43 protein-coding genes and 1 pseudogene (1 of these 44 running past the window's edge) are annotated in these 57,671 nt (G+C 43.4%); 27 read left to right on the forward strand and 17 right to left on the reverse strand.

Annotated features, from left to right (window positions below):
• The 3 genes and pseudogenes from RH96_RS11635 to RH96_RS11645 all read left to right on the forward strand — a co-directional run.
• A partial coding sequence (locus tag RH96_RS11635; RefSeq protein ID WP_010201138.1) for a helix-turn-helix domain-containing protein occupies positions 1-563 on the forward strand: 563 nt, incomplete at its 5' end.
• A gap of 110 nt (positions 564-673) precedes the next feature.
• A pseudogene (locus RH96_RS11640) lies at positions 674-1,396 on the forward strand (IS3 family transposase); the annotation flags it as partial.
• Between the two features lie 204 nt (positions 1,397-1,600).
• On the forward strand, positions 1,601-2,842 hold the full coding sequence (locus tag RH96_RS11645) for a CAP domain-containing protein (RefSeq protein ID WP_010201141.1): 1,242 nt from the start codon (positions 1,601-1,603) through the stop codon (positions 2,840-2,842).
• 118 nt (positions 2,843-2,960) lie between these two features.
• On the opposite strand, the gene RH96_RS11650 is transcribed toward RH96_RS11645, so the two are convergent.
• Entirely contained in the window at positions 2,961-3,626 is a 666-nt protein-coding gene (locus RH96_RS11650) for a DUF924 family protein (protein WP_010201144.1), read from the reverse strand.
• 159 nt (positions 3,627-3,785) lie between these two features.
• Here RH96_RS11650 and RH96_RS11655 point away from each other — a divergent pair, with 159 nt between their 5' ends.
• Entirely contained in the window at positions 3,786-5,024 is a 1,239-nt protein-coding gene (locus RH96_RS11655) for a carboxynorspermidine decarboxylase (RefSeq protein ID WP_010201146.1), read from the forward strand.
• 235 nt (positions 5,025-5,259) lie between these two features.
• Complete coding sequence (locus RH96_RS11660; RefSeq protein WP_010201150.1) at positions 5,260-6,534, forward strand: saccharopine dehydrogenase family protein; 1,275 nt, start codon at positions 5,260-5,262, stop codon at positions 6,532-6,534.
• A gap of 381 nt (positions 6,535-6,915) precedes the next feature.
• On the opposite strand, the gene rpoD is transcribed toward RH96_RS11660, so the two are convergent.
• From rpoD to RH96_RS11675, 3 genes are all read right to left on the reverse strand, one after another.
• A complete protein-coding gene (rpoD, locus tag RH96_RS11665; protein ID WP_010201151.1) occupies positions 6,916-8,835 on the reverse strand; it encodes an RNA polymerase sigma factor RpoD in 1,920 nt (639 codons plus the stop codon).
• Between the two features lie 474 nt (positions 8,836-9,309).
• A complete protein-coding gene (locus RH96_RS11670) occupies positions 9,310-11,475 on the reverse strand; it encodes a DNA primase (protein ID WP_010201152.1) in 2,166 nt (721 codons plus the stop codon).
• Positions 11,476-11,651: 176 nt separating this feature from the next.
• On the reverse strand, positions 11,652-12,866 hold the full coding sequence (locus tag RH96_RS11675) for an outer membrane protein assembly factor BamD (RefSeq protein WP_010201153.1): 1,215 nt from the start codon (positions 12,864-12,866) through the stop codon (positions 11,652-11,654).
• A gap of 787 nt (positions 12,867-13,653) precedes the next feature.
• Here RH96_RS11675 and RH96_RS11680 point away from each other — a divergent pair.
• The 6 genes from RH96_RS11680 to RH96_RS11705 all read left to right on the forward strand — a co-directional run bounded on the left by RH96_RS11680 (position 13,654) and on the right by RH96_RS11705 (position 21,895).
• Positions 13,654-14,994 carry an RluA family pseudouridine synthase gene (locus RH96_RS11680; protein WP_010201154.1) on the forward strand — a complete coding sequence of 447 codons (1,341 nt, stop codon included), beginning with the start codon at positions 13,654-13,656 and terminating at the stop codon, positions 14,992-14,994.
• Between the two features lie 102 nt (positions 14,995-15,096).
• Positions 15,097-16,089, forward strand: coding sequence for a polyphenol oxidase family protein (locus RH96_RS11685; RefSeq protein WP_010201158.1), 993 nt, complete (start codon positions 15,097-15,099; stop codon positions 16,087-16,089).
• Positions 16,090-16,172: 83 nt separating this feature from the next.
• On the forward strand, positions 16,173-16,790 hold the full coding sequence (locus tag RH96_RS11690; protein ID WP_010201162.1) for a flavodoxin family protein: 618 nt from the start codon (positions 16,173-16,175) through the stop codon (positions 16,788-16,790).
• Between the two features lie 1,090 nt (positions 16,791-17,880).
• A complete protein-coding gene (locus RH96_RS11695; RefSeq protein ID WP_010201165.1) occupies positions 17,881-19,350 on the forward strand; it encodes a cytochrome c in 1,470 nt (489 codons plus the stop codon).
• A 206-nt stretch (positions 19,351-19,556) separates the two neighbouring features.
• The gene (locus RH96_RS11700; RefSeq protein WP_010201169.1) at positions 19,557-21,158 is read left to right on the forward strand and encodes a flavin monoamine oxidase family protein; all 1,602 of its coding nucleotides are present in this window, start codon (positions 19,557-19,559) and stop codon (positions 21,156-21,158) included.
• Positions 21,159-21,262: 104 nt separating this feature from the next.
• The gene (locus tag RH96_RS11705) at positions 21,263-21,895 is read left to right on the forward strand and encodes a c-type cytochrome (RefSeq protein WP_010201171.1); all 633 of its coding nucleotides are present in this window, start codon (positions 21,263-21,265) and stop codon (positions 21,893-21,895) included.
• A 162-nt stretch (positions 21,896-22,057) separates the two neighbouring features.
• Here the strand turns inward: RH96_RS11705 and RH96_RS11710 are convergent, their stop codons facing one another.
• The 5 genes from RH96_RS11710 to tolQ form a co-directional block, all read right to left on the reverse strand.
• Positions 22,058-23,359 (reverse strand): PD40 domain-containing protein, encoded by a 1,302-nt coding sequence (locus tag RH96_RS11710; protein WP_010201173.1) that lies wholly within the window; start codon positions 23,357-23,359, stop codon positions 22,058-22,060.
• 91 nt (positions 23,360-23,450) lie between these two features.
• On the reverse strand, positions 23,451-24,200 hold the full coding sequence (locus RH96_RS11715) for a cell envelope integrity protein TolA (RefSeq protein ID WP_010201182.1): 750 nt from the start codon (positions 24,198-24,200) through the stop codon (positions 23,451-23,453).
• Positions 24,201-24,261: 61 nt separating this feature from the next.
• On the reverse strand, positions 24,262-25,266 hold the full coding sequence (locus tag RH96_RS11720; protein WP_227500966.1) for a cell envelope integrity protein TolA: 1,005 nt from the start codon (positions 25,264-25,266) through the stop codon (positions 24,262-24,264).
• 75 nt (positions 25,267-25,341) lie between these two features.
• On the reverse strand, positions 25,342-25,800 hold the full coding sequence (tolR, locus tag RH96_RS11725; protein WP_010201185.1) for a protein TolR: 459 nt from the start codon (positions 25,798-25,800) through the stop codon (positions 25,342-25,344).
• Entirely contained in the window at positions 25,797-26,525 is a 729-nt protein-coding gene (tolQ, locus tag RH96_RS11730) for a protein TolQ (RefSeq protein WP_010201192.1), read from the reverse strand. The genes tolR and tolQ overlap by 4 nt, the downstream gene beginning before the upstream one ends.
• Positions 26,526-27,135: 610 nt before the next feature.
• On the opposite strand from tolQ, the gene RH96_RS11735 reads away from it, so the two are divergent.
• From RH96_RS11735 to RH96_RS11745, 3 genes are all read left to right on the forward strand, one after another.
• A complete protein-coding gene (locus RH96_RS11735) occupies positions 27,136-28,431 on the forward strand; it encodes an NCS2 family permease (protein ID WP_010201193.1) in 1,296 nt (431 codons plus the stop codon).
• A gap of 742 nt (positions 28,432-29,173) precedes the next feature.
• A complete protein-coding gene (putA, locus tag RH96_RS11740; RefSeq protein ID WP_010201195.1) occupies positions 29,174-32,449 on the forward strand; it encodes a bifunctional proline dehydrogenase/L-glutamate gamma-semialdehyde dehydrogenase PutA in 3,276 nt (1,091 codons plus the stop codon).
• An 11-nt stretch (positions 32,450-32,460) separates the two neighbouring features.
• A complete protein-coding gene (locus RH96_RS11745) occupies positions 32,461-33,150 on the forward strand; it encodes a 1-pyrroline-5-carboxylate dehydrogenase (protein ID WP_010201197.1) in 690 nt (229 codons plus the stop codon).
• Between the two features lie 142 nt (positions 33,151-33,292).
• Here the strand turns inward: RH96_RS11745 and RH96_RS11750 are convergent, their stop codons facing one another.
• Positions 33,293-34,465 (reverse strand): cupin domain-containing protein, encoded by a 1,173-nt coding sequence (locus RH96_RS11750; RefSeq protein ID WP_010201198.1) that lies wholly within the window; start codon positions 34,463-34,465, stop codon positions 33,293-33,295.
• Between the two features lie 167 nt (positions 34,466-34,632).
• Here RH96_RS11750 and RH96_RS11755 point away from each other — a divergent pair, with 167 nt between their 5' ends.
• Positions 34,633-34,818, forward strand: coding sequence for an NF038104 family lipoprotein (locus RH96_RS11755; protein ID WP_010201200.1), 186 nt, complete (start codon positions 34,633-34,635; stop codon positions 34,816-34,818).
• Between the two features lie 32 nt (positions 34,819-34,850).
• Here RH96_RS11755 and RH96_RS11760 read toward each other — a convergent pair whose 3' ends face one another.
• The 3 genes from RH96_RS11760 to mnmA all read right to left on the reverse strand — a co-directional run bounded on the left by RH96_RS11760 (position 34,851) and on the right by mnmA (position 38,371).
• Positions 34,851-35,489 carry a DUF2238 domain-containing protein gene (locus RH96_RS11760; protein ID WP_010201206.1) on the reverse strand — a complete coding sequence of 213 codons (639 nt, stop codon included), beginning with the start codon at positions 35,487-35,489 and terminating at the stop codon, positions 34,851-34,853.
• 40 nt (positions 35,490-35,529) lie between these two features.
• Positions 35,530-36,933, reverse strand: coding sequence for an adenylosuccinate lyase (gene purB / locus RH96_RS11765; protein WP_010201207.1), 1,404 nt, complete (start codon positions 36,931-36,933; stop codon positions 35,530-35,532).
• 211 nt (positions 36,934-37,144) lie between these two features.
• A complete protein-coding gene (gene mnmA / locus RH96_RS11770) occupies positions 37,145-38,371 on the reverse strand; it encodes a tRNA 2-thiouridine(34) synthase MnmA (RefSeq protein ID WP_010201209.1) in 1,227 nt (408 codons plus the stop codon).
• A gap of 260 nt (positions 38,372-38,631) precedes the next feature.
• Between mnmA and ispF the strand changes: the two genes are divergently transcribed.
• From ispF to RH96_RS11805, 7 genes are all read left to right on the forward strand, one after another.
• The gene (gene ispF / locus RH96_RS11775) at positions 38,632-39,123 is read left to right on the forward strand and encodes a 2-C-methyl-D-erythritol 2,4-cyclodiphosphate synthase (RefSeq protein ID WP_010201212.1); all 492 of its coding nucleotides are present in this window, start codon (positions 38,632-38,634) and stop codon (positions 39,121-39,123) included.
• A gap of 168 nt (positions 39,124-39,291) precedes the next feature.
• Positions 39,292-39,642 (forward strand): Grx4 family monothiol glutaredoxin, encoded by a 351-nt coding sequence (grxD, locus tag RH96_RS11780; RefSeq protein WP_010201219.1) that lies wholly within the window; start codon positions 39,292-39,294, stop codon positions 39,640-39,642.
• Positions 39,643-39,918: 276 nt separating this feature from the next.
• Positions 39,919-40,449 (forward strand): hypothetical protein, encoded by a 531-nt coding sequence (locus tag RH96_RS11785; protein WP_010201220.1) that lies wholly within the window; start codon positions 39,919-39,921, stop codon positions 40,447-40,449.
• Positions 40,450-40,721: 272 nt separating this feature from the next.
• Positions 40,722-42,617: a tRNA uridine-5-carboxymethylaminomethyl(34) synthesis enzyme MnmG gene (gene mnmG / locus RH96_RS11790; protein WP_010201221.1), complete on the forward strand. Its 1,896-nt coding sequence runs from the start codon at positions 40,722-40,724 to the stop codon at positions 42,615-42,617.
• Between the two features lie 223 nt (positions 42,618-42,840).
• Positions 42,841-43,800: an AEC family transporter gene (locus RH96_RS11795; RefSeq protein WP_010201223.1), complete on the forward strand. Its 960-nt coding sequence runs from the start codon at positions 42,841-42,843 to the stop codon at positions 43,798-43,800.
• A 165-nt stretch (positions 43,801-43,965) separates the two neighbouring features.
• A complete protein-coding gene (locus RH96_RS11800) occupies positions 43,966-44,865 on the forward strand; it encodes a hypothetical protein (RefSeq protein ID WP_010201227.1) in 900 nt (299 codons plus the stop codon).
• Between the two features lie 194 nt (positions 44,866-45,059).
• The gene (locus RH96_RS11805) at positions 45,060-46,091 is read left to right on the forward strand and encodes an ornithine cyclodeaminase family protein (protein ID WP_010201230.1); all 1,032 of its coding nucleotides are present in this window, start codon (positions 45,060-45,062) and stop codon (positions 46,089-46,091) included.
• Between the two features lie 99 nt (positions 46,092-46,190).
• Here RH96_RS11805 and RH96_RS15080 read toward each other — a convergent pair whose 3' ends face one another.
• The 4 genes from RH96_RS15080 to katG form a co-directional block, all read right to left on the reverse strand.
• A complete protein-coding gene (locus RH96_RS15080) occupies positions 46,191-46,337 on the reverse strand; it encodes a hypothetical protein (protein WP_157999887.1) in 147 nt (48 codons plus the stop codon).
• A gap of 30 nt (positions 46,338-46,367) precedes the next feature.
• Entirely contained in the window at positions 46,368-47,387 is a 1,020-nt protein-coding gene (locus RH96_RS11810) for an LLM class flavin-dependent oxidoreductase (protein WP_010201234.1), read from the reverse strand.
• 250 nt (positions 47,388-47,637) lie between these two features.
• Entirely contained in the window at positions 47,638-48,567 is a 930-nt protein-coding gene (locus tag RH96_RS11815) for a LysR substrate-binding domain-containing protein (protein ID WP_010201236.1), read from the reverse strand.
• A 444-nt stretch (positions 48,568-49,011) separates the two neighbouring features.
• Positions 49,012-51,195 (reverse strand): catalase/peroxidase HPI, encoded by a 2,184-nt coding sequence (gene katG, locus RH96_RS11820; RefSeq protein ID WP_026037333.1) that lies wholly within the window; start codon positions 51,193-51,195, stop codon positions 49,012-49,014.
• Positions 51,196-51,986: 791 nt separating this feature from the next.
• Between katG and RH96_RS11825 the strand changes: the two genes are divergently transcribed.
• From RH96_RS11825 to RH96_RS11845, 5 genes are all read left to right on the forward strand, one after another.
• Positions 51,987-53,810: an AmpG family muropeptide MFS transporter gene (locus tag RH96_RS11825; protein ID WP_010201241.1), complete on the forward strand. Its 1,824-nt coding sequence runs from the start codon at positions 51,987-51,989 to the stop codon at positions 53,808-53,810.
• A 27-nt stretch (positions 53,811-53,837) separates the two neighbouring features.
• Entirely contained in the window at positions 53,838-54,689 is an 852-nt protein-coding gene (gene prmC, locus RH96_RS11830; protein ID WP_010201244.1) for a peptide chain release factor N(5)-glutamine methyltransferase, read from the forward strand.
• Positions 54,690-54,738: 49 nt separating this feature from the next.
• Complete coding sequence (locus RH96_RS11835; protein WP_010201246.1) at positions 54,739-55,542, forward strand: ThiF family adenylyltransferase; 804 nt, start codon at positions 54,739-54,741, stop codon at positions 55,540-55,542.
• Between the two features lie 170 nt (positions 55,543-55,712).
• Positions 55,713-57,065, forward strand: a complete 1,353-nt coding sequence (locus tag RH96_RS11840; protein ID WP_010201249.1) for an ABC1 kinase family protein — start codon at positions 55,713-55,715, stop codon at positions 57,063-57,065.
• Between the two features lie 94 nt (positions 57,066-57,159).
• Positions 57,160-57,671, forward strand: partial view of a YbfB/YjiJ family MFS transporter gene (locus RH96_RS11845; RefSeq protein ID WP_037033602.1) — the beginning only. The gene runs 745 nt beyond the window's last position; only the first 512 of its 1,257 coding nucleotides appear in the window; it begins with the start codon at positions 57,160-57,162; its stop codon lies beyond the right edge, outside the window.

Below are 57,671 nucleotides of genomic sequence, written 5' to 3' on the forward strand. Positions count from 1 at the left end.
GAACTGACCCCCATAAGTTGGACACAACTTATGGGGGTTATTTTATGAAGTATGACATCGACTTTAAACTAAGGGTGATAGCCTATTATCAACAAGGACATTCAGGCATTGCTACCGCAAAGCATTTTAATATTAATGATAAAGATGTTTTTAAGTGGGTAAACCAGTATTTAAAAGACGGTATACTTGCAATCAAACCTAAAGCTGGCAAAGCCATCTACAGTAGCGAGTTCAAGCTTCAAGTCCTGACCACAATGGCAGGTGAAGGTTTAAGTCAATCGCAAGCCGCTTTGAGGTTTAACATTAGCTCGCCTGCGCTGATTAGTGTATGGCGCACCGCCTATGCTCGTCATGGTATGCTAGGCTTAACTGCCAAAGCTAAAGGACGACCTACTGTGAAGCACCCTTATCTCACTGACAAGCCTGAGCATGAGAAGAGTATAGAGGAGCTCAAACGCGAGAATGAATACCTCAAAGCGGAGAACGCCTACCTAAAAAAGCTCGATGCCTTGCTCAAAGAGAGGAAAGCCAACCAGACAAAGCAAGGCTCGTCAAAGGACTAAGAGATCAGCATCCGCTCGCTTTACTATTACTCATTGCAGATATAGCAAGGAGCAGCTTTTACTATCATCTGCGTGTTCTGCAAGCGACAGACTAGTATGCCGATCTTAAACAGCGTATCAGTGACGTCTATCATCACCATAAAGGTCGGTATGGCTACCGTAGAATCACTCAAACGCTTAAGAACGAAGGACTAAGATACAACCACAAGCTCATCGCACGGCTTATGAACGAGCTTAAACTTACCGCGAGAATCAGACGACAAAAGTATCGTTCCTACAAAGGACAGTGCGGCGTTATTGCCAAGAATAGGGTCAAACGTAGGTTTAGAGCAAAAGCGCCAAATCGCAGGTGGCTGACTGACATTACTGAGTTTAAAGTGGGCGATGATAAACTGTATCTGTCACCCATACTCGATTGCTTTAATAATGAGATCATCAGTTATGAATTATCAAGACGACCCGTATATGACTTGGTGAAACAGATGCTTGATCGCGCGCTCAAAGGCATATCATTAAAGCGCAGGCTCAAGGAGCAGCTAACGCTGCATTCAGATCAAGGGTGGCACTATCAGATGAAACCGTTTGCAACAACGCTAAAAGCCAATAACATCCAGCAAAGTATGAGCCGAAAAGGTAACTGCTTAGACAATGCGCTGATGGAGAGCTTCTTCGGTACGCTCAAGTGTGAGACTATTTATATTGAAAAGCCATCGAGTATTGAGGCGTTAGAGCAACAGATTCATAAGTATGTGCATTACTACAATCATGAAAGAATTCAGCTTAAACTAAAAGGACTGAGCCCTGTACAATACAGAGCTCAGTCCTATCTTTAATTAAACCGTCCAAGTTTCGGGGGGCAGTTCACTGTGCTAGTAAGTAGGCGGGTTTTTGATAAAATAACGAGCGAAAGTTTATAAAATGTAATACAATATATCTTTGTTAATATAAAATCCTTTTAAATCAATAACTAATATTTAATGCTGGGTTTTATTTTCGCTAGTAAGTTATATAAATATTAATATTTTATAGGATAAGAGATGACGGCTAATACTCCTCAAAAAAACCTTGCTGCAGTGCTTTTCTTGGCAGTTTTTTTAACGGCCTGTGGCGGTGGTAGCGACTCTGACAGCAGTTCTACGTCCAATGATTCACCAAGCCAATCACAAGAAGTCATTTCAGAACCAATAACTTCGGCACCAGTAACGGCGGAGCCTGATGATCAGGACAATGAACCAAACGATAATGTCCCTGTCAATACAAGCGACGAGCCTACTGAAAATAACGCGCAAGCAGCATTAAGTGCTAATAACCAATTTAGTCTCGCAAGAACCAGCTGTGGCTTAGGCGGTTTGTCTATGGATACTGCGCTTGATGACATTGCTATTCAGCATGCAAACTATATTAAATATGTATTTGCCAATAGCACGCCAACCAGTTTTAATGCGCATATCGAAAATGAAATAAGCGATATTGCTAGCGTAACCGGTACCAATAACCCATTCTTTGGTGGCTTGGATTTCTCAGATCGCTTATCGAATGCAAACTATCGTAATGCACAATATGGTGCTACTGAAAATATTGCTCAGTCTGTCTATTATAGCTCAGCAGGTAATTTTTTGAGCGTAGATATGGTAGCTACCTCAATGGCCAAGTCATTGTTATCAGCACCTTATCATCTGCGTTCTTTGATGCTCCCAACGTCAAGTTTGGTAGGCACGGGAATGGTTACTTACAAACCCAATGGTAAGAGTACAGCCAATAACCAAGGTTATGTCTTGGTCAGCCATGCTTCAGCGACACAAACGACCAAAGACAAATCAGTTTCAGGTATTTTTACCTATCCATGTCAGGGTGTGACTGGAACAGTGACCGCACTATACAACGAGACACCAAACCCTGTTAAAGGTACTGGACGCAATTTGCGCACTGATCCTATCGGACAACCCGTTTATATTAGTATGCCGTCAGCTAAAAACATTAAGGTCAGTAACATCAATTTTAGAGATACGCAGCGCAACGCAGATGTGCCGATTCAGTTAATTGATTTTGATAACGATCCGTATGCTAATACCAATTACGCGCTACCAGCGAACGAAGCTTTTATCTTACCGTTGACCGATGCACTAAAAAGCTGTGAAATCAAGCGCGCGGCAAATCAAAGCCAGCAATGTGGTCTTTATGGCAATACTAAGTATCAAGTGAGCTTTGATATTCTAGTCGATAATAAAACCTTACAAAATAAGTCATTTACTTTTACTACGGGTAAAGTGAATTACTAGTTAATCTGATTAACTGATATTGTAAAATAAGGGCTGAATCAGATAACTGGTTCAGCCCTTGTTATATAAAAAACCTGTCAGACTATTAAAAGGTACAAAAACCTAAAAATAATCTCTCTTAGAATGATGAGTTCGGCTGTTCTAAGAATGCTTCTTCGTCACTAGTTGTTTCTCTACCTAGCGTTTTATTACGATGCGGATAACGACCGAACTGATCGATAACGTCTTTATGACGATGTTCAAAGTCTAAAGTAGTCGCGTCATTTAGTTGCTCAAACAACGTTAAATAGCGCTCATGGATAACGGCTGATTCAGAATGCATAAACGGTATAATAGTAAATCGACGCCACTCCATCGGTAACGTGTCAAAATGCGGCTGTTGAATGGCTTCTTGTGCTAATACCACTGCCATACTGTCTTGGGCAAAAGCGCACGCTTGCCCGCGGCATAGATTGCGTGAAAACTGATCTAAGACGATAATTTCTGCCAGACGTCCTGCCAAATTAGTCATTGAGCTATTCACATCATTTTGATTTTCAGACCATCGCCAAGGCGCACATTCACCGTGTTTTGCTGCCTGCCAGATTTTGCCAAACTTATCATGAATACGCTGATCAAAATCATCATTTTTTGCAAACCAATGCTGCTCATTATTTTTATCAAACCAAAAGTCCAACACTGCACGTGCATTAGGGTCGAGATGGGTCAAATCAATATTTCTGGATTCAAGTTTGGATAAGTTGGTTTGGCTGGCGGCGCTGGAATAATCGGTTGATAGTGACATAAGATATTCTAATTATGATGGATTTAGTCTACTATAGCGCACTTAATTAGCGATGTCACAATGCTAAAAAAGCACAGTAATAAAAAACGCTCATACTACAAACAAGCATTGTTATCACAAGCTTTACTACCGCATATACAAGCCATTAGGTTGTCTCTTATGAACTCAACAAAAAACACCAAACCAGTTTCGATACCAACTTCGATACCAACGCCTTATTATCTGCTCGATGAAGCAGCAATCGTTGCCAATATGCAGATTATCGCTCGACTTTGTGAGTTGTCTGGTGCCAAAGCCTTATTGGCACTCAAATGCTTTGCCACTTGGGGCGTGTTTGATGTCATGCAACCCTATTTGCACGGCACTACTTCGTCGTCGCTCAATGAGGTGCGCTTGGGCTACGAGACCTTTGGCAATAATAGCGCTGATAGCAATGATGAAGGGAATGATGAAGATAAAAAAGAAACCCATGCCTATAGCGTCGCCTATAGCGTAGATGAAATCGATGAAGTATTGAGCTATGCTGATAAGATTATCTTTAATTCTATCTCGCAGCTCAATGCGTTTAAAGACCAAGCTGGCGCAAAAAATATTCCAGTTGGGCTACGTTTAAACCCAAAGACTAGCAATTCATCGTTTATCATTGCTGATCCTGCGCGTCCTTTTAGCCGTCTTGGTGAGCATGATAAAGATAAGATTGCAGCAGTGCTTGCTGAAATCACTGGAGTCATGATTCATAACAATTGTGAAAATGACAGTTTTGAGGCCTTTAGTGACAGTTTGGCGGATATCGAATATAGGTTTGGTGACGTTTTAGCGCAGCTTGAGTGGGTCAGTTTGGGCGGTGGCATTCACTTTATCGCGCCTGATTATCCATTAGAAAAACTAGCCACGCGATTGAAAGATTTCAGTGAAAAATACGATGTACAAGTCTATCTAGAACCAGGTGAGGCGAGCATTCATGGTGCTGGATCATTGGTCACGACGGTCTTAGATACGATGCACAACGGAAAAAACCTAGCCGTTGTTGACGCTTCTATCGAAGCGCATATGCTGGATTTGTTGATTTACCGTGAGTCAGCACCCATTGCGGCTATTAACGAAGCGTTGATTGATATTGTACCTGCCGATATGGCTAAAACAGTGGACATTTCAGACAACACTATTATTTATGGTCGTTCTTGCTTGGCAGGTGATATCTTTGGCGAGTATGCCTTACCTAACCATTTGCAGGTAGGCGATAAGATTGCCTTTGGTAATGCGGCGGGCTATACCATGGTGAAGAAAAACTGGTTCAATGGTGTCAACATGCCAGCGATTGTTATTCGTCGTTTGGATGGCAATATTGATGTGCAGCGTGAGTTTGATTATCAAGATTATAAGGCGAGTTTGTCTTAGTATTCGCCGTTCGATGATGCTTGAGCACAACCAGATTGTATCTTAACCATTAATTATTGCCGAAAAGCCTGCAAAAATTGTTATAATCGCCACGGGCAAAACCAGCTATTTTTGCCCGACGGGTGCGTGGGTTTTCCTCGGTCTTCCTTTTTAATTCACGCATATCATTCACTCGTTTCTGTTTTGACTGGCCATTTCTTAGGCGATGACAGGGACACAAAGGAGGATTGTTGCATTGAATACCAACCAACAAGCTAAGCCCAACAAAAAAGATGTACTCATCATCGGAGCAGGCGGTGTCGCTCAAGTAGTCGCGCATAAATGTGCGATGCATAATGATGTGCTCGGCGAAATTCATATCGCCTCTCGTACTCAAGATAAGTGTGATGCTATTGCGCAAAGTGTCAAAGACAAAGGTAGCTTTAAACAAGCAGCTATTTTGCACACGCATCAAGTTGATGCCATGGACAGCCCAGCACTTATACAGTTGATACAAAATACTGGTGTGCAAATCGTTATCAATGTCGGCTCGTCATTTATCAATATGACGGTGCTAGAAGCTTGTATTGAGACAGGTGTTGCTTATATTGATACCGCTATTCATGAAGACCCACGCAAGATTTGCGAGACACCGCCATGGTATAACAACTATGAATGGCAGCGTAAACAGCGCTGTGCGGACAACAATGTCACGGCGATTTTGGGTGCAGGCTTTGATCCTGGCATGGTCAATGCTTACGCGCGTCTTGGCTATGACATGATGGATAAAGGCTCGGTAACTGATATTGATATTATTGATATCAATGCTGGTAGCCATGGTAAGTATTTCGCCACCAATTTCGACCCTGAGATTAATTTCCGCGAATTTACCGGCACGGTCTATTCTTGGCAGGACAGCAAGTGGCAATCTAATAAAATGTTTGAAGTAAAGCGTACTGATGATCTGCCCGTCGTTGGTGTGCAAAATAGCTATTTAAGTGGTCATGATGAAGTGCACTCGTTGTCTGCTAACTTGGATGTGCCCAACATCCGCTTTTGGATGGGCTTTGGTGAGCATTATATTAATGTATTTACGGTATTACAAAGCTTAGGTCTACTCTCTGAGCAGCCAGTAATGACCGCTGAAGGACAAGAAGTCATTCCGTTGAAAGTGGTCAAAGCAGTACTACCAGACCCAAGCTCACTTGCGCCAAATTATACGGGCAAGACTTGCATCGGTGACAAAGTCAAAGGCACCATTAATGGCGTTGATACTGAGGTGTTTATTTATAATATCTCAGATCATGAAGACGCTTACAATGAAGTCGGTAGCCAAGGTATTTCTTATACCGCAGGTGTGCCACCCGTTGCTGCCGCTATGCTGGTCGCGACTGGCGAATGGGACGCTGGCAAGATGGTTAACATCGAAGAGCTAGATGCTAAGCCGTTTATCAATCTACTTAATAAGATTGGTTTGCCAACACGTATCAAAGATAGCGAAGGCGATAGAGCACTAGCGTTCGACATTTAATACGTTATCTGCATTCAAAAAAAGCCTGTTTAACTTCTCAGTCAGAGAGTTAGACGGGCTTTTTTGTGTGGTCTGTGTCGTTTAAATAGAGATGTGTCTAAAATTAATATCAGCAATGTGTGATGTATCGATATGACTTTTCACTGACTATATTTAATGAACGTCTCATGATTGGGAAGATTATCATTATTAGTACGGTGATTTGCCTATTTGGTCGTTGAATCTGACCACCATGTGATTTGATGTGTTAATTGATAGCTATGCTTGATAATCGTTATCATGAAGTATCTAACAGGCACAAAAAAGCTGAGACATGCTCAGCTTTTTTATTTTTCTAGATATTTAAAAACTATGAGCTAGGCTCAGGAGTTTCTGAAAAATTCAGTCATTTTCAAGGAAAGAGCGCAAGTGCTCAGAGCGTGAAGGATGACGCAATTTACGTAGTGCTTTTGCCTCGATCTGACGAATACGCTCACGCGTCACATCAAACTGCTTACCGACTTCTTCCAGCGTATGATCCGTTGGCATATCGATACCGAAACGCATTTTTAGCACACGCGCTTCACGTTCAGTCAAGTTACCCAATACGTCACGAGTGGCTTCACGTAGACCAGCAGACGTCGCATCATCGACAGGACTTGAGATCGTACCATCTTCGATGAAATCACCTAGATGCGAATCTTCATCGTCACCGATTGGTGTCTCCATAGAGATAGGCTCTTTAGCGATCTTTAGTACTTTACGGACTTTGACTTCGTCCATCTCTAAGCGTTCGCCTAATTCCTCAGGCGTTGGCTCGCGTCCCATTTCTTGTAGTAGCTGACGTGAGACACGGTTGATTTTGTTGATAGTCTCAATCATATGCACAGGGATACGGATGGTGCGTGCCTGATCCGCGATAGAGCGGGTAATCGCCTGACGAATCCACCAAGTGGCGTAGGTCGAGAACTTATAACCACGACGGTATTCAAATTTATCGACCGCTTTCATTAGACCAATATTTCCTTCTTGGATAAGATCCAAGAACTGTAGGCCACGGTTGGTATATTTTTTGGCGATAGAAATAACCAGACGTAGGTTGGCTTCGACCATTTCTTTCTTAGCACGTCGAGCTTTTGCTTCACCAACAGCCATACGGCGTGCCACATCTTTCATGTCGTGGATTTTCATGTCGAGCTGCTGCTCGTAATCCCGAATTTTACGCTGTAATAAAATCACGTCATCGGTGACTTTTTCTAGAGTGCCAGCAAATGCAGGCTTACCTTTGATACGCTCAATGAGCCAATCAACGTTGGTTTCATTACTAGGGAAGGTCTTGCGGAACTCGTCACGCGGCATACGACCACGGCGAATCACCAAACGCATGATTTGACGTTCTTGTTTACGCACATCGTCATACACGTCATGCATAATAGCCATGACTTGGTCTGATAAGCGGTTGTTTAGCTTGAGCATCATAAAGCGTTCTGCAAGCTGCGCATAGGCTTCATCGGCTTGTACGCTACCACGGCCATAATCGAGCAATGCTTGCTTGGCTTTGATAAATAGATTTTCGATCTCTTCTAGACGTAGGCGTACTTCTTCTGGATCGATACCGCCAGTTTCTTCTTCCTCTTCCTCAGCGTCATCAATATCATCAGAGTCGTCGTCATCGAGATCCTCTTTAGCATTGGCTTTTGGCTTAATAACCGGCGGGTTTTCTTTTTCTTCTTTGATGCGTTCTCTTTCTTCTTTTGCCGCCTCTTTGGCTTCTTGTGCGGCTATTTTGTCTTCTTCGGTTTCAGGATCCAAAAAGCCAGTAATGACATCAGAGAGCTTTTTGTCGCCATCTTGTACTTTTTGATACTCATCAAGGACGAATTGTACTGTACCAGGCCAATAAGACATGGCATGTTGCACGTCACGAATACCTTCTTCGATACGCTTGGCAATAACAATCTCGCCCTCACGGGTTAGCAAATCGACCGTACCCATTTCACGCATATACATACGCACAGGGTCGGTGGTACGGCCTGGATCGGTTTCAACTGCGGCTAATACGGCGGCGGCTTCGTCTGCTGCTGACTCATCATCACTTGAATCATCGTTCATCAAGATGTCATCGGCATCAGGTGCAGATTCAAAGATTTTAATACCAACGTCGGTCAGCATTTGCACAATATCTTCGATCTGATCGCTTTCGGTAATAGAGTCGGGCAGTTGGTCATTCACCTCAGCATAGGTTAAATACCCTTGCTCTTTACCCATTTGGATTAAGGTGGCCAGTTGAGATGTGGACTTAGAAACTGACTTATCGTTCATAAATACTCGCTTACTTGCATCGGACATTTTTATATTGTGACGCGCTATCGCTGGCTGGGTGCGTTGATCTTATCAATCGATTGATCAAAATGTGGCGTAGAGGTTGTCAATAATATCAAAAATGAGTGGATATGAATAAAGGCTCAAAACACTACAATAACAGGGCTAAAAAACCACTAAAAAACTGTTAAAAATATATCAAAAATAGTAATACCTAAAAATAATACTTAAAATTCGTGCTTAACGATGCATGCTTATCATCATTTCGTAAGCCATGCCATAAATAGTTAGCGACACAGTTTAACACAGACCAGTGTAATCAAGCACGAGGTAGTGAATGCTCGCTACCATTTTTTACTATCTGCTTAACGATAAAGAGATGGTCTGAGCGACTGGCTATAATCATTATTAGTGGGGTCAATCCTCATACTTTTAAAGGGCTGGCATTTTATAAAACATAAATAACACCAAATACTAAGACTGAACCGTGACCATCTGCGCTGATTGTTCGGCTTGCTGTGCACGTAGCCAATCATTTAATAACTGTGACTGCTTACGAACTATCGCTAGCTTAATGTGGTCAGGGTTTTTGATCAGCTCTTGCATCTTTTTTTGCAAATGTAGCTTAAGCAATTGCATGACTAAATTTTCGACCAATTCATCAAGGCTTAAAATATTTCTTGCCGTTAACGTTTTATAAAACCCACCCCAACTACGGCTGAGTGTCTCTTGAGTCATCGGCTGTACGTTAGATAATATAAAGTGCGCTGCTGCGTTAGCATCTGTTGGTAGATGCTTTAGGCAACGCTTGATTGTACTGACAATATCCAACAGGTCGGTATCTTGCAGGTCTTCCCAAGCAAGTGGACGAAGGGTATCGCTCGCAGCTTTCTGTTTGATATGCGCAGGCAGCTGTAAGTCACTGATACCTGCTTGTTGCCAAATCGATTCAATAGGGTCTTCGAGTAAGGCGCGCGGTTGGAATAAAAAGCACAGCTGCAACTGCTGGCTGATGGTCATGTCACCATCAAAATCGAGCAGGGCGTCTTTCGCTTCGATGTTTTGACTGCGTTTGCCACCAAGCTTTTGATAAATGTCATTATTCAGCAGGTAACGAAAGCTACTGCCTTTGGGAAGCGCCATGGTTAATGAGCGTACCTGTGACATCAGCTTGGCTTTGCCTTCCACCAAGGTCAAATCGTAACGTTCGCTTAAGTAGGCAAAAATATACTGTGACAGCGGCATGGCATTTTTGATTTGCTCCCGCATGGCGTCACCGCCCTGACTCTTGATAAAGGTGTCAGGGTCATGATTGTTCGGTAAGGTCAAAAACCGCAGCTCTTTATCATCAGCCAGTACAGGCAAAGCAACTTCTAGCGTGCGCCAAGCGGCTTTTTGTCCAGCACTATCACCATCAAAACTCAGTGTGAGGGTTGGGTTGAGGGTTAATAGCCGTGATATTTGGCTCTCATTAATCGCCGTACCCATAGAAGCAATTGCGCCATAGATACCGGCTTGGTAAAGGGCAATCACATCCATATAACCTTCGACCACTAACCAGCTGTCTGCGCGCTGCTGGCGAGATTCATAATAGCCATACAGTACGTGCTGCTTATGGAAAACGGGTGAGTCGGAGGAGTTAATGTATTTAGGCTTCACTTCATCATCTAATGCGCGACCACCAAAGCCAATGGTGCGGCCTTGATTGTCTCGAATCGGAAAAATAACCCGATCACGTAGTAGGTCATAATCGCGTCCGGATTCTGATTGGCGAACCAGACCTAGAGCTTTCAGTCCCTCAATATCCTGCGGAAACTGATGCTCAAGATGCTGCCAACCAAACGGCGCATAACCTAAACCAAAAGTCTCAAAGATGTCTTCCGTGATACCGCGCGATAAAAAGTAATGTTTGGCATGAGGGTGGGTCGTCAGACTGTGCTGATAAAACTGCTGAATTTGCTCTAACAGATCGTATAGGTTGCCGTCTTTATCAGAGACACTATTATCACTAGGTAAGCCTGCACCAACATTGGTATCGGTCAACCATGCAGGTGGAGCACTATTATCAGCTGTGTCTTGATAATCGGTGGGATAAGAATCCGTTGGGTAAGGCGCTGAATCGTAAGCGTCTAACGGTGGATAACCGTCGTAGCTGTCTTCATAGCTATTGCTGTCATTATAAGTAGGCTGGTCTGCATAATTTTTCTGCTGATAATCGGGCGCTATGCTTGATGGTAATTGCTCATCGGCAGTTGGCTGAAATTTGACGGCTTCAGCCGGCGCACGCGTGGTAGGTTTTATAGCAGGTGGTTTTTTGGTACGCTGATAACTGACGTTTTGTTGTTCTTCTTTCGGGACTTCAATACCAGTTTGTTTTGACAGTTCATTAACCGCTTCAATAAAGGTAAGGTTCTCATAATCACGTAAAAAACTGATGGCATTGCCGCCGACACTACAGCCAAAGCAGTGGTAGATGTTTTTTTGTGGATTGACATAAAAAGAAGGCGATTTTTCACCATGAAAAGGGCAGCAGCCCTTAAACTCACTTCCAGCACGTTTAAGCGTCGTGTGACGCCCAATAATACTGATTAAGTCAGCTTGGCTATTTAATTGTTCGAGAATGTGGTTTGGAATACTCATGCAAAAAACAGTTTACCATAGGACGATTATATTGGGGAAAAGCTGAGCGACAGAAACAGAAAAAATAAGGCCAACATGAGCGTTGGCCTTATTTAGTTGATAATGTTTCTTGATATGCTAAAAAGAAAAAATGCTATCTTAATTAACTTAGATAAGCCATCTTAACTCTAGAGCATTTATTCATCGTCCATATCGGTGCTATCGACATCTGGATTTGATGGCATGATACCAACACCTTGATCAGATAGCGTTGTACGACGCGTAGGGTTGATATTTTGTGGATCTACATTCGCTTCTCTGGCGGTAGAGCCAGTGCTCGATTGGCTAGTGACGCGCTCAGTTGACGCCTCAGGCAGACCCAAGCCTACATTGATACCATTACCACGTGTAGGAGAAGTATTGGCTATCGGTGCGTTGGCAGACGTAGTGTTTCCACTAGGCAATCTTAATTGACTGGCATTACGAATAACTTGAGTTTTGGTCGCGCCAGTATAATTGCCTTCAGAGACCGAGCTGTCTTTAATACCTGAACGGCCAAGCTTACCAAAGGTTAGCTTGTTAAACCAAGTGCGGTCACGTTTGGTGTTGAGCTTAACGCGTCCATCACTGGTCAGCCAATTTGGATAGTTGATCTGTAATAGGGTTTTGTATTCTTTTGCCAAGTCCGTTAGCCCCAGTTTTTCATGGCTATAGGCCAGAATGGCGATGGCTTCGGGTACAGATTCACTCAGTGGATAGTATTGAAACACCCATTTGGCACGGTTGACAGCAGCGACATAAGCCTCACGCTCAATATACCAACTAGCGGCACTCAGCTCACTTTCGGCAAACTGGTTGTAAATAAAGGTCATACGCTGCGCAGCATCTGGCGTATAAGGACTATTTGGGTATTTATTAATGAGCTCTTGGAAGTTGGCAAAAGCGATACGCAGATAGGCAGTATCACGTTCAGCTTGGTTCAGTTTAAACAGTTTAAGGCCTTCAGACGAGCCTTGCATATTGGCGACACCGCGCACGTAATAGGCGTAACTGACTTGAGGGTTAGAAGGGTAGAGACCGATAAACTGATCGGCACTAGCCGCTGCCAGTTCGAACTTACCGCTTTCATACTGGGCATACATCATATCGAGCAGGGCTTGCTCAGCATATTGTCCGGTAGGATAAAAGGTACGCAGATTGGTCAAGTCTTCAATCGCTTGGATATAACGAGATTTATCAATCTGAGCGATGGCATCGTTATAGTAGCCTTGCTCTGACTTTTCCGCAGTTTCGACTGCATCGACGTCTTTGTTGGTCAGGTTCTTAAAAGTTTGACAACCCACCAAGTTGACACTTATTGCAAGCAGGGTGATTGAGGACAGTTTGATAAACGTATTGCCAACAGCGTGCATACTTCTTCTCCGACACAAGGCGCATAATAGCAGCGACGCTATCATACTATATATAAGGTTAATAATAAAAACGATGCTTATCGCACCAGTTAACTGTCTATTATTGAGCGTGCTAGTGGTTAAGACGACTCGTAATTGACATGATTTTTATCAAAGGCAGTTTTTGCTATGACCTATTAAGAGGGACGTTTTTGAAAATACCGTGCCATAGCATACAGTAAAATAACGCTTACTTTATAGAATAACCACCGTTTCGTCTATTTTTTCATCATCTATTTTGCAGTTCATTTATCTAGGCTGCTTTGAATTTTAGCAAGCCTGCAATATTTATCTTAGTGTATGACAGTTTGACCTGCGGATATATCCTAAACGTCTTTGTCTATTATGTTTCATCTATCACGTTTCAGCTTTGCAGTTTAGCATGAGCCGCCGCAACGAGCGATATCGAATGTCACTGACATCGACAAATATACAGTAAATTACAGCAATGTCATATTTTAGAGAGTTAATCGTCAATGATTTAGGTATCAAATGATATGCATAAAGTGACAGATAACAGTCAGCTTCTATAGGGCTTGAGCGCTTGGCATGCTACACTATGGCAGTATTGCCTCTGCTTTTTTGACCATGATAGATTTTAATCATCAAGGCACGGCATTGTTTTTCTTATACAGCACTATATTTTCTCATTATGTTTTCCTATTATATTCTCTTATAAAGTGCCTTACAAAAACCTGTCAGGGACTTTGCTATATATAAATATAAATCTGTTATGAATAATAATACTATGACCACCCATTTATCACCGAATCAATCGCTAGATACTGATTTATCAGCGCCACATTTATCAGCGCAAGAGCCTTCCATGCCAAATAAAGTTTTAAAAAGTAATGAGTCATCTGATGCTAAGCAGCTAGAAACTGAAGACCGCATCAACGCAAAAACTGTGTCCAATGACGCCCTCTCAGACGATGCTACGTCACAAGCGTCAGAAAGTATTGTTTCAGAAGGTGCTGTCTCAAAAGATGCTGCCTCAAAAGATAGTGACATGCTCGATGACGAGATGATTGAGGACTATGAAGCCGATGAGGCTGATGAAGGGATTGATGACAGTGACGACGATGACGCTGATTATGAAGCGCCAACTATAGGCCAAGCGGTGCCAGTCATTATCGATGCCACCTATACGGTCACCGAAGAAGAAGCTGGTCTACGTATCGATAAGCTAGCATCACTGGTGTTTACCGACTTTTCGCGTGCGCAGTTGCAAGGCTGGATCAGCGATGGTAGCTTGCTGTATAACGATAGCGTACAAAAACCAAAAATTCGAGTCAAAGTAGGTGATGTCATACATCTATCAACGACGTTGCAGCAGCATAGTGAAGATCAGCCAGAAGACATTGATATCGATGTGGTGTATGAAGACGATGATGTATTGGTGATTAATAAGCCAGTTGGCATGGTTGTTCATCCTGGCGCTGGCAATCAGACGGGCACCTTGGTTAATGCGTTGCTGTATCATTATCCACAGCAGCATCATTTGCCGCGTGCCGGTCTGGTGCATCGCATTGACAAAGACACTTCGGGATTGCTGCTTATTGGCAAGACTAAACCTGCACAAATGGCATTGATGGATCAGCTAAAAGACAAGTCAGTCTATCGTCATTATCAGTGTGTGGTGGCAGGGGATGCGGCAAGTTTATTGCGTCATCGCCGTATCGATGCACCGATCGGTCGTCACCGTAGTCAGCGTACCAAAATGACGGTCATGACGGCAGGTCGTGAAGCAGTCACGCACTTATTAAATGTGACCGCGCTCAATGGTAATTACTGTCTGTTAGACGTGGGTCTTGAGACGGGTCGTACGCACCAGATTCGTGTGCATTTAAGTCATATTACCTATCCGATTGTAGGCGATCGCGTCTATGGTGGTCGCCGTCAACTGCGGGCAGGTCTGACAGAAGCACAGCGTCAGGCGATCAGCAACTTCCCGCGCCAAGCCCTGCATGCCTATACGTTGGGTTTTGTTCATCCGACGACAGGTGAGGATGTCGAAGTCACAACGCCAATCCCTGAAGATATGCAGCAGCTAATGACAGTGTTAAGTGATGGCTACGATGAAGAGTAACCGTACTGTGTAAGCAGCGTAAATACGCTTATAATAGACAGATAACAGCAGTAAATAGCTATCAGTGACGTAAAGACGACTCATTAAGACGGTAAATCAGCCATGACTCATAAGCTTCCTATGACATTACTAGCGCAGCTAGAGGATGTGGCGGTTTTTCAGACTGCCGCATTCACCAACAAGGATGAATGCGAGGCTGATATAACCAGCCAGCTGAGACAAGCGGATTATGGCACGCTCAATTTAGGCTTGCACGTCAATGATAACGCCGCCGAGGTCTTAGACAATCGCATGCGGCTCTTAACGGCGATGAATGAGCAGTTTACTAGCTTGCCATCAATCAGCGCGCGATATACCCCTATTAAAAGACTGCATTGGGTCAATCAAGTTCATGGCAATTGCATTCATGATACTGACGCCACAGCGCTAAGTATGCGACCGGTGGCGGCTGATGCTATGTTGAGCCAGCAAGCAGGGGTGGGTCTAGCGATAATGACTGCTGATTGTGTGCCTATCGTTCTATACCAACCAGCCAGTGGCAAAATTGCCGCTATTCACGCGGGTTGGCAAGGGTTGGCATGTGGCGTCATCAAAGCAACGACTGAGTGTTTTACTGATTCAGGGCAAATCATGGCATGGATTGGTGTCTGTATCAGCCAACAAAATTATGAAGTGGGCAGTCAAGTTCGCGATAAGCTGCTGGCAGGTTGTATAGACAATCAGTCATTGACGTCAGCCAGTATTGAAAAATTTGATGAGCGCTACGTGATGGCTTCTAAGAATCAGATCGCTGATGACAGTCGTACTGATATGAGTAAAGAGTCGAATATTGATCCTCGATACTTACATAAGTCAGTTGATAAACTATCAAATTACGCTAAAGTAAACACGGATAAAATTAAGCTGAACTTACCAAGACTTGCTGCTGATCAGTTAAGCACTGCTGGTGTAATATTGTGCAACGAGTCACCTATAGACTGTAGCTATGCCGATGCTCGTTATTACTCTTATCGACGTCAGACGCATTTACGGCAGCCAGCGACAGGACGGATGGCACTGGTGATTGTACGTCGTTCTGCTACCCAGTCAGAATAAACCTATTGGACGCTGGTAGATACTAAGTGCCCTGAATCCGTTTTATTTCTATTCAATTATTTATAGTTATTATTAGAGTTTGTATGAATACATCTGCCACAGCATCTTTGACATCTACACTGACTGACAGCACGCAAAGTGTATCGATTGCCGTCATCTATCATAGCAACTACGGTCATACCAAGCGTGTGGCTGAAGCAATCGTCATGGGCGCGCACCAGCAACTTCCAGAAGCACAGGCAAAAGCCGTCGATGTTCATGATGTCGACTGGGATTTTTTAGATCAGGCAGATTTGCTGGTTTTTGGTAGTGCCGTCTATATGGGCAGCGTGACTGCTGAATTTAAGACTTTTATGGATGAGACCTCAAAGCGCTGGTATCACAGAAAATGGGAAGGCAAGTGGGCAGCCGCTTTTGCCAACTCGGGTGGACTGAGTGGTGATAAACTTGCTGTGCTACAGCAGATTTCTCTATATGCCATGCAGCATGGTATGAATTGGATCGGTTTGCCATTAATGCCGACAGGTCATGAGGCTCATGACTTGAACCGTCTATCTAGCTTTTTAGGATTAATGACGCAATCTCTTGATGGTCCACCTGAAGAGACCCCAGGGAAAGGCGATATCGATACAGCTATTTGGTTCGGTGATCATTTGGCTAAGACTATCATAAAGCATCAACCAGCCACATCAACTTGCTAAAGTACGATTATGATATGGTCAATCCCATATAAATTAGATACGGTGTCAGGCTCGCTTAGTCTACTATTTGTAGTACTTTCACTCGCCTTCCTTGTGTCCAAATTATATTGAACCGACTATAAAGCATGCTGATAATATCATTAGACCTTAGCGTTTATTAAGTAAACCAAAAAAGCAGATATCAATTTGATATCTGCTTTTTTTATTGTCATGAGTAAAGCTATTTATCAATGACCTTGGTTGACAACGCCGTAACAGGAATAGGACTGTCGAAAAATTGAAAAGATTGGCATGCGGTTAATAGCATCGTCGCCGAAAGTATATAAGTCATAATGAAGGGTTTCATAGGGATATCTCAGGACACAGTTGGCATTGTTAAAACAGCGTTCATCATAAACAAATTACCGTGTTATACAACGGCTAATGCCATACATATAGTAAATACTAGGGAAAGCAGGGACAGTATGCTGATTCTGCACTGTGTATGTATTATGTACAGTGGAAATTAAAAATAACAGCTAAATTACGTGTTCATTAAGTTTTTTTTAACTGGTTCGTCACTAGAAAAAAATGAATTGAGCGATTCATAATGATGAGTAGTTGTTTTTCATCATAATTTTAAAACATCAGCAATAATAATATAAAAAAACATAGTAATTAATTAAAAACTCAGTGCTGATTATAGGAACTTTTATTTTTGTAAAAAAATAGGAGGATTAAGTTACTAATCGAACAATTTTAGCAAAATAGTTTTACCTTAGTAAGGAGGACAGACATTCTGCGGTAACTAAGCTTGATAATTGCCTTATGAATAATAAAGAAAAATTCGTTATCGACTTTTAATATTTATAGTCGATTCAATTCAAAAGTAGTACAAGGCAACCGAGTGTAGATGTATATGTGATACTTCAAGCGAGGTTAACGCTGTAATACTTTTATAGTGGAATGACTATAGTACGAAGAACACACAGCGAAAGCATAGATAAATAGTGGAAGACTTGGATTTTTTGAATTTAGATACTGTTGAATAATAACTGTCACGAATTAAAAATACTTAAAACACCCTAGGTGCCAGCTATATGAGGATATTATGAAGCCACTTTCTATGATGTTATCGATGCTCGTCATTGGTATGACCTCCAACGCTGCGATGGCTGAAGGTGCAAGCAGCGTTAATACAAGCCTAGCCAATGCCAGTTTACCTAATACTAGTTTACCTAATATTAGCCCTGCCAATAGCGACCTTGTCAATCGCGGTGCCTACATTGCCCGTGCGGCCGATTGCATGGCATGTCATGGTGAGGACTATACCGGTGGGACACCAATCGAGACCCCAATGGGGGAGATTTACTCCACCAACATCACACCATCCAAACGTTACGGTATCGGCGACTATACCGAAGCGGATTTGAAGAATGCGCTGCAAAAAGGTCGTGCGCCTAATCATATGCTTTATCCTGCCATGCCATACCCTTCTTATAGTGGTATGAAAGAAGAAGATATCAGTGCGTTGTTTGCTTATTTACAGACAGTACCAGCGGTTGACGAAGCTCCTAAAGAAAAAACAGACTTACCATTTCCTTTTAATATTCGCAGCTTAATGTTGGGTTGGAATTTACTCAACGTACCGTCTACTGAAAAGCGCGACGGACTGAACGAGACCCAAAAACGCGGTGAATATATTGTCAATAATCTAGAGCACTGCGGTACTTGTCATACCCCGCGTAATAGTACGATGGGTTTTGATAAGAGTATGTATTTATCTGGTGCCCAGCTCGGTCATTGGCATGCACCAAATATCACGCCTGATGAGTCAAGTGGTATCGGCAGCTGGAGTGAGCAGGATATCGTCACTTATCTGCGTACGGGTGAGCTTGACCAGCGTGCTTACGCGGGTGGCCCCATGGGTGAAGCAGTCGCGCACAGTACACGCTACTTAAAAAACGAAGACTTGAGTGCCATTGCTTCTTATCTGAAGGCAGTACCTGCTGTCCAGACCGACGATAAAGTGTCTGCGGTAGATGTGTCGCGCCTACCAACGCCAATCAACGAATCTATCACTCATGATCTACTGGCGCAAAAAGAATATTTGAAACAGGCAAAAGCTAAAGTAGGTAATGGCAGTAATTCCCCCGAATCATTATATTTAGCCACCTGTGGTAGTTGTCATGGGGTTGACGGTTATGGTCAGCCTGATGCACGTTATGCCCCTATCGTCGGCCTGAGTAGTATCCGCCGCGAAAGACCTGATGCACTGGTTAATATGATTCTTCATGGGGTAGAAGGGGCAACCAATACATCGCCCATCATGCCAGGGTTTTCAGATGAGTTAAATAGCGAGCAAATCGCTGGTATTACCAATTACGTACGGGTGAATTTTGGTGGTCTTACCAGCAGTGACGTGAATGCCAGCGATGTCGATCGTATCGCAAATACTGGCATTGATAAGCCTTTCTTGATTAAGTACGCAGGCTTACTGGCGATAATCGGTATTATCGTCGCGATTGCTATTATTGTGTTTATCATCCGCGCCATCTTACGCTCTAGACGCCGCGCTTAGTTTGACTATATTTAGATAAACGGTCGAATAAAGAACTTATAAAGGCGTACTAGACGCTGATTACAGTACGAGAATTAAGGTTAAAACGGTAATGCATTAAGGCTTGGTAAGACAAAGGTTCGATATAAACTGAGCCGATAATAAAAGCAAAATGCCAAAGACGATTGCCTACCGTTATACACGACGTCTACTTTAAGGACATTATTATGAAAGACATGCTTCAATCACCAACGCGGCGCCAACTACTCTCGATGATTGGTAAAACCGCAGGCGCGACAGCGATGTATCAGGCAATGACGACGTTAGGATTTGCGTCAGAGTCGAGTTTTAAAGAGACCATGGATCTTAAAGGTGCACCTCCGGGCGCTAGTATCGTCATTCTTGGTGCGGGTCTTGGCGGACTGACCGCGGCTTATGAGTTACGCAAAGCGGGCTACGATGTCAAAGTGCTCGAATATCAAAATCGTGGTGGCGGTCGTAGCTGGACATTGAACAGCGGTGATAAATATACCGAGCTTGGCGGTGAAGAAGTCACCTGTGATTTTGAAGAGGGCAATTATTTTAATGGTGGGCCGTGGCGTTTACCAAGCCATCATTATGCCATCTTCCATTATTGCAAACAGTTTGGTGTTGAGATGCAGCCTTTTATTCAAACCAATGATCGCGCTTATTTGCATCGTACTGATCATTTCAATGGCGTACCTCAGCGTTTGGGTGATGTGAAAAATGATATTCAAGGCCATGTCGCGGAGCTGCTATCAAAGTCAGTCAACGTCGGTGGTCTTGATCGCTCGGTCAATACTGAGGACAAAGAAAAGCTATTAGAAGGTTTAAAAGGTTGGGGTGTGCTCGATAAAGATTATCGCTATCGCGCCAGTAATGAGACCAGTAAACATCGTGGCTTTAGTGTCTTTCCCGGCGGTGGCTTGATGCCTGACGCAAAACCGTCAAAACCTTTGCCAATCAGTGAGATATTGGATTCGGGTATGTGGGCAGATATTTATGGCAATCATATGACTTATGCTCACCAACCAACCATGTTTCAGCCAGTAGGCGGCATGGGTAAAATCGGTGATGCGTTCACCCGTGAATGCCGCGATATGATTGAGTTTAATGCAAAGGTCACTAAAATCCATCAAGATGACAGTGGCGTCACCGTCGATTATGTCGACAGCAATAGTCCAGATGGTGCCACCAAGACCATTCGTGCAGATTGGTGCGTGTGCAATATTCCGCTAACGGTGCTGACGCAGATGGATATCAATGTCTCAAAACCAATGAAGCAGGCGATGGCCGCTGTGCCTTACGAAACCTCTTATAAAGTCGGCTTAGAGTTCAACCGTCGCTTTTGGGAAGAAGATGAATGGATATTTGGTGGTCTGACTTATACCGACATGCCCATTGCGCAAATTGCCTATCCGTCACAAAATATGTTCAAAGACGGTACGGGCGTGTTACTCGGCGCGTATGGTTATGGTCCTACATCTTATAAGTTTAATACCTTAACGCCACAAGAACGTATTAATGTCGCGCTTGCTTATGGTAAATACATCCATCCTCAGTATCCAAAAGAATTCCGCGCAGGGACATCAGTTGTCTGGCACCGTATCCCATGGACGCTTGGCTGTTATGGGATTTGGAATGAGTCGACCCGTCGTCAGCATTACGACACCTTGTGCAGTATTGATAATCGTATTGTGCTGGCGGGCGAGCATTGCTCACATATTCCGGCATGGCAAGAAGGTGCTATTTTATCTGGTATGGATGCCGCGAAGCGCCTACATAAAAAAGCAAAAATGCTTGTTTAATAACGCTTGGTTAATATGAATAACTACAAAATTCAGAGGCTATCATGGACAATGCAATTGTGAAGAAGGCAATCGTGGAGAAAGCAATCTTGAAGAAAAAAGTCATGAAAGACATGACACTCAAACTGCTGACGGTGATGCTGCTGAGTGGGATAAGCAGTGCAGTACTGTTAGGCTGTAGTCAACCGTCAGATGATGAAGTGACGGTTTCCAGTGTGCAAGATCAGGATTCTCTAACAACCAATGACTATCAAGAAAGCCGAAATACGGGCGCGTGGGGCGGTGTTTATATGAGCCGTGAGGAGCTTACGGCACCTGCTATCAATATTGTCGACGACAGCTCATTGCCCAATATGGAAGATGACCCAAGTATTACTAAGTGGGACGCAAAGTTTGAAGGCACCAATGGGTTTGTGACGACAGATGGCAAAAAGCTGTATCACGACTCTTGCGCGGCGTGTCATATGCACAAAGGCGAGGGCGCTGATGGCGCAGGCTATTATCCGCCACTGGCGAATAACAGTAAGATGCAATCAAAGTATTACATCATTGATATCTTGATTAATGGCTTTCGAGGTATGCCGTCATTCCATGGGATGATGAACGATGCGCAGATGGCTGCGGTTACTCAATATGTGCTCAGTGACTTAAATGGTTTTACCGATACCGTTACCGCTGAAGATGTGGCAAAACTGCGGCATCCCAATCCATCAGCGGGTGATCCAAGTGATGAATAACACTATTATTTAAATTCTTAGCTAATAGTTTTTTAAGCGAAAATGGTTCGTACAAAAATGATTTAACCATTCTCTGCAACATAAAAAAGCGCCTAATTATTTATTAGGCGCTTTTTTATAGGCAAGGCTCAATGGATTAAGAAAGATAATGAGAGAGAGGGTTTATTTAGGGCTGGATGACCAGACTGGTGAGCGGATTGTGTTAGGTGAAGATTTACCAAACGACTCGCCGCCATTAAGTGACTTAATATTTAAAACTCCTTCACCATTTTGTTTTGATGCGTAAACAACACGCTTACCATTAGGCGAAAAGCTCGGTGCTTCATCGATACCCGTATTGCCCAAATTCGTAGTGATAGCACCGCCGCTATTCATGATAGCCGCTGAGCGACCACTTAAAAAGGCAATTTGTGAGCCATCGCTACTAAACTGCGGGCTAGTGGCATAACCGCTATTTGATACTTTGGTCGTATTCCCTGATCCAAACTCATAACGGTAAATCTGTGGTTTATTAAATCCTGCTCGGTCACTGACAAATACAAAAGATTTGCCATCTGGTGCATAGCTTGGCTGTACCTCGCTGCTTGGCCAATTGGTGATTCGTCTAGGTTTACCGCCGCTGGCACTTATCTCATAAATATCAGCACTGCCTTCAAAGCTACTAGAAAACAGTATTTTGCTACCATCTGGTGAAAACGATGGGCTTAAATTGCTACCAGGGAAAGGTGTTAATACAATGGTACTGCCACTATTCACATTTTGTACGTAAATAATGGGATAAGATTTATCGCGCTGTACTGAGTAGGCGATACGGTTGCCATCGGGTGACCATGTTGGTGAGAAGATGGATCCTTCTTCTTTAGCAATAGTTCTAGCATTTTCACCGTCAGCATCTATCACTCTAAGAAGCGATGCTTTATTTTTACCGGTCTTATCCTCTTCAATGTAAGCAATACGTCCGGAGAAGTCACCTGGAATGCCAGTAATCAGCTCGTAAACTTTGTCAGCGATGACGTGACCGGCATAGCGCATGCTTTCTTTATTATTGTCAGCCGTTAAGCTTTGCTTGCCTTCAATCACTCGGCCAGATTTGATATCAATCACTTCGTAATCGGTGACCACTTTACCGCGGTTGCTGCGGGTACTACCGACCACTAGGTAAGGAATCCCCATACTTTGCCAAACCGGTAATGTGCCTGACAGCTCGCTAATACTGCGCGGCTGCTGTGGCAAATCTTTGCTAGTCACCTTTAATTCAGTTTTGCTCAAATCATTGAGAATAATCGGCGATAATACAGAATCACCTGCAAACGGCACAAAAGCCACTTGGTTTTGTTGTCTTGGCGCGATAACAGTCATATCGAGCACCATTGATTCAGCTGCATAAGCAGGCACTGATAACAAGGGAGTGATTAACAACAGGCTTGAAGTGGCACGAAGGATAGAATGTGTAGATAGCTTCATGAAGTAATATCCTAAAATAGAAATAATTGGTTCATCATACAGGCTTAATTATTATTTATAGTGAGATTAACTGTACAGCGTTAGGTGTTTTTTATTGAACGTTAATTTTAATTACCAAGTCTCTAAAGCTTTCAGGTTTATTCAAGCCAATCGGTAACGGACTAGCAGATAAGGCTGCTCTTTTTACTGCTCGGTTTACAATGACGTTTGAACCTTGAGTCTTAATAGATAGCACATTGCCTTTTTTGTCCAACCTAAGATATAAAGTAACTGCCGATCCTTGAGTAGCAGCTGGTAAAGTGATGTTACGTTTAATTTTTTCTAAAATAGCTGTTATCACATTATTTTTAGTAGGTTCTGTGAGGTTATTATTAGTCACATTAATTTTAATTATCACGTCTTTAAAGCTTTCAGGTTTATTTAAGCCAATGGGTAATGGACTAGCAGATAGAGCGGCTTTTTCCACTGCCTGATTTACAGCAGGATTTGCACCTTGAGCCTTAACAGATAACACATTACCTTTTTCATCCAACTTAAAGTATAAAGTAGTTGTCGATTCTGGGGTAGAAGTAGGTAGAGTAATATTACGTTTGATTTTTTCTAATATAGCTGTTGTAACATTATTTTCATAAGATTCTCTGGGGTTGTTACTCTCATTACTTAAACCATGTTTTTTAGTAGTGATAGCGGCAAACAAAGCCTTTTGATCCATAAAACCATTTTTGAGGTTATTACTTTCTAGTGATGCACCAGCGAAAGAGTAGCTAGAGGGTAGAAAAAAAGAGACCAATAGTAGCCAAGTCGAAATATTACGTAATCTGTGAGTATTGTTCAAACTCATAAACCAGAACCTTAAGATAGTAGAAAATCATTAACGATATAGAGTTAGAGACTTTACAAGGTTAATTAATAGTAACGTTAATTGTTAAATTTGCAAAACTTGCAGGATTATCTAAATCGATGGGTAATGGGCTAGCAGCGCGTGCAGCTTGTTCAACTGCTTGGTTTACGACGGCGTTTGAACCACTAGCCTTTGCAGACTTCACATTGCCTCTTGCATCTAATTTGAGAGACAATGACGTGGTCAGACCCTGTGTTTCGACTGGGGTATTAAGTTTGCTTTGAATTTTACTTAATATAGCACTTTTGAATTCACCAGTAGAACGAGAGGAGCTATTACTGCTGCTGCCACTACCACCATTAGATACAGTCGACTCACCATCTTCTGATAAGCTAAAGTTTTTACTGGCACTGCCAGAGCTACCAGTATCAATTTTTAAATTTTTATCAGTAGCAGTAGGGCGTGTAATTTTAGGCGGGTTGTTTTGTTTATTACGGTAATCCCTAAGCTGTTTTTGTTCTTCGATGAGCTGTTGTCTTTTATCTTGTTCAACTTGATTGTGTTCTTCTACTACCGACTCATCTAGCTGTGCTGCCCATTCAGCCATATTGCGCTCATATTCTTGATTTTGCTCAAGCAGCCGCTGATGCTGTTCTTCACTCATCAGCATCGGGCGACTGGCAGGATTGTCAGAGCGTGTAAAGACAGGCACGCGCTGAGAGTTTGGTTGGTTGGGGTTTTGAATGCTAGCGCTACCGTCAGCCGTGTTCTCTGGCATATCACTGAATGAGCCGCTCGTACCACTGTCAGCTTGCATAGCACTGGCAGCAGCGGCACGATTGGCAAGGATTTGCCCTTGCATCTCAGCCAGCTGTTCAGGGGAGACCATGACGGTCTCTAAGCTACCTACCGTTTCAACTTCTGTATTTTGATAGGTATAAATAAGTATGCCAATCACCAGACCATGTGCAAGCAAGCTGAGCAGCGTAGGCAGTGTCAGCCCATTGCCTTCAGGTTGGGTCGGCACATAAACAGCAGGCGCATTATTCATGGCAGTGATACTCATGGACATGATATTGAAGGATGAGGTTCATCAGATTATCTACTTTATTATAACAAGCGGTGCTAACAATAGGATTCATTATGATGAGGGTGTGGGCAAGGGTGCGCCCGTTAATAATGCCACCTTTTGGATACCTGCTTGCTGCAAGCTTGCCATCAAGGTCATGATAGCGCCATATTGATTGTTTTGATCGGCATTGATCATGACCTGTAAAGGCTGCGCGCCCGCATCGCTGCTTTGCGCCTGCAGATTAGACAAGGTGTTAATCAGCTCTGGCTCACTAATCGGCAGGTCAACATTGTCTTCATAACTGATAAAAATCTCGCCACTATCGGTTAAGGAGACAATCACGGGTAACTGGCTTTGACTCATAGTATTGGTTTGCTCTTTTGGTAGCTCGACATCGACGCCGGTGATCAGCATCGGCGCAGTTACCATAAATATCACCAGTAGCACCAGCATCACGTCGATATAAGGAACGACGTTCATCTCCGCATTCAGCGCTTTTTTCTCGCGGCGATAGGGGTTTGGTTTCATAGCCCTGTCACCTGACCTGCATGACTATTAAGTGCGCTGTCTCTATCTACCACGCTTTGGACGCTTGTCTCACGTTGGAGCATACCGGTCATCTCATCGCAGAATAGTGCGCGTGAATCATACAAACGGCTTGATTTGGCCGTAAAGTGGTTGTACGCGAGCACAGCAGGAATAGCCGCAAACAAACCCATGGCCGTGGCGATTAATGCTTCAGCGATGCCCGGCGCGACAGAGGCTAGGGTCGCCTGCTCAGTTTGGGATAGTCCCAAAAAGGCATTCATAATGCCCCATACGGTGCCAAATAAGCCGACATAAGGTGCAACTGAGCCGATGCTGGCTAAGGTAGTGAGCCCAGATTCTAATAACTGCTGCTGACGTCCTAATCCGACCCGAAGCTTACGCTCAACCCCATCGATAATGTCATCTTTCGGCTGACGTTTTTTGTGCATTCTGAGGTATTCAGAAAAGCCCACATAAAATATCTGCTCAAGTCCTTGGCGCTCAGGGGAGCCTTGCACCCCTTGATACAGTTTGGCCAGATCTTCACCCGACCAAAACCAAGTCTCGAACTGTTGATCAAAGTTCTTAGCCGTACCGAGCCGTGCACTCATACGAAAAATAATGACCCAGCTGAGCAAAGACGCTAATAACAATAGCGCCATCACAATCTGTACCAATAGACTGGCTTGGGTGATAAGGTCGATAATATTTAATGATTCAGGCATGTATTGGACTCACGGGTAATTGACAATAACTGGTATACGCGCCATACGTAGACCAGATAAGACCTCTAACAACTATAGAATATAGGGCATCGAAATTAAGCTGGTAATAGCTGGTAATACAAGCTGGTAATAATAGAAGGTATTCAACAAAATACACTTATATTATGCACGAATAATATTTTTCGTATAGCACAGCGTGCAGAATCGATAAAACGATCATACTATGAAGCATCAATGCATTATGCACACTTATATCAACCGACTAGTGTACTGCTAAATGAAGAAAAGGTCATTTTTTTAAAAGGTTAAAGCGAAAAAAACTGCATTTTATTGATAGAGATGTAATTTTCGTCGATATAAGGTGGGTTTAAAGGCAGGGTTGGGCAGTAATACAACTATTATCCAGTATTTAAACGCCAAGACAGCCTTATTTCCATAATAAACCAGCAAGGCACGGGTAATGATTGAATTTGTATCTCATTTTCTCTAAAATGTTGCTCTTTGTTACCGCTGCCTTTTGATCATGACGTCGCAACCTGCTTGTTGACGTCATCTTTATTTTAGGCACCAATAAATTTGTTCTTTCACTAGCAAGCTGGGCGCGACACTTATGAATGCAATTGAACGCTATTTTGGGATCAACGGTGAAAACACCACGGTCAAAACGGAAATTCTTGCTGGTATTACTACCTTTTTGACGATGGCTTACATCATCTTTGTGAACCCCAATGTATTAGCAGAAGCGGGTATGGACAAAGGAGCGGTGTTCGTTGCTACTTGTTTGGCAGCGGCAATAGGCTGCTTTATTATGGGTATTTATGCCAGATTGCCGGTGGCATTAGCGCCAGGTATGGGCTTAAACGCCTTTTTTACCTACGGTGTGGTGCTGGGTATGGGCTATGCATGGCAGACAGCGTTAGGAGCAGTATTTCTATCTGGTTGTCTGTTTATCCTTTTAAGCTTATTCAAGATTCGCGAATGGATTATTAATGCCATTCCAACGAGCCTTAAGCAAGGTATCGTTGCTGGTATCGGTGCGTTTTTGGCATTTATTGCCCTGCAAAGCTCTGGCATCATCGTAGGTCGTGATGCGACCTTGGTCATGCTTGGTGATATGACTGCATTTGCCCCTATGATGGCTGCTCTCGGTTTCTTTATTATCATCGGTTTGGTGTATAAAAAAGTCCCAGGTGCGGTAACCATCGGTATTTTGCTGATTACCTTGATCAGTTTGGTTACTGGTAACACGCAGTTTACTGGCATTATGTCGGCACCGCCATCGATTGCGCCAACGCTCATGCAGCTTGATATCGCAGGCGCGTTTGATATTGGCATGATTAGCGTTATTTTTGCTTTCTTATTCGTTGATCTGTTTGATACAGCAGGCAGCTTGGTTGGTATTGCCAATAAAGCAGGCCTCATTGATAAAGACGGCAATATTCCTAATATGGACAAAGCGCTATTGGCTGATTCAACGGCTACGGTTGCCGGTGCCATGCTGGGTACTTCGTCAACGACCAGTTATATTGAAAGTGCGTCAGGAGTGGCGTCAGGTGGTCGAACTGGTCTGATGGCTGTGACGGTTGGTGTGCTATTCTTGCTCAGTATTTTCTTTGCGCCATTAGCTGGTATGATTCCCGCTTATGCGACCGCAGGGGCGATATTCTATGTGTCGGTATTGATGCTGTTCACCCTCAAAGACATTAATTGGGAAGACTTGACGGAAGCAGCACCAGTAGCAGTGGTATTATTACTAACACCGCTTACGTATTCTATCGCTGATGGTATTGCGCTTGGATTTATTACCTTTACAGCGGTGAAGTTGATGACAGGCAAGTTCTCTGAAATTACGATTCCAGTATGGATTTTGACAGCCATTTTATTGGCAAAGCTGGTACTTTTATAAGTCGCTAACGTGATGTGGATAGTCTATATCATGTAGCTCACCATACTAGCATTACATATATTCTGACCCTCTTTATTATGGATTAATAAGGAGGGTTTTTTTTGTGTTTCAAATAAAGTGCCTTGCGATAAATAACCGAAATTCTATGCGCCACAAAACAATTAACGACTAATAGTAAACAAAAAATTATAACTAAAGCGTCATTGTTGTTGTAAAAACTATAACTAATTGTTTTTAAAGTATATATTTATTGTCTTAAATCCTAAATATCGTTAGTTTGAAATTTTTTTTCATGATACCATAGCCAGGTTAAGCGCATCACCTCAATCAACGCCGTAGAGGTTTTTCTTACAGTGAATTAGCGTCATATACGATGGTAGATTTTGGCTTATTAGCATGATAATCGATAGATTATGGTCCTAATGATATTCAGCCTTGAACCATTAATCGAACTCCTTTCACTACTAACAAGAAGAAGGCACTAATGCCGCTTAACTGTTCGTTGTTGCCTTTATATTGTTAACGTAGCCCGTTTAACACTCGAACGACCTACTTAAACGTTTCCAGCTTATGCTGGATTTGCTCGTTTTACGATGGCGCTGTTTGGTCTTTTGATTATTGTTGTGAGTCACAGTCAATAACTCCTATTAAATATAGTAGGGTTATAGACAGTGAACCAGAGCGATCAGTTTTCCTCATGGACCATTTATCATGGTTTTTAGACGATAGTGATGGAGTTGGTATGAACCCAGTAGAGCAGTTTACCCCGAAAGAGCCGATTTTATTTAATCCTGTCGATATGCTATCGCCAGACTATATTGACCTGTCTGCAGATGAGCTGTATGCACGCATCTCACCGTTATATAGTGTTGATGAGCAGCGCTGGTTGTCTGACTTATTACCACTCGCCAAACCGAGTGACGAAGAGCGTGAAGCCGCGAGTGATCAGACGCGCCAGCTGGTTGAGTATGTGCGTAATGATGGTAAAGCGATCAAAATGGTCGATTCATTATTACTTGAATACAGCCTTGATACGCAAGAAGGTATTTTGCTGATGAGTTTGGCTGAAGCCCTGATTCGGGTGCCAGACAACTATACAGCTGATGCGCTGATTCGTGACAAGATGAGCGTGGCGGATTGGAAAAAGCATTTAAAAGATGACAATGGTTTTATGGTCAATGCCTCGACGTGGGGCATGATGATGACGGGCCGTGTCGTCAGTATCGATAACGGTACGACTGCCTCAGGATTTTTGGATCGAATGACCAAAAGAATGGGCGAGCCAATGATTCGGGCGGCGATGCAAAAAGCCATGCGTATTATGGGGCATCAGTTTGTCCTTGGTGAGACGATTGAAGACGCCAACAAAAACAGTCAGCCGTATCGTAATAAAGGCTATACCTATTCGTTCGATATGCTGGGTGAAGCGGCGATTACCCATAGAGACGCTGAAAAATACTTTAATGACTATTTGCATGCGATCAAAGCGACTGCCAATGTCAAAGTTCAAGAGGGTATGCCAAAGCCGTCAGTTTCTATCAAGTTGTCTGCACTGCATCCACGCTATGAAGCCACGCAAGAAGCTCAGGTGTTGGGATTATTGCGTCAGCGTTGCTTATTGCTGATCGAAGCGGCGCGCGAAGTGGATGTGGATTTGAGCATCGATGCCGAAGAAGCCGATCGCCTAGAGATATCTCTAAAGCTGTTTGAGTCGCTCTATCGTGATTCGCTAACCGCTGGTTGGGATGGACTGGGCATCGTCGTACAGGGTTACTCTAAACGTGCTATTGCTGTCTTGGTTTGGCTTGCTCGTTTGTCATCTGAAGTGGGTGACCGCATTCCGGTACGTCTTGTCAAAGGTGCATACTGGGATACTGAGATCAAACTTGCTCAGCAAAAAGGCTTGTCAGGGTATCCTGTTTGGACGCGTAAAGAAGGCACGGACACTGCTTATTTAGCCTGTGCGCGCTTCTTGTTGTCTGAGCATCTGCGCGGACTTATTTGGCCCCAGTTTGCGACCCATAATGCTCATACCTTGGCATCAGTGATGACTATGAGTACGCATAGAGATTTTGAGTTTCAGCGTTTGCATGGCATGGGTGATGCGCTTTATGACCATATCTTACAAACATATAAGATCCCTGTTCGTATTTATGCCCCAGTTGGTGCGCACAAAGACTTACTGCCATATCTAGTACGCCGTTTACTCGAAAATGGTGCGAATAGCTCATTTGTGCATCAGTTATTAGATAAGTCTTATCCGATTGATAAGCTGACGGTGCATCCGTATGACAAGCTAATAGCCAATGACACGTTAAACAATCCAGAGATTCCGTTGCCTTTAGAGATTTATGGCAATCGCCGTGCCAGCTTTGGTCCCAATATATTTGTAGAGTCACAGTGGCTATTATTCAAAGCCGCGATTGACCGTCATTTGACAAAGACATGGTCCGCGTCTCCTATCATCAATGGGCAAGCAATTCATGATTCTTCAGTGGATGGTAAGGCTCAGAAGCTTGATAGTCATACAGTGCGTGCGCCGTGGAATCATGAAGTTATCGCAGGCGACGTACAATACGCCAATGCAGAATTGGCGCGTCAAGCCATTGATGCCGCAGTAGCCGGACAAAGCGCGTGGCAGGCAGTGCCAGCGGCAAAACGTGCGGCAATATTGCGCAAAACCGCTGATCTCTACGAAGAAAACTATGCTGAACTAATGGCCTTGTGCCAAGTTGAAGCTGGCAAGACCATGCAAGACAGTATTGATGAGATCAAAGAAGCCGTTGATTTTTGTCGTTTTTATGCGGATGAAGCGGAACGCTTAGACGCAAAAGCGCATGAGTTTACTGATTTATCTGGCAAGCAGTCGCGCCAAGTGTATAAAGCGCGCGGCACCTTTGTATGCATTAGCCCTTGGAACTTCCCATTGGCTATTTATACCGGTCAGATTGTGGCAGCACTTGCCGCCGGTAATACCGTTGTCGCAAAACCTGCTGAGCAAACCAGTTTAATCGCGCATTTCGGTGCGCAGCTGATGTATCAAGCTGGGGTGCTAGTCGAGGCGCTACAGTTTGTCACTGGAGCGGGTGAAGTGGGTGGGGCATTAACCGCCGCTGACAATTTATCTGGTGTCATCTTTACTGGTTCGACCCAAACAGCGCAACGTATCAATCAAAGTCTAAATGATCATGCGCAAGCCAGCGGGGAGTTGCCCGTGTTTATCGCTGAGACGGGTGGTCAGAACGCCATGATTGTCGATTCAACAGCCTTGCCTGAACAAGTGGTCAGAGATGCCGTACTGTCTGCATTTGGTTCCGCAGGTCAGCGTTGTTCAGCTTGTCGCATACTCTGTGTACAAGAAGAAGTGGCTGATGAGTTGATTGAGCTACTGCAAGGCAATATGGCTGAACTAGTCGTGGGTAACCCGCTGTATGCAGCTACCGATGTCGGCCCAGTCATTGATAATGATGCCAAGCAAGGTCTTGAGGCGCATATTGAACGTATGATTGCTGAGCCAACGGCCAGTATCTTGGCGCAGACACCGATGAGTGCCAGCTCGGTTGTCAGTCAAGAGCAGTCTACCTTTGTGTTACCAACCGCGATTGAAGTCAAAAGTATTGACGTGATTGGTGGTGAGCACTTTGGCCCGATATTACATGTGCTACGTTATCAAGCCCGTGATTTAAACAAGCTTATCGATGCTATCAATGCTACTGGCTTTGGCTTAACGCTAGGTATTCACAGCCGTATTGAAAATATTGTTGAGCATATTGAACGTCGTGCCTTTGTCGGTAATACCTATGTCAACCGTAACCAAATCGGTGCGGTCGTAAACGTACAGCCGTTCGGTGGTTGTGGTCTATCGGGTACGGGTCCAAAAGCGGGTGGTCCACATTACGTCGCTCGTCTCATGCAGCTAAGCTCTGAGTCAGTTGCTACTGATCAAACAAGTGCTACTAAGCAAAACACTGCTACCAATACTAAAACTGAATCACTTACTCAACCAGAAATCGCATAAGGAGCAGCAACATGGCGACTGAATTTAAAAAAAATCATGCCCAGGTTTGTGAAGCTTGGCGATTACTTGGCGCAGTCAATCGTGCAACGTATCTACAAGCAGCCATCCCAAAACTGGCGCTGCTGACTGGTGATGTCAACAAGGCAAAGCGTCTATTCCATCATTTATTGAGCGCCGCGCCCAGTCTGGATGAAGTACAGCGTATGACGGGTGCCACGGGTGAGTCCAACGACTTATATGTCACTGGTCGTGGTAAAACGATGGTTATCGGCGGTGAGTCAGCGCGTGCAATGGCAGTACTTGGACAGCTAATCGCTGCATTATTGACAGGCAATGAAGTGATATTGCATTGTCCTAGTCAGGCTGAGATGTGTGATGAAGCAGCAAAAATACTCTATGAAACTGGCATTAGCGATGATGTATTGAGTGTGGCTAATGATTCGCAAACGATCACGCTGTTATACATTGACCGTCTCGCGCAAGTTGCTGTTGCAGGTAATAACAGCGAAATACAGACAATCAGTCAAGAGCTTGCCAATACAGATGGTATTTTGACGCAAGTAATTGCTGTGACCGATATGGAAGGCATGTCAGAGATGCTAACGCCTGACTACCTTCATCGATTTGTCACTGAGCGGGTAAGAACGATTAATACCACTGCTATTGGTGGTAATGCGAGCTTGCTTGAGCTTGGTACTTAGCCAAGGATTTAAGTAATGTCTGATGTCACAATAAAGACTCTAACTTAAAAAGTAATATGCATTAAAAAACCGATATCTGAATCAATCAGGTATCGGTTTTCTCATGTCTAGATAAGCCAATTAAGTGCAATTTTATGCAAAGTTATTCAGCCGCGTCGATCCATACCCAGCCGTTCTCTAGCCATTCGCTCAAATCATCTGCATCAATATCGGTGACATCTTGGCTATTCAGGTGTTCGCCATTCGTCAAACGCACCAATACAGCGCCCGCTGCCTCGTCAAGCCCGTCAATGCGCTGGCCATTGGCGTATAGCGTAATGCCCTCATTAGTCCGGCTATAGAGCAAACGATTGCTATAGTCCGCTTGCAACGTGGCACCTTCTGCTAGAGCTTGTATCAGCTCATCGGTGTCTAACGTCTCTTCTGGCATCAGTGCATCATACTGGCGCTTGCTCACGACTTCAGACACTGCTTGGCGAATGATATCATCACCACGCTCAGACTGTAGCATTTGTAATAGCTGATCTTTGATGGCATTAATGCTGCTCGCTTGCAATTCACCTGATGCTTGCAGCGCTTGTGGCAACAGCATTGGGACAAATAAGTCGCTATCGTTGGTAGCGATATCAGCCAAGCTATCGATGATTTGCATTAAATTTGGACGACGACAGCCAAAAGAGAAAGTCAGGCAATCATCTTGTGCGACACCAAAATGCGATAACTTAGGCGGCACATAAAGCACGTCACCAGCTTCTAGTATTTCATCAAATATAATCTCGCCCATATCATCAAACAATCGAATCGGCTCATCGGCGACGAACTCAGTATTTTTATCACAGAATTTACCCAGCTGCCAACGTCTAGACCCAAATCCTTGCGCTAAAAATACATCATAATCGTCATAATGTTTGCCGACTGAACCACCTTTTGGCGCATAAGAAACCATGATGTCATCACGTTGCCATTGCGGAATAAAGTCAAAGGCTTGCCACAATTGACCAAGTTCAGGTGACCATTGCTCCATGTTCTGCACCAATACGGTCCATTGATCGGGCAAGTTGCCAAAATCAGCTTCAGCCAGTGGGCTTTTTTTGAGTTGCCACTGAGCCTGACCTTCTGTTTTACTTGCTGCTTGGGTCAGCAGACGCGCGCTGGCATCTTCTTCAAGGGCTAGACCAAGCATGTCATCAGGTTCAAACATGCAAATAAGTTGTGGTAAACCTTGCTTGATAAGCAAGGGTTTTTTTTGCCAATACTCGCTCAAAAATTGCTCAGGAGTAATGGCGTCGGGTAAACAAAGGGGAGTTGAGGTCATTGATAAGTCCATATTTGAAAATGGGTATAAGATTAATCGTGAGGAGTGCTTTATAGGAAGGTTTTAATAGTTTATGATTATCGCTTATCTGATAACCAGTCTTATTGACGTTAATTGCTACTTGTTAATGGCCAATATCAGAGCATCCCATCAATCGTAGGAAGTTTATGAAAAAATTACATTTTATCGTCATTATCGCTAGTATTTTTTTACTACAAGCCTGTGTACACAAGATAGTAACCGTACCAGCTAAAATTGCTTATAAAACCACTAAAGGCGTAGTAAAAGGTACCGTCGCTGTGGGTAAAGCCATCATACCGGGCGACAGTGATGACGACAAAAAAGATGATTAAATATTCTGATTATTATGTAGTTACTTTGATTGTTATTCAATAATCATTCGTTTATGACGAGTTTGAAATAGAGTAATCACCGCAGCAATCAGCCCACCGAGTAGTGCTAACGCCATATCTTTGTGGGCATCCCAAACATCACCTTGCTGACCATTGTAAGCCTCTGCCGCTTCTGGCGATAAAGTCGCTGCAATTCCCCATTCTAATAGCTCGTAAAGCAGGCTTGATGACATATTAATCATGAGTGCAATGGCTATCAAAATTTTGATGGATGATATCTTAAAGATAAATTTTGAGCTCTCAACCATCGCACTGAATAGCAAAAGCCCATAGCTAAAATGTACGAGCCTGTCATACATATTACGCTGCCAACCAAACAAATCGTTTAAGCTGACACCAAATATGAGCTGTGTCCAATCATCATAGGGCACATATGAGTATAGATAACGTGCACCGATAATATGAATGAATAGAAATAGTGAAGCGAGGACATAGGAGCGTGAGCTAATATGCCAATAGCGGTAGGCTAGTAGCATCAACCCTAAAAAAATCAAGGTACCCAACTGATGTAGTAGGTAGCTTGACCATTCTAGAGGCTCAATACTTGCCAGTACCATAACGATGAATACCGCAATGGTGCTGACAGCTACTGATTTAAAGTTTCGCTGCATGTTGCCCGCTTATTTTTTGCTCGCTGTTAATAGCAGCCAATTAAAGCTTGGCAATCCAATCTTTAATGGTAAGGGCTTGCTCAGTGGCATTACCAATATAAGTGGCCGGTGTCATGTCACGGAGACGTGCTTTATCCGCATCGCTCACGGCAGACAATTCATCACTTTCGACAAACGTTAGCATGGCTTCGCGAGTCATTGCGTTACCACGGGTCAATGCTTTAAGCTTCTCATATGGGTTTTCCACACGGTAGCGACGCATCACGGTTTGAATTGGCTCAGCCAATACTTCTTGTGCATTGTTTAAGTCGTCATTCAAACGCTGTGCATTCAATTCAAGCTTACCAACGCCTTTTAAACAAGCATCAAAAGCGATCATGCTTTGTGCCAGACCAACACCGATATTACGCAATACGGTAGAATCTGATAAGTCACGCTGCATACGTGAGATAGGCAGTTTTTCGCCCAAATGTGCCAACATCGCATTGGCAACGCCCAAGTTGCCTTCTGAGTTTTCAAAATCAATCGGGTTGACTTTATGCGGCATGGTAGAAGAACCCACTTCGCCGTCTTTTAGACGCTGTTTGAAATAGCCTAAGCTGATATATTGCCAAATATCACGGTTAAAATCGATTAAGATAGTATTGAAACGCTTAACCGCATCAAACAACTCAGCAATGTAGTCATGCGGCTCGATTTGAGTCGTGTAAGGGTTGAATGTTAGCTCTAAACGCTCATTAATAAATTGCTCAGCATGCGTTTGCCAATCAACATCAGGATAAGCTGAGAAGTGCGCATTATAGTTACCGACAGCGCCATTGATTTTACCTAATAGCTCTACTTGGTTGATTTGTTTGATTTGGCGCGCTAGGCGGTAGGCCACGTTTGCCATCTCTTTACCAAGGGTCGTTGGGCTAGCGGTCTGACCATGTGTACGTGACAGCATAGGCTGGTCTGCATGAGTAATGGCCAAGTTGACGATGCTATCAGTCACTTGTTGCATCTTAGCAACCACAATCTCGCGGCTGTCTTTGAGCATCAATGCATACGACAAGTTGTTAATATCTTCACTAGTACAGGCAAAGTGAATGAACTCAAGAGAATCTTCAAGCGCTGCCTGACCACGCTGCTTATCACGAAAGCGGTCTTTGATAAAGTACTCAACGGCTTTTACATCATGATTGGTCGTCGCTTCAATGTCTTTAATGGCTTGCGCATCTGCTTCACTAAAATCATCAACGATTGCATTCAAAAAAGCATTGGTCTGGTCATCAAATGCCGCTAATTCACCAATTGCGCTGTTGTCAGCTAGAGACTGTAACCAGCGAATCTCAACGGTGACGCGAGCTTTGATCAGACCAAATTCAGATAAATAAGGACGTAAACTGTCGGCTTTACTAGCGTAACGGCCATCAATCGGGGAGAGTGCGGTAAGTGGGGTCATGGTTATGCCTCAGTAGTTATGAAATAAAAAACTGCAAGAGTATAGATAAAAGTGACTATATAGGAACGACGTCAAAATCGTTGCGCGTAATATAGCAGAAATATGATATTAAAAAAGCGGTCTATTCAAATAAAGCGATGTTGAAGCTCATCAGTATTGTGCTATTTATTGCATCAATATCTGTGCTTCAGATTGCGTTATATTGATGCACCTAAAAGCCGCAAGGCGCATCAATCGTGGCAATCACGCCGCCGCCCAGACACACTTCATTGATATAAAAGACGGCTGACTGACCTGGAGTGACTGCACGTTGTGGCTCGTCAAACACCACGCGAACATCGTTTCCGTCAGCACTTGTTGCAAATACACGACACGCTTGGTCTGGCTGACGATAGCGAGACTTTGCCATACAGAGTAGACCCTCTGTCGTAAACACTTCTGCAGGTGCCAGGCCATCGACCCAATCCATTTTATAAGCCGTCAGCTCATTGCTGAGCATCATTGGATGCTCGTGTCCTTGACCGACGATTAAACGGTTTTTGTCCAGATCTTTTGCCAGTACAAACCAAGGCTCTTCAGGACGGTCTTTAACACCGCCAATACCAATACCGCCACGTTGCCCTAACGTATAATACATCAAGCCATCATGAGTGCCGATAGTATACCCATCGTCAGTCACGATATCGCCTTTTTGGGCAGGCAAGTATTGCTGTAAGAAGTCTTTGAAGCGACGTTCGCCAATGAAGCAAATGCCAGTAGAATCTTTCTTTTTGGCAGTTGCCAAGTCATGCTCTTCAGCAATCTGACGTACGACAGGTTTCTCAAGCTCACCAACTGGGAATAGCGTCTTGGCAATTTTGTCACCGCCAACCGCATGCAAGAAATAGCTTTGATCTTTATTATTATCAAGGCCGCGTAGTAGCTGCGCAACCTCAGTACCGTCGTCATTTCTGTAATTCACACTGCGGCGGGTATAGTGACCAGTAGCGATGTAGTCAGCACCAAGGGTCAACGCATAGTCTAAAAATGCCTTAAATTTGATTTCTTTGTTGCACAAGATATCAGGATTTGGCGTACGTCCTGCTTTATATTCCGCCAAAAAATGCTCGAAAACGCGATCCCAGTATTCCATAGCAAAGTTGGCCGTATGCAGCTTCATACCGATTTTGTCACATACTGCTTGCGCGTCTGCTAGGTCATCCATCGCCGTACAGTATTCGGTACCGTCATCTTCTTCCCAGTTTTTCATAAACAGGCCTTCGACTTTAAAGCCTGCCTGCTGAAGTAGAACGGCTGATACAGAAGAGTCGACCCCGCCTGACATACCGACAATCACATGCTTGGTGCTAGGATTTTCGATATCAGCAAGTGTCAGAGGGCGATGCGCGCTAAAAGACTCAGAAACGGTTGTGCTTGAAATATCTTGTATGGCTGACATAAAACGGCTCAACTATTTATACGTTATCCAAAGTACATCTTGACGCCAAAAATCATGTGGTTACTACAATACGTAGTCTTAACACAACAACGTCAGCTTATCTTTTGGATCTGGTATTATGATAAAATAAACGTCATATTATACCAGTTAATTGAAACTGGTGGCGACCGATGGCGTCTTGCTATCTGTAAAACCGCTTTAAAAATTCAGATAGTAGTTTTGAATTATTTTAATCACGTTTAACTCATCTTGGAACAACAATGATAAAAATTGGTCAAGGTATCGACGTTCACGCTTTTCATAATAATGGTCAGCAGCAGCAATATGTGGTGCTAGCAGGTGTGCCTATTGAACATTCTCATAGTTTGCTTGCGCACTCTGATGGGGATGTCGTGCTGCATGCACTTGCTGACGCGCTGCTTGGCGCATTGGCGCTTGGTGATATTGGCCAGCATTTCCCTGACACTGATGCTGCTCATGCAGGCTTGGACTCGCGGGTGTTGCTACGGTATGTCTATAGTAAAGTACAAGAGGCTGGTTATAGCCTAGGCAATGCGGATATTACCGTGATGTGTGAGCGTCCAAAGCTGGCACCGCACAATCAGGCGATGCGCGCTAATATCGCTAGTGACTTGCAAACCGCCATTGGTAATGTCAGCGTTAAAGCCACCACGACTGAAAAACTAGGCTTTACCGGTCGGCAAGAAGGCATCATGGCTAATGCCGTGGTATTATTAGTTCCTGCCATCTAACCTAACGTCATCGAACCTAGCTAGAGAGCGATTGACTAAAAGAATGATTGGCTCAACCGATATGTAGATTTTGCTTGTAATACTATGACGATTGCCCCATATCTTCATATAATTACTTTGTTATATAAATAACCATTTTAATGAACCGCTTTATTAATAGGAGCTTTTATGAGTGAACAAACCCCAAATACTGCTGCAAACGATGTTGAACAATTGATCCGTGATCAAATCAAAGATAATAAAGTTATCTTATACATGAAAGGCACGCCGCAATTTCCACAATGTGGCTTTTCTGCTAAATCGATTGAGGTTCTTACTCAGATCGGTCGTCCGTTTGCCTTTGTAAATATTTTAGAAAACCCAGAAATCCGTGCAACGTTGCCAAAAGTTGCCAATTGGCCAACGTTCCCGCAGTTATGGATTGATGGCGAGTTAATGGGTGGATCAGACATCATCTTGCAAATGTATCAATCAGGCGAGCTTAAGCCGTTGGTTGAAGCAAACAGCCCAGCTGCTTAATGCTAAAAACACTTATCTAAGCTTTTTTATTATAGCCATTTCACTATAAAAGTATTACTGCGTTAACCTCGATTGAAGTATCACATATACATCTTCACTTGGTTGCCTTGTACTACTTTTACATTGAATCGACTATATCAAGCGGATAAGTTTTAACAATAAAAGCTCGAGTCAGTCCTTAATTGGTCGCTCGGGCTTTTATTGTTTTTGTCAGTCTTGACCCCATATATGGCTCAACAGCAAATATTATAAAAACATAAATAGTGAGAGAATATTATGAGTAATCAACCAACAGAACAACTATCTGCTGAGCAAGCGGCAATAGAGAAACGCCGCGAGCATTTAAAAAATGAATCGACACGTATCATCGAAATTGCTAGTAGTGAGTCAAACTCAGCACTGAAATGCATCCATCAGCTTAGTGTGGCAGGCGGCGCAACAGAAGCGACGTATATTGCTATCGAACAGCGCATTGTCGCCGATCAAGATACCGCGGGTGCTTACCATTTAGCTTTGCTGGCACAAAACACGCCAGATCTACCGATTGATGCCCGTCAGCTTATAGAGTTGGTGGCCAATAAAGGCGACAATCAGCAGCGCTTGGCGTTGCTCAAAAATTTACTATTACCGCCTGTTGAGTTAATCAAAGCTCAGATTTTAGCGAGCGATGATGGTGATGCCATTGGTTTGATGAATGCTTATTTACAGATCAATCCAGAGGGTTATGGTAGCCATCATATGCTGGGTAGTGGTCAGGCAGATCGTATTGTACCGCTGAGTCCTGGTAACAGTTTAGACCTGAAGTAATCATGATAGTTTAGTATTTGCGAGAAAGTGCTCATGGGTTAAAGGGTACTGCGAAAGCTTAATTTCAATAGTTTTTGCAGTAACGTTTTTTAAGCATCAAAAAATTGTTATAATGACCAGTTATCTATTCAGCTCCTTTTGTTTCTAAAGGTTTTTGGCGATTTACCTTATCCGTTCTTAAAATACGATTGGCGTCTATTCATCACGCGACGAGTTATGGTCAATAATCCATAACTTGTTGCCAGAAATATCGTCATTCAAGCGAGGCATGCATGCAATATCCAAAACATTACGACGTGGTAGTTATCGGTGGCGGTCATGCCGGTACGGAAGCTGCCTTGGCAGCCGCACGTATGGGCGCGCAGACCTTGCTGTTGACGCATAATATTGAAACGTTGGGGCAGATGAGCTGTAATCCAGCGATTGGCGGAATTGGTAAATCACACTTGGTACGTGAGATTGATGCGTTGGGCGGTGCCATGGCGCTAGCAACTGATAAAGCGGGTATTCAGTTTCGCGTATTGAACAGCCGTAAAGGTGCTGCCGTACGCGCGACACGTGCGCAAGCGGATCGTATTCTTTATAAGGCTTCTATTCGCCATACATTAGAGAACCAGCCCAACCTAGATTTATTTCAGCAAGGCGCTGATGATATTTTGGTAGAAAATGGTCGCGCAACGGCGGTTGTCAGCTCGACAGGCATTATCTTTAAGACTGAAACAGTGGTTTTGACTTCAGGCACCTTCCTAGGCGGTGTTATTCATATCGGACTTGAGAACTCAAAGGGTGGACGCGCAGGAGATCAACCGTCTATCAAGCTGGCTGACCGTTTACGTGAATTAAAATTACCCGTTGGTCGCTTAAAGACAGGCACGCCCGCGCGTATCGATGCACGTAGCGTTGACTTTAGTGTGATGACCGTACAGCCGGGCGACACACCCTTGCCAGTGATGAGTTATATGGGTGATGTGTCTATGCATCCAGAGCAGGTCAACTGCTATATCACGCATACCAACGCGCGCACCCATGACATTATCCGTGAGAATTTAGACCGCTCACCGATGTTCTCTGGCAAAATCGAAGGCGTGGGTCCACGTTATTGTCCATCGATTGAAGACAAAATTCATCGTTTTGCGGATAAAGACAGCCATCAGATATTTATTGAGCCAGAAGGTCTGACCACGCACGAGCTATATCCAAATGGTATCTCGACCAGCTTGCCGTTTGATGTGCAGTTAGACTTTATTCATAGTATGAAAGGGTTAGAAAATGCGCATATTACTCGCCCAGGTTATGCGATTGAATATGATTACTTTGATCCACAGAATCTGAAGCCAACGCTTGAGACTAAGTCTATTGATCGTTTGTACTTTGCTGGTCAAATTAACGGAACGACTGGCTACGAAGAAGCGGGCGTGCAGGGTCTACTAGCAGGTACTAATGCGGCACTCGTCACCACTAATAATAGTGAGTTTGAGACGTGGACACCGCGCCGCGATGAAGCGTATCTTGGTGTGCTTGTTGATGATTTGATTACCCATGGCACGACTGAGCCATATCGCATGTTCACGAGCCGCGCAGAATATCGTCTACTGCTACGTGAAGACAACGCGGATCAACGCTTAACTGAGACGGGTCGTAAGCTTGGCTTGGTAGATGATGTGCGCTGGCAGGCTTATCAAGAAAAAATGGAAGCGATTACGACAGAGACTTCACGCCTAAAAGATATGTGGGCAACACCTGCCAATGCGCTAGGCAAACAAGTCACTGAGCAAACTGGTGAAGTGCTCTCTAAAGAATCGACAGCCTTTGATTTGCTTAAGCGTCCGCAGATTCACTTTGCTGATATTGCTGCTATTACAGACTCAAAAGTTGACACACAAGTGGGTGAGCAGATAGAGATTTCTGTCAAATACGCAGGTTATATCGATCGTCAGCAAGAAGACATCGATCAAATGAAGCGTCTAGAGAATACTGCACTGCCACTAGACTTTGATTACAGTGTGGTATCAGGGTTATCAAATGAGATTGTGCAAAAGCTCACGCAAGTTCGTCCTGCCACGCTAGCTCAAGCTGGACGTGTGAGCGGCGTTACGCCTGCTGCCATACAGCTCTTGGCAATGACGGTCAAAAAACACAAAAAAGCGAAAGCGGCTTTGGGCTCTTAAACTTAGCACAATCACGCATATAGAGTACAAAAAAGCCCGTGATAATACGTTATCACGGGTTTTTATTTGTCAAAAATACAGTTGCCATTAAAAGAAAACGACACAACCTTGTTTTACAGGCTACTTTGTCTCTATACTGGGTCAGAAAGTTTCATTATTACTTGTTAATTTATCTCGTTGATGTCCATATTATGATGGGCTTGTCATCGAATTGAGCCTATTTATGATTGATGCTATTGTCTTTGCCATTACTATTGTCCTGCCCAACCTTGCTTTGATGTGGTTGGGTTTTTTTATGCAAAGACGTGGTGAGGCAAGCCAAACGTTTATTGACCAAGCATCGAGCTTTGTCTTTAATTACTGTTTGCCGTGTTTGCTTTTTTTTAGCGTTGTCGATAGTGATGTCGATTACAGCAAACAAATCACGCTGATAGTGGCTGGTATTTTGGTGACATTTATTTTGTTTATTGGTGCAGAGATTTACGCCAAATATTTTGTGAGCAAACCGGCTGATCAAGGGGTGTTTGTACAAGGCATATTTCGGAGCAATATGGCCATTATTGGACTGGCAACGGTCGCTAATGCCTATGGGGAGCGGGGCTTAAGCATCGGCGCAGTCTATATGGGTGTGGTCACGATATTGTTTAATATCTTAGCGGTTATAACCCTTAGTCGCGTGTCTAAAAGCATGGATGATACGTGGGTTAGTCGCAGTACCATGATTGTCAAAAAGCTGTTGACCAACCCATTGATCATCGCATTAGTAGCGGCATTTGCTTATAAGGCGTTACCGCTACCACCTATTACAGGTGTGATTCATACGACTGGTGATTTACTCGCCGCGGTGGCATTGCCGTTAGCGTTGATTTGCGCCGGTGCCAGTATTGATTTGAAATCAATGTTGCACCCTTCTGGATTGTCCATGCAGGCCAGTATCGGTCGTATTGTCATCGCGCCATTGATTGCCATTGCTATTGGATTGGGTTTTGGTCTATCAGGTGTGCATATGGGTGTATTGTTTTTGATGGCAGCCTCACCCACAGCTGCCGCCAGCTACGTGATGGCAAAAGCCATGGGTGGCAATGATGTGTTAGCGGCGAATATCTTAGCTTTTACCACCGTCGTAGGCATGTTTGGAATGGCGATTGGCGCGGCAATATTACGTGGTATAGGTCTTATTTGAACTATATCATCCTTAATTACATGGGAACCTAATTGACTCTAATTTAGTATTAATGAAATTTAGTCAGGTTTTTATTGAAATGTTTAAATCTGTGATGTATTGTTACCTAAAATTACTATCTATAACAATATAAAGACACTATTGAGTCTAACTTCAGGTAACTAAATGCTATTTATTATATTAAAGAATTTAATTGCTGTTGCTTGTGTTTATGCCTCTTATAAAGTTTCCAAGAATTTCTTTGATGATAACCAAAAATTGTTGCGTATTATAGTTGCTTTTATACTGACGATCGTTTTTCTTGGTATTACGAATGGAATACTTAATTTAATAACGCCAAGCGTTAATGTTGAAAAGCAACTACAAAAAGAAAAGATATTTGTTACCTTGAAGCAAAAATATCCTAAAGAGTACCAGTCGATAGTTGAAGAGGTTAAGCTTGAATCAAAAATAAATAAACTTAATGAAAGTGAAGTTGTTTTATTTGCTGATCAACTATTAGCTCCTTTAGCCTTAAAGCTTGTTATCGATGCAAGTGATAACTCTCGTTATAAATTCACTAAATCCTATTCTCAAACAATCAGTCTGCTCAAAAATAAGGGTGGAACTTTATGCTACGACATGATGCATAATCAAGATGACATTACCCATGCTGAGATGAATATAGTAGATGAAGTGTTTACAGAAAGTGGTATGCAAGAGGCTGTTTTGACTATTATTAACGACAATAAAATAGGCAAAGCAGTCGCTTCTCAAAGAGATATGGATAAAATGGAGAAGAAAATATTTAAACAATTAATGAGAAAACATGGTGAAGATATAACGTTACTCATAAATCCGAAAAATGCTGTATCAGTTGAAGATAAACAAACAGTTTGTCAGATAGTTATTGATCTGTATGAGCTAATGAATGACCCTAATAGCAAAGTAAAAATGGCAGTACTACGACGAAATATGCAAAGTATGTCGCCCAGCATGACTAGCCTAAACACGAAAAATAGTAGTACAAAAATCGCTGCACCAGTGCTCACGCCAGAGCCAGAAATGGCGGCACCTGCATTTTAATTGATTATAAATTACGTATGATTATCTTTGCTTTTAATTAATTTTGTTGTGAATTTTGAAAATGCCGCTATTGTCTTGCCTGATAGATAAAGGCATTATAAGACGTACATGGGTATTGTATAAATGGATGTAAAAATAACTCTATAATAAATACAAATATAAGTTCATAAATTAAATAAGCAAGGAGCGTTCAAGTGCAATTATTAAATCAAGCGGTAGTGACCGAACATCTCAATATGCAAGCTGCGATTGAGGCGATTGAAAGCTTATTAACTCAGCAAGCAGCACATCCTAATTGGGTTAAAGCACCTGAGCGCTTGGTTATTGAGACCTTTAGTGAAGATAAGAATCACAGCTCAGGCTCACATCTATCAATGCCAGCGACTATTTATGATGGTGACCAAGAGTACACCACGGTGAAGCTAGTCACCATTTGCCCTAATAATCCCAGTCGTAATATGCCAACGACCACCGCTATCATCACTGTCTCCAACAATGATACGGGTGAGATATTAGCGATTATGGATGGCATTTATATTACGCAAGTGCGTACGGCCGCCTTATCAGGTATCGCAACCAAATACATGGCAAAGTCTGATTGCCAAAGTGTGGCAGTTGTCGGTTGTGGCGGTATGGCTTATGAGCAGCTGCATGCTGTAATGACAGTGCGCCCTGATATTAAAAAAGTGTATTTATGGAACAGAAACAATGAAGGTGCTGAGCAATTTAAGACTAAATTTGCTCGTGATTATGCGCAGTGGGACGTTGAGATTCAGGTTTGCAAAGAGGTCGGTGAAGCTATCCGTGATGCCGATATTATCAACGTAGCGACTCGCGCAACCGAAGGCTTATTTAGCATCGAACAAATTAAATCTGATGCACATATCAATGCCGTTGGTGCTTATCAGCCGTCGATGAAAGAGATTAGCAATGATGTGGTAGCAGGTAGTAATATGGTCGTCGTGGATGATTTGGCTGGTAGTCGTCACGAGGCTGGCGATTTGATTCAAGCACATGATGCTTCTGACTGCGCATGGACATGGGATGACCTTAGTGGCGATTTACAAGGGCTGGTAACAGGCGAGCTAAAAGAAGATACGACTAAGTCTAAAAAAGGCATCACCCTATTTAAATCAGTAGGTGCCGCCAGTTTCGATGCGGCAGTCGCTCTATATATTGCCAAGCAGGCTGTGCAAAAAAATATCGGCTCATCAGTGGATTGGTAATACTGTTTATCACAGAACAATTGGCAAAAGTGCTATACCTTAATCAGCAATAAAAAAGCCCCCTTTTCAAATAAGAAAAGGGGGCTTTTGACATTAGCTTTAATTATCTCTATCGCGCTTATCTTCACGGCGCTGCTTGCGTTTTGGACTGGTACGATACGTTAAATACCCACCAATAACCATAACAGCGATGAACGCTATAATGTACAAAAATATTGACGAACCAATAAAGGCAGACGGTTCCATAACCATAATCTCATTAAAAGTTATGAATAATTATGCAAGTGCGGCTGCCGATTGTAAAGTAAACAAGTTTAGCTCAGGTGTAAGTTCAAGTGAACGCAAACGTGCTGCTTGATCATAGACGTTTGCAGTGACAATCAACTCATCTGGCTGATATTGGGCAAGGAACTTAGCCAATTTGGGCTTGACCGTTTCAACAGAGCCAATGAACGAGATCGATAGCGCATTGTCCACCATCATTTTCTCGGCTTGACTCCAGATGCTATCCATATCGTAAGTTGGTTTTGGCATTTGACCCGTTTCACCACGGCGCAAGCGTACGAAGCTCTGCTGCGCTGAGGTAAAGTGATAATGGGCAGTCGCATCGTCATCAGCCAAGAGTAAGTTCGCTGCTACCATCACATATGGCTTGTCTAAATAAGCTGACGGCTTGAACTGTTCACGATAAGTAGAGATTGCCTGACTAAGCATTTGCGGTGCAAAGTGGGAAGCGAACACGTAAGGCAGTCCTAAATGTGCGGCCAAGGTCGCCCCAAAAAGCGATGAGCCTAATATCCAGATAGGAATATTTGATTTAGCGCCAGGGAATGCTTGGACAGGACTGTTGTCAGTCGTATTACCTAAAAAGTACATTAATTCCTGTACATCTTGTGGAAAACGATCAGCATCTTTCATTTGACGGCGTAGTGCCTGAAAAGTCGCGCCATCTGTACCAGGAGCACGGCCTAAACCTAAGTCGATACGGTCGCCATATAATGCGTGCAAGGTGCCGAATTGCTCAGCAATCACCAGTGGGGCATGGTTAGGAAGCATCACACCACCAGATCCGATACGTATGCGCTTGGTTTGACTGCCGATATGCGCTAGTAGTACTGAGGTCGCCGCACTCGCAATGCCAGGCATGTTGTGATGTTCCGCCATCCAATAACGGTTTAAGCCGACTTTTTCTGCAAGCTGTGCGGTCTCAACCGTCTGGGCGATACCTTCAGCAATGGTATGACCTTCAGGAACGGGGGCTAAGTCTAAAAAAGATAAGGGAATGGTATTACTCATAGATCACCTGTTTTATAAAGTTAAAAACATTCATGGTCGTTCTGACAGTCTTATATAGGCTGTTTATTAAAAACCATTGAACGCTTGTCACTTCATATTATGGGGTAGTTATTATGGATATAAAGGCAGATGTAAATAAGGATAACAAAAAAAGGCATCGCTATTTGATGATAGCAATGCCTTTTCTTCTTTAAGTAAATGTCATTTTAGCTGAGCTTATGGAACTCAATTTACTGTGCTAAGCCTGAGCCTACTGGCTAAACTGCTTTTGGCATAATTCCATAAAAGCGCGCCCGTATTGGCGGATTTCTGCATCGTCCCTTACCGCCATCCAACTGGTAAAGCGCCCGAAATGATCTACTGGAATAGCTGTTAAGTTCTGATAATGACTTGGCTCAAAAGCCATCTCGGCAATAATACCAATCCCTAAACCAAGACCGACATAAGTACTAATCACATCGGCATCGAGTGCTGCTAAAACAATGTCTGGCTCAAGACCTGCATCTGTAAAGGTTTTATCAATCGCACCGCGTCCGGTAAAACCACCGTGATAGGTAACAATTGGATAGCTAGCAAGGGTCGGCAAATCAATAGATTCGTAACTGGCAAGCTCATGATCGCTTGGCACGATAACGCGATGTGTCCAATCATAATAGCGATAACAGCGCAGATAGTTATTATGGAGCAACGACTCGGTTGCAATACCGATGTCAGCTTGCCCGCGTATCACCATCTGGGCGATGGTCTCAGGATCCGCCTGTTGCAAGATTAGATTCACTTTAGGAAAGCGTTCTTTAAACTCTTTGACCACTTGCGGTAACACGTAACGCGCTTGCGTATGGGTGGTAGCAATGGTTAAGGTGCCGACATTGGGGTTGTTAAAATCGAGGCTCAAGTTCTCAATCGTACGGATTTCAGCAAAGATGGACTCGATATGCGGCATGAGCGCTGTACCCATGGTCGTCAGACCGGTCAAGCGCTTGCCTTGACGCACGAACACTTCAGTTTTTAGTTGGTTTTCAAGCGCTGCGATATGCTTGGATAAGCTTGATTGACTGGTGTGCAGTACCGTTGCCGCTTGACTTAGGTTATAGCCATTGATCACCGTATGCCACACCGTCTCCAACTGCTTGAGTTGAATTTGCAAGTGCCGCTGATTGACCACTACATCGATTGCCATAACTGAATCCTATTGTATAAATATACAAATCCTGTTTGTATATAGAAATAAAAACGAACAAATATGCCGTAAGCGACCAGTGTAAATCAAATCTATTATTCTTGTATATAATAAATAGCTATGAATTAATAATAATTAGGAATATAGAAGTTATAATCTAGTTGCTATAGTCAGTGAAAAGTAATATCGATACATCACGCACTGCTGATATCAATTTTTGCTTGCTTGCTTGCTGTGCCTGTGCCGACAGAGGCTACAAAAAATTAATATCAACAGTATCGTAGCGTTTTTGGGGTATTGTGACTATGACTAGTTTTCAAATTGTAATAAAAGCGCATTATTCAACAAAAAAACAGCCACCTTTTAAAAGATAGCTGTTTGTAGAGTTTGGATTTAATTCGTACCGTCAACCTTAATAAATAGCGTCAGACTAAGTACAAAAGGCTAGTCAGCGATATCAAAACGATCCGCATTCATGACCTTGTTCCAAGCGCGGACGAAGTCACGAACGAACTTCTCTAAATTATCGTCTTGCGCGTATAGCTCAGCATAAGCGCGTAAAATAGAGTTTGAACCAAACACTAAGTCCACACGGCTCGCTTGCCATTTTATCTTGCCAGTACTACGTTCGCGTACTTCATAGTTACCGGCAGTATTATCACCCGTTTTTACAGGGTTCCACGTGTGGTTCATGTCTGTTAAGTTGACAAAGAAGTCGTTGGTAAGCACACCAGCACGGTCAGTAAAGACGCCATGTTGGCTTTGACCATGATTGGTATCGAGAACTCGCATACCACCAACCAATACCACCATTTCAGGAGCCGTCAAACCCATTAGCTGCGTACGGTCTAATAGCATCTCTTCAGGAGAGACCGCATAGTCTTGCTTGACCCAATTACGATAACCATCGTGTAAAGGCTCCAAATCTGCAAAAGATTCAGCGTCGGTCATGTCACCATCAGCATCACCGCGGCCTGCTTTGAACGGTACAGTAACGTCTACGCCTGCCTCGTCTGCTGCCTGCTCAATAGCAGCATTACCAGCCAGCACAATCAAATCAGCCAAGCTCACATCTTTGTCAAAACCAGCTTGAATGCGTGTCAATGTCTCAAGCACGCGTTGTAATTGCTCAGGCTCATTGCCTGTCCAGTCTTTTTGCGGGGCTAAGCGGATACGTGCGCCATTTGCACCGCCGCGATAGTCTGACGCGCGGAACGTACGTGCGCTGTCCCATGCTGTAATGATTAACTCACGGCGGCTCAGATCGCTGTCTAATATTTGTGATTTTAGCGTCGCAATATCATCAGCGGTTAAGTCAGTATTTCCTGTTGGAATAGGGTCTTGCCATACAAAGTCTTCGCTTGGTACGTCTGCACCCAAGTAGCGGGATTTTGGCCCTAAATCACGGTGAGTCAGCTTGAACCATGCTTTGGCAAATACTTCATCAAAATATTCAGGATTTTGATGGAACTTCTCTGAAATCTCAAGATAGACAGGATCTTTGATCAAAGCCATATCTGCATCAGTCATGATTGGGTTACGGCGGACACTTGAGTCATGCGCATCTAATGGGCGATCTTCTTCTTTGATATCTGTTGGTTCCCACTGCCACGCGCCTGCTGGACTTTTGGTTAATGCCCAGTTGTGGTTTAAGAGTAATTCAAAATAACCGTGATCCCACTGGGTTGGATTGGTGGTCCATGCACCTTCGATACCACTTGAGACGGTATCACCTGCATTGCCATTGCCTTTAGGATTGCGCCAGCCTAGACCTTGTTCTTTGATATCGGCAGCTTCTGGCTCATCCTCTAATATCGTTGCATCACCATTACCGTGACACTTACCAACAGTGTGTCCACCAGCCGTTAGAGCGACAGTCTCTTCATCATTCATTGACATACGAGCAAAGGTAGTACGCATATCTTGAGCGGTTTTTAATGGGTCAGGGTTGCCATCGACACCTTCGGGATTGACATAGATCAAGCCCATTTGTACTGCTGCTAGTGGGTTTTCGAGTGAGGCACGGTCTTCGTCGCTGTCATAGCGGTTTTTGGTAGCCGCTAGCCATTCGCGCTCAGAACCCCAGTAGATGTCTTTTTCTGGATGCCAGATATCAGCGCGGCCACCAGCGAAACCTAAGGTTTTAAAGCCCATAGATTCATAAGCCATGTTACCTGCCAAAATCATCAAATCAGCCCATGATAGTTTATTGCCATATTTTTTCTTGATTGGCCACAATAGACGACGGGCTTTATCAAGGTTGACGTTATCAGGCCAGCTGTTCAATGGTGCAAAGCGTTGGTTACCAGTGTTAGAGCCGCCGCGACCATCAGCACCGCGATACGTACCAGCTGAATGCCATGCCATGCGAATCATCAAACCACCATAGTGACCCCAATCAGCTGGCCACCATTCTTGTGACTCAGTCATTAGGTTTTTCAGGTCAGTTTTGACTGCTTCTAGATCTAATTGTTTAAAAGCTTCAGCATAATCAAAGTCTTCACCCATTGGATCAGTTTTTTTGTCTTGCTGATGCAATATGTCTAGGTTTAGGCTGTTTGGCCACCAATCAGTTGCAGCAGAGGCAGTGGTAGTATGTGCTTGATGCATAACTGGACAGCCGCCCATACTAGGTCGCTGCGGTGCATGCGTATGATCGACGTTTTCACTATGAATCGTCGGTCCCTTATCATCACCTTGATCATAGGTCGTGTTAGTTGGCGCATTATTGTCTCCGTGGTTTACGGGACAACCAGCAGTATCCTGCGCTGTGTTTTTGTCAGTTATGTTATTGGTTGAGTCGGACATGTTATAACTCCTAGGTTGTGATAATAAAAAGAAAAAACAGTTAATCGAGATAATCATTGTTTATACATAGAGCATAACGAAGGTCTATGTATTTATAAAACTAATATATAAGGATTATAAATTTTAAATTATCAATCATAAAAAGCTTGATGTTTTGTTTATTTAAATCTTTATTAACGCTTGTGTTTATCATTGCCAGTTAAAGTTAAACCTATAGAGTACGCTCAACTAATTAAGCCTGCGTCAATTTTATTGCTACCTTTATATTACCTATAAATACTGTCATTGTCAGACATCTTTCAAGAGAGCGTTTAGTAAGAAATAAGAGAGCTAAGGTAACCTTGTTGGGACAATGCAATTGTTTGCGTGACTATCAAGAAATATAAGCCATCGCATGACGTATGCTATCAATAAGTTAATGCAAAAATATCTAGTCAAGGTAGGCGTTCTCAAGTACCATAATTGAATTTTGTGGTAATGCTCGTTTTGTGCAACGCTGAGCAATTTTTATCAATCCTTTTTGGCGACAGCTGATAGCGGATTTTTGTTATAAATGATTGATAAAAATTGTGCGCAGTTGTGTTCTTTGTCTTAAGTATTGGTGAGTTATTATGTCTGCCGTCAAATCTGCTCCGCCAGTCGCGGAAAAATCTTGGTCTGAAGCGTTAAAGTCTTTTTTAGACATTCGTGTCATGATAATTCTTTTTCTTGGTTTTTCAGCGGGTGTGCCTATTCTGTTGGTTTTTTCGAGCTTATCATTATGGCTAAGTGAAGCAGGTCTTGAAACAGGCGTTATCACGATGTTTGGCTGGGCTGGACTTGGCTACTCCTTTAAATTTATTTGGGCACCCTTGATTGACTCTATGCCACTGCCTTTTCTAACCAAATGGCTAGGACGGCGTAGAGCATGGATGTTTATCTCCCAATTACTGATCTTGCTAGCAATTTTTACGATGGCAAGTGTCAACCCAGTTGTAGACAATGTACTTTGGTTGATGGCACTTGGCGCGGTTTTACTAGGCTTTTCATCCGCGACGCAGGATATTGTGGTGGACTCTTATCGTATTGAGCTTGCAGGCGCTGAGATGCAAGCCACTTTATCTTCGATATATGTAGCAGGTTATCGTATAGGGATGATTGTTGCTGGCGCAGGCGCTCTTTATTTAGCGACTTATTTTGGCTCGTCTGAAACGTCGTATAGCTATGAAGCATGGCGTAATACTTATTATACGATGATGGCGGTTATGTCGGTTGGATTGCTGACGACGTTCGCCATCTATGAGCCTACAGCAGAATCTTTAAATCTAAAGAAGCAAAAAAGAAATTTAAAGATTTTCTCTGTTTATGCTGCTTTTTTGTTGATTCCGGGTGTCGTCTATGGCGTGCCAGTGTTCCTTGGCACTTTTTTCACTAGAATATTAAATATACCTTTAATGTTAATACCTGTTGAGTATTTGCCTACGATAAATACGTACTTCTTGATTGTAATGGCATGTGCACCATTTTTGTTAGTTTATTTTATTTTGAACCAGCCTAAAATAGTCAATAAAGTAGCTTCAGCAGTGCAGACACGTAATGATAATATTAGAATATTATTCCTATTTATCTTATCAGTGCTGGCATTTATAGGCGCGTTTATATTGATTGGCAAGATATTTGAGAGCCCTGAAGGTGTATTATTAAAGTTTCTGTTGGAAGTCGTGAGACTACTTGGTAGCTTGGGTGTAGCCATCGTTGTAGGCTATGCATTGATAGCTGTTGGGCTGGCAAAAAAAGCTGTCGCTAAGCAATTATGGGTAGAGCCTATCGCAGATTTCTTTCGCCGCTATGGTAAGCAAGCGATACTGCTGCTATTGCTCATAGGGTTTTACCGTGTATCTGACATAGTAGCGGGTAATTTATCAAACGTTTTTTACGCTAAAATGGGTTTCACCAAAATTCAAATTGCTGATGCGGTAAAATTCCTTGGGTTATTTATGACGATAGCCGGGGGGTTTTTAGGTGGTCTTATTGCTCAAAAAATGAAAATGATGCATGTAATGCTTATTGGTGCGATAGCGTCAAGTGCAACGAACTTACTGTTCATTTTATTGACTTATCATCCGGGTGATATGAACTATATGTACTTTGCAGTTATTGTAGATAATTTGGCAGCAGGCTTTGCTACTGCTGTGTTTATCGCCTTTTTGTCTGCACTGACATCTGTGAAATTTACCGCGGTACAATACGCAATATTTTCCTCATTAATGACTTTATTTCCAAAAGTGCTCGGTGGCTATTCTGGTGCTATTTCAGACAATGTCGGCTTTGCTAATTTTTTCCTGATTACCTTTTTGATTGGTATTCCTGTTTTAGTGCTAATCTATTTAGTCGATAAACATGTGATTATTGGTAGTAATGACGATCCAGTCGAACCATCTATTAAACTGGAGTGATTAGTTCTAACGAGTGAATAAATATATATGACCCATCTAAGTAGTATTAAGACCATCAAAAATAGATTAATTGAAGATGTATCCAAATATTGGGTGAGAGCTTGGCTTTTGCATATACTACAAAAACCGAGCTCATTTCTAATCACTGATGAAGATTACCAGTTGTCTGATACTGAGCTTGAGCAATTTGATACTGGTGTGGCTAAAATGAAGCAGGGCACACCTTTGGCTTATTTGACTGGTCAGCAGGAATTCTGGTCGCTTAACTTTAGCGTGAATGAGCATACTTTGATTCCTAGGCCTGACACCGAAGTGTTGGTTGAGCAGGTGCTAGATTGGATCAATGCTCAGCCAACGCAACTCAGTAATAAGCGATTGCTAGACTTGGGGACAGGTTCAGGTTGTATTGCGATTAGTCTTGCTCATGAGTTAAAACGAGCTAACTGGCAAGTCGTGGCGGTTGATTTATCGTCCGAGGCGCTTAAAGTGGCTCAGCATAATGCCGTAAGAAATAATGTTGCCAATGTTGAATTTATTCAAAGCAGTTGGTATCAAGCGCTATCTACTGGCGATGAGCCGAAGTTTGATATTATCGTTTCAAACCCTCCTTATATTGACGAGACAGACGAGCATTTAGCCCATCTAACAGCTGAACCGATCAGCGCCTTAAGTGCGCCCAATCAGGGTTTGGCTGATATCGAACATATTATCCAGCAAGCAACAAAGTATTTACGTACAGGTGGGCTACTGGCTATCGAGCATGGCCATGATCAAGGTGATGCTGTTCGACAGCTGTTTCTAGACAATGGGTTTGAGTCAGTACATACCGTAAAAGACTACGGTGGTAATGATCGCGTCACGCTAGGACAAGCTCAGTAGACAAGTTTTTTTATTAGTAAACTTATTTGATTATAGGCTTTGAATGACTATGGTAGAAGCGCTGGTACAGCTATCAGATGACGAGCTGCTCCGTTATGCACGGCAGGTTTTATTAGACGGTTGGGATATGGATGCTCAGCTGCGACTCAAGTCAGCACGCGTGGTGATGATAGGCGCAGGCGGCCTAGGCTGCCCTGCTTCTGAAACATTGGTACGTGCTGGCGTAGGTTATATTCATCTGATCGATGATGATGAAATTGAAGCGAGTAATCTACAACGGCAAACGCTGTTTTTACCGGACGATATTGGTAAACCCAAAGCATTGACCGCAGCAGCCATGTTAGAGCGCATCAATCCTTTGATAAAGACTCGTGGCACAGTGGCGCGGTTAGATGAAGACAATGCCTATGAATTGCTCGATATAGCCTCTGGTAAGCCGGACTTGCTATTGGATTGTACTGACAACTTTGCCACGCGTGATATTATCAATCGTATCAGCGTGCGCTACCAAATCCCGCTATTGTCCGCCTCAGCGATTGCGATGCAAGGACAGTTAGCACTGTTTGAGCCTCAGCTCGATACTGGTTGTTATCACTGCGTGTTCGGATCCGTAGTACCTGATGAAGCCGCTGACGAACGTACGTGTGCCAATTCAGGAGTGCTAGCCAGTACCACTGCGGTTATGGGTAATCTGCAAGCCAATGCTGCACTACAATACTTGGGATTAACCAAAAATCCACTGACAAACAAGCTGCTCATATGGGATGGTAGTCAGATGCAGCAGCGGCTGATGGGCTATCGAAAAGACCCGCAGTGTCCTGTCTGTAGCAGTCCTATAGTCAATCCACTATAAATGGGATAAGGTGTCAGGCTCGCTTAGTCTACGACTTGTAGTACTCTCACTCGCCTTCCTTATATCCAAATTATATTGAACCGATTATAACTGAGTAATCTGATTTTAATGCATTTTTGTACTGTATTGCCTATCTTCAAACCTCCTTCTTATTACCATAGTTGTTTTTTATGAAAATTCATCGTCCGCATTTATTAAAGCATACTTTTAATGTCATGAACCGTGTTCGCCAAACAGCGAGTGTGGCAGGTCTGTCTGCGCTAAGAGTGGCAAAAGGTGAAAAACCTGACGCGATGCTACTCAAAGAAACCTTTGAGCAGTTGGGCACGACTTATATCAAAATTGGTCAATTTATCGCCAGTACACCGTCGCTGTTTCCACGTGATTATGTCAAGGCATTCCAGAGTTGTTTGGACCAGACGACGCCATTGTCTTTTGCGTATATTGAACAGGTGCTCACAGAAGAGCTGGCGATTGATGGCATGACACTTGATGATAAATTTGCTCATATCGACTCAAAGCCACTGGCCTCTGCCTCTATCGCTCAAGTTCATGCAGCTCGTCTGCACAATGGTGACGAGGTCGTGCTAAAGGTGCAAAAGCCGGGCGTTGAGACCATCATGCAGACGGATTTGGGCGTATTGCATGGCGTCACTAAGTTGGTTGAGCTACTCATGCCATCGATGAAGTTTGCCAGTATTGCCCCGATTATCGATGAGATTCGTCTGCGTATGCTTGCTGAGACGGACTTTATCGCTGAGGCGCAAAACATCCGTGATTTTCAGCAGTTCTTAGCAGTATCAGGAAATACCCGTGTGGTCGCGCCCAAAGTATATGAAGCGCTGACAACCAAGCGTGTCCTAACCATGAGCCGCTTATACGGCGTCTCTATGGTCGATGAGTCGCTCATGCGCCAGTACTGTGCTGATCCTGCACAAGTTATGGCAGATACGTTAAACACATGGTTTGCTAGTCTGATGCTGTGCAATAGCTTCCACGCTGACTTGCATGCGGGCAATTTGATGCTGCTGACCGATGGCCGTATTGGTTTCTTGGACTTCGGGATTGTCGGTAAACTAAAAGCCGAAAGCTGGCGGGCTTGTATGGGCATGATGCAAGCCATGCAGGACAGTGACTATCAATCAATGGCACGCCATATGATTGATATGGAGATGACGCATGGTGGTAATAAAGTCGATGTGGTGGCATTGGGCAATGATTTGCAGCGTATGATGAAAACCATCATGGCGGAGGACAAAGCCTTTACCAGCGGTGTGCCTTTTAACAGCAAAGAGCAAGCCGATGAGATGAATAAAATGATGCTAGAAATCGTAGAAGTCGGTAAGCGTCATGGTATCCATTTTCCACGTGATTTTGCCTTATTGACTAAGCAGATGCTTTATTTTGACCGTTTTATGCGTACGCTGGCGCCTGATATGGATATGTTTAGTGATCAACGTGTGCAAATGCTGGGACATACAGAGATAGATGTAACCATGCCACCAGCATTAAATGTATCGTAAGTTTTTATTGTATGTTTCATTATTAACTTGTCACTGCTTTTGAATGCTTTAACACAAAGGATTGTGTGCTAATGGTCGCAAAAATGGCGCTGTCATGATGACGGCTTTTAAAAACCGTATTTTCCCTACGATTACCAACGAAGCTGCCATTGCCTGTATCGGTCTTTACTGCATGGCAGTGGTTATGGGCTATGGCCGCTTTCTTTTTACCGCCACCTTACCTGATATTATGGTGCAGCTATCGCTATCAACGACCATTGCAGGCTGGTTGGCTTCAATCAATTATATTGGATACTTTATCGGCGCGCTCATTGCCATGTTCGTACCTCAGCGCGCGACGTGGCAGGTCATGACGCTTTGGGTCATGGTAAGTATCGTCACAACGATGCTGCTGGTTGTGCCATCTATGTCGTTAAATTTATGGTATATCATTCGCTTGCTGGCAGGCATTGCAAGCGGTGTGGCAATGATTTTAAGCTCTTCGTTTGTGATTCAAAATCTCAGTCCTGAGCGTCGCTCTGTACTTTCGGCAGTACATTATGCAGGTATTGGTGTTGGCATTAGCGCCTCCGCCATACTGACGTGGTGGCTGTTAATATTGGGTTA

It is taken from the genome of Psychrobacter sp. PAMC 21119 (assembly GCF_000247495.1).
GTDB classification, from domain to species: Bacteria; Pseudomonadota; Gammaproteobacteria; order Pseudomonadales; family Moraxellaceae; genus Psychrobacter; species Psychrobacter glaciei.

What these genes read in the sequence shown, in the direction of transcription:
- RH96_RS11645 (WP_010201141.1), top strand. Translation starts at nt 1,601, where the DNA reads ATGACGGCTAATACTCCTCAAAAAAACCTTGCTGCAGTGCTTTTCTTG.
- RH96_RS11650 (WP_010201144.1), bottom strand. Translation starts at nt 3,626, where the DNA reads ATGTCACTATCAACCGATTATTCCAGCGCCGCCAGCCAAACCAACTTA.
- RH96_RS11655 (WP_010201146.1), top strand. Translation starts at nt 3,786, where the DNA reads ATGAACTCAACAAAAAACACCAAACCAGTTTCGATACCAACTTCGATA.
- rpoD (WP_010201151.1), bottom strand. Translation starts at nt 8,835, where the DNA reads ATGAACGATAAGTCAGTTTCTAAGTCCACATCTCAACTGGCCACCTTA.
- RH96_RS11670 (WP_010201152.1), bottom strand. Translation starts at nt 11,475, where the DNA reads ATGAGTATTCCAAACCACATTCTCGAACAATTAAATAGCCAAGCTGAC.
- RH96_RS11675 (WP_010201153.1), bottom strand. Translation starts at nt 12,866, where the DNA reads ATGCACGCTGTTGGCAATACGTTTATCAAACTGTCCTCAATCACCCTG.
- RH96_RS11680 (WP_010201154.1), top strand. Translation starts at nt 13,654, where the DNA reads ATGACCACCCATTTATCACCGAATCAATCGCTAGATACTGATTTATCA.
- RH96_RS11685 (WP_010201158.1), top strand. Translation starts at nt 15,097, where the DNA reads ATGACTCATAAGCTTCCTATGACATTACTAGCGCAGCTAGAGGATGTG.
- RH96_RS11690 (WP_010201162.1), top strand. Translation starts at nt 16,173, where the DNA reads ATGAATACATCTGCCACAGCATCTTTGACATCTACACTGACTGACAGC.
- RH96_RS11695 (WP_010201165.1), top strand. Translation starts at nt 17,881, where the DNA reads ATGAAGCCACTTTCTATGATGTTATCGATGCTCGTCATTGGTATGACC.
- RH96_RS11700 (WP_010201169.1), top strand. Translation starts at nt 19,557, where the DNA reads ATGAAAGACATGCTTCAATCACCAACGCGGCGCCAACTACTCTCGATG.
- RH96_RS11705 (WP_010201171.1), top strand. Translation starts at nt 21,263, where the DNA reads ATGAAAGACATGACACTCAAACTGCTGACGGTGATGCTGCTGAGTGGG.
- RH96_RS11710 (WP_010201173.1), bottom strand. Translation starts at nt 23,359, where the DNA reads ATGAAGCTATCTACACATTCTATCCTTCGTGCCACTTCAAGCCTGTTG.
- RH96_RS11715 (WP_010201182.1), bottom strand. Translation starts at nt 24,200, where the DNA reads ATGAGTTTGAACAATACTCACAGATTACGTAATATTTCGACTTGGCTA.
- RH96_RS11720 (WP_227500966.1), bottom strand. Translation starts at nt 25,266, where the DNA reads ATGAGTATCACTGCCATGAATAATGCGCCTGCTGTTTATGTGCCGACC.
- tolR (WP_010201185.1), bottom strand. Translation starts at nt 25,800, where the DNA reads ATGAAACCAAACCCCTATCGCCGCGAGAAAAAAGCGCTGAATGCGGAG.
- tolQ (WP_010201192.1), bottom strand. Translation starts at nt 26,525, where the DNA reads ATGCCTGAATCATTAAATATTATCGACCTTATCACCCAAGCCAGTCTA.
- RH96_RS11735 (WP_010201193.1), top strand. Translation starts at nt 27,136, where the DNA reads ATGAATGCAATTGAACGCTATTTTGGGATCAACGGTGAAAACACCACG.
- putA (WP_010201195.1), top strand. Translation starts at nt 29,174, where the DNA reads ATGAACCCAGTAGAGCAGTTTACCCCGAAAGAGCCGATTTTATTTAAT.
- RH96_RS11745 (WP_010201197.1), top strand. Translation starts at nt 32,461, where the DNA reads ATGGCGACTGAATTTAAAAAAAATCATGCCCAGGTTTGTGAAGCTTGG.
- RH96_RS11750 (WP_010201198.1), bottom strand. Translation starts at nt 34,465, where the DNA reads ATGACCTCAACTCCCCTTTGTTTACCCGACGCCATTACTCCTGAGCAA.
- RH96_RS11755 (WP_010201200.1), top strand. Translation starts at nt 34,633, where the DNA reads ATGAAAAAATTACATTTTATCGTCATTATCGCTAGTATTTTTTTACTA.
- RH96_RS11760 (WP_010201206.1), bottom strand. Translation starts at nt 35,489, where the DNA reads ATGCAGCGAAACTTTAAATCAGTAGCTGTCAGCACCATTGCGGTATTC.
- purB (WP_010201207.1), bottom strand. Translation starts at nt 36,933, where the DNA reads ATGACCCCACTTACCGCACTCTCCCCGATTGATGGCCGTTACGCTAGT.
- mnmA (WP_010201209.1), bottom strand. Translation starts at nt 38,371, where the DNA reads ATGTCAGCCATACAAGATATTTCAAGCACAACCGTTTCTGAGTCTTTT.
- ispF (WP_010201212.1), top strand. Translation starts at nt 38,632, where the DNA reads ATGATAAAAATTGGTCAAGGTATCGACGTTCACGCTTTTCATAATAAT.
- grxD (WP_010201219.1), top strand. Translation starts at nt 39,292, where the DNA reads ATGAGTGAACAAACCCCAAATACTGCTGCAAACGATGTTGAACAATTG.
- RH96_RS11785 (WP_010201220.1), top strand. Translation starts at nt 39,919, where the DNA reads ATGAGTAATCAACCAACAGAACAACTATCTGCTGAGCAAGCGGCAATA.
- mnmG (WP_010201221.1), top strand. Translation starts at nt 40,722, where the DNA reads ATGCAATATCCAAAACATTACGACGTGGTAGTTATCGGTGGCGGTCAT.
- RH96_RS11795 (WP_010201223.1), top strand. Translation starts at nt 42,841, where the DNA reads ATGATTGATGCTATTGTCTTTGCCATTACTATTGTCCTGCCCAACCTT.
- RH96_RS11800 (WP_010201227.1), top strand. Translation starts at nt 43,966, where the DNA reads ATGCTATTTATTATATTAAAGAATTTAATTGCTGTTGCTTGTGTTTAT.
- RH96_RS15080 (WP_157999887.1), bottom strand. Translation starts at nt 46,337, where the DNA reads ATGGAACCGTCTGCCTTTATTGGTTCGTCAATATTTTTGTACATTATA.
- RH96_RS11810 (WP_010201234.1), bottom strand. Translation starts at nt 47,387, where the DNA reads ATGAGTAATACCATTCCCTTATCTTTTTTAGACTTAGCCCCCGTTCCT.
- RH96_RS11815 (WP_010201236.1), bottom strand. Translation starts at nt 48,567, where the DNA reads ATGGCAATCGATGTAGTGGTCAATCAGCGGCACTTGCAAATTCAACTC.
- katG (WP_026037333.1), bottom strand. Translation starts at nt 51,195, where the DNA reads ATGGGCGGCTGTCCAGTTATGCATCAAGCACATACTACCACTGCCTCT.
- RH96_RS11825 (WP_010201241.1), top strand. Translation starts at nt 51,987, where the DNA reads ATGTCTGCCGTCAAATCTGCTCCGCCAGTCGCGGAAAAATCTTGGTCT.
- prmC (WP_010201244.1), top strand. Translation starts at nt 53,838, where the DNA reads ATGACCCATCTAAGTAGTATTAAGACCATCAAAAATAGATTAATTGAA.
- RH96_RS11835 (WP_010201246.1), top strand. Translation starts at nt 54,739, where the DNA reads ATGGTAGAAGCGCTGGTACAGCTATCAGATGACGAGCTGCTCCGTTAT.
- RH96_RS11840 (WP_010201249.1), top strand. Translation starts at nt 55,713, where the DNA reads ATGAAAATTCATCGTCCGCATTTATTAAAGCATACTTTTAATGTCATG.